53 protein-coding genes, 1 pseudogene and 1 other annotated feature are annotated in these 57,671 nt (G+C 46.8%); of the genes and pseudogenes, 44 read left to right on the top strand and 10 right to left on the bottom strand.

Translation table 11 applies throughout. The features are described 5' to 3' along the window. Positions 1-49: 49 nt before the first annotated feature. Both ACH97_RS08130 and ACH97_RS23400 read left to right on the top strand, forming a co-directional pair. The gene (locus tag ACH97_RS08130; protein ID WP_020452557.1) at positions 50-514 is read left to right on the top strand and encodes a DUF441 domain-containing protein; all 465 of its coding nucleotides are present in this window, start codon (positions 50-52) and stop codon (positions 512-514) included. Between the two features lie 265 nt (positions 515-779). Beyond that, positions 780-927 (top strand): annotated as a pseudogene (locus ACH97_RS23400) (transporter); the annotation flags it as partial. 256 nt (positions 928-1,183) lie between these two features. Here ACH97_RS23400 and bglS read toward each other — a convergent pair. Then, positions 1,184-1,915, bottom strand: a complete 732-nt coding sequence (gene bglS / locus ACH97_RS08120; RefSeq protein ID WP_020452556.1) for a beta-glucanase — start codon at positions 1,913-1,915, stop codon at positions 1,184-1,186. A gap of 626 nt (positions 1,916-2,541) precedes the next feature. On the opposite strand from bglS, the gene citZ reads away from it, so the two are divergent. The 9 genes from citZ to coaE all read left to right on the top strand — a co-directional run bounded on the left by citZ (position 2,542) and on the right by coaE (position 14,091). Then, positions 2,542-3,660 carry a citrate synthase gene (citZ, locus tag ACH97_RS08110; RefSeq protein WP_020452555.1) on the top strand — a complete coding sequence of 373 codons (1,119 nt, stop codon included), beginning with the start codon at positions 2,542-2,544 and terminating at the stop codon, positions 3,658-3,660. Positions 3,661-3,826: 166 nt separating this feature from the next. Then, positions 3,827-5,098: an NADP-dependent isocitrate dehydrogenase gene (icd, locus tag ACH97_RS08105; protein ID WP_023855485.1), complete on the top strand. Its 1,272-nt coding sequence runs from the start codon at positions 3,827-3,829 to the stop codon at positions 5,096-5,098. A 47-nt stretch (positions 5,099-5,145) separates the two neighbouring features. Then, positions 5,146-6,084, top strand: a complete 939-nt coding sequence (gene mdh / locus ACH97_RS08100) for a malate dehydrogenase (RefSeq protein WP_020452553.1) — start codon at positions 5,146-5,148, stop codon at positions 6,082-6,084. A 329-nt stretch (positions 6,085-6,413) separates the two neighbouring features. Then, positions 6,414-7,136, top strand: coding sequence for a response regulator transcription factor (locus ACH97_RS08095; protein WP_020452552.1), 723 nt, complete (start codon positions 6,414-6,416; stop codon positions 7,134-7,136). Then, positions 7,129-8,874: a two-component system histidine kinase PnpS gene (gene pnpS / locus ACH97_RS08090; protein WP_048350178.1), complete on the top strand. Its 1,746-nt coding sequence runs from the start codon at positions 7,129-7,131 to the stop codon at positions 8,872-8,874. The genes ACH97_RS08095 and pnpS overlap by 8 nt, the downstream gene beginning before the upstream one ends. A gap of 255 nt (positions 8,875-9,129) precedes the next feature. Then, positions 9,130-11,769: a DNA polymerase I gene (gene polA / locus ACH97_RS08085; protein WP_020452550.1), complete on the top strand. Its 2,640-nt coding sequence runs from the start codon at positions 9,130-9,132 to the stop codon at positions 11,767-11,769. Between the two features lie 18 nt (positions 11,770-11,787). Then, the gene (gene mutM / locus ACH97_RS08080; RefSeq protein WP_020452549.1) at positions 11,788-12,615 is read left to right on the top strand and encodes a DNA-formamidopyrimidine glycosylase; all 828 of its coding nucleotides are present in this window, start codon (positions 11,788-11,790) and stop codon (positions 12,613-12,615) included. Positions 12,616-12,835: 220 nt separating this feature from the next. Continuing rightward, complete coding sequence (gene ytaF, locus ACH97_RS08075) at positions 12,836-13,468, top strand: sporulation membrane protein YtaF (protein WP_009329359.1); 633 nt, start codon at positions 12,836-12,838, stop codon at positions 13,466-13,468. Between the two features lie 17 nt (positions 13,469-13,485). Continuing rightward, positions 13,486-14,091 carry a dephospho-CoA kinase gene (gene coaE / locus ACH97_RS08070; RefSeq protein WP_020452548.1) on the top strand — a complete coding sequence of 202 codons (606 nt, stop codon included), beginning with the start codon at positions 13,486-13,488 and terminating at the stop codon, positions 14,089-14,091. Between the two features lie 25 nt (positions 14,092-14,116). Here the strand turns inward: coaE and ACH97_RS08065 are convergent, their stop codons facing one another. Continuing rightward, positions 14,117-15,337, bottom strand: a complete 1,221-nt coding sequence (locus ACH97_RS08065; protein ID WP_235442593.1) for a pectate lyase family protein — start codon at positions 15,335-15,337, stop codon at positions 14,117-14,119. Positions 15,338-15,854: 517 nt separating this feature from the next. Between ACH97_RS08065 and ACH97_RS08060 the strand changes: the two genes are divergently transcribed. The 9 genes from ACH97_RS08060 to thrS all read left to right on the top strand — a co-directional run bounded on the left by ACH97_RS08060 (position 15,855) and on the right by thrS (position 24,907). After that, the gene (locus ACH97_RS08060) at positions 15,855-16,877 is read left to right on the top strand and encodes a glyceraldehyde-3-phosphate dehydrogenase (protein ID WP_020452546.1); all 1,023 of its coding nucleotides are present in this window, start codon (positions 15,855-15,857) and stop codon (positions 16,875-16,877) included. A gap of 235 nt (positions 16,878-17,112) precedes the next feature. Next, positions 17,113-17,499: an adenosylmethionine decarboxylase gene (gene speD, locus ACH97_RS08055; protein WP_020452545.1), complete on the top strand. Its 387-nt coding sequence runs from the start codon at positions 17,113-17,115 to the stop codon at positions 17,497-17,499. Between the two features lie 185 nt (positions 17,500-17,684). Next, positions 17,685-18,077 (top strand): hypothetical protein, encoded by a 393-nt coding sequence (locus ACH97_RS08045; RefSeq protein WP_020452544.1) that lies wholly within the window; start codon positions 17,685-17,687, stop codon positions 18,075-18,077. A gap of 16 nt (positions 18,078-18,093) precedes the next feature. Beyond that, positions 18,094-18,552, top strand: coding sequence for a transcriptional regulator NrdR (nrdR, locus tag ACH97_RS08040; protein WP_020452543.1), 459 nt, complete (start codon positions 18,094-18,096; stop codon positions 18,550-18,552). A gap of 116 nt (positions 18,553-18,668) precedes the next feature. Further along, a complete protein-coding gene (gene dnaB / locus ACH97_RS08035) occupies positions 18,669-20,093 on the top strand; it encodes a replicative helicase loading/DNA remodeling protein DnaB (protein ID WP_020452542.1) in 1,425 nt (474 codons plus the stop codon). A 15-nt stretch (positions 20,094-20,108) separates the two neighbouring features. Next, positions 20,109-21,041 carry a primosomal protein DnaI gene (dnaI, locus tag ACH97_RS08030; protein WP_020452541.1) on the top strand — a complete coding sequence of 311 codons (933 nt, stop codon included), beginning with the start codon at positions 20,109-20,111 and terminating at the stop codon, positions 21,039-21,041. 38 nt (positions 21,042-21,079) lie between these two features. Continuing rightward, positions 21,080-21,712 carry a TVP38/TMEM64 family protein gene (locus ACH97_RS08025; protein ID WP_020452540.1) on the top strand — a complete coding sequence of 211 codons (633 nt, stop codon included), beginning with the start codon at positions 21,080-21,082 and terminating at the stop codon, positions 21,710-21,712. Between the two features lie 77 nt (positions 21,713-21,789). Further along, positions 21,790-22,632, top strand: a complete 843-nt coding sequence (gene ytxC / locus ACH97_RS08020; RefSeq protein WP_020452539.1) for a putative sporulation protein YtxC — start codon at positions 21,790-21,792, stop codon at positions 22,630-22,632. A 343-nt stretch (positions 22,633-22,975) separates the two neighbouring features. Beyond that, positions 22,976-24,907, top strand: a complete 1,932-nt coding sequence (gene thrS / locus ACH97_RS08015) for a threonine--tRNA ligase (protein WP_020452538.1) — start codon at positions 22,976-22,978, stop codon at positions 24,905-24,907. A 31-nt stretch (positions 24,908-24,938) separates the two neighbouring features. Here the strand turns inward: thrS and ACH97_RS08010 are convergent, their stop codons facing one another. Then, positions 24,939-25,751, bottom strand: coding sequence for an HAD family hydrolase (locus ACH97_RS08010; protein WP_020452537.1), 813 nt, complete (start codon positions 25,749-25,751; stop codon positions 24,939-24,941). Positions 25,752-26,010: 259 nt separating this feature from the next. On the opposite strand from ACH97_RS08010, the gene ACH97_RS08005 reads away from it, so the two are divergent. The 3 genes from ACH97_RS08005 to ACH97_RS07995 all read left to right on the top strand — a co-directional run bounded on the left by ACH97_RS08005 (position 26,011) and on the right by ACH97_RS07995 (position 28,846). After that, positions 26,011-26,238, top strand: coding sequence for a DUF3923 family protein (locus tag ACH97_RS08005; protein WP_020452536.1), 228 nt, complete (start codon positions 26,011-26,013; stop codon positions 26,236-26,238). Between the two features lie 126 nt (positions 26,239-26,364). Next, the gene (locus tag ACH97_RS08000; protein WP_020452535.1) at positions 26,365-28,149 is read left to right on the top strand and encodes a sensor histidine kinase; all 1,785 of its coding nucleotides are present in this window, start codon (positions 26,365-26,367) and stop codon (positions 28,147-28,149) included. Beyond that, positions 28,124-28,846 (top strand): LytR/AlgR family response regulator transcription factor, encoded by a 723-nt coding sequence (locus ACH97_RS07995; protein ID WP_020452534.1) that lies wholly within the window; start codon positions 28,124-28,126, stop codon positions 28,844-28,846. Before ACH97_RS08000 ends, ACH97_RS07995 begins: the two co-directional genes overlap by 26 nt. Before the next feature lie 50 nt (positions 28,847-28,896). On the opposite strand, the gene ACH97_RS07990 is transcribed toward ACH97_RS07995, so the two are convergent. After that, positions 28,897-30,447 (bottom strand): alkaline phosphatase D family protein, encoded by a 1,551-nt coding sequence (locus ACH97_RS07990; RefSeq protein WP_020452533.1) that lies wholly within the window; start codon positions 30,445-30,447, stop codon positions 28,897-28,899. Between the two features lie 240 nt (positions 30,448-30,687). Here ACH97_RS07990 and lrgA point away from each other — a divergent pair, with 240 nt between their 5' ends. The 6 genes from lrgA (at position 30,688) to ACH97_RS07960 (ending at position 33,660) form a co-directional block, all read left to right on the top strand. Beyond that, positions 30,688-31,101: an antiholin-like murein hydrolase modulator LrgA gene (gene lrgA / locus ACH97_RS07985; RefSeq protein ID WP_020452532.1), complete on the top strand. Its 414-nt coding sequence runs from the start codon at positions 30,688-30,690 to the stop codon at positions 31,099-31,101. Between the two features lie 23 nt (positions 31,102-31,124). Then, positions 31,125-31,808: an antiholin-like protein LrgB gene (gene lrgB / locus ACH97_RS07980; protein WP_020452531.1), complete on the top strand. Its 684-nt coding sequence runs from the start codon at positions 31,125-31,127 to the stop codon at positions 31,806-31,808. A gap of 135 nt (positions 31,809-31,943) precedes the next feature. Beyond that, positions 31,944-32,076, top strand: a sequence feature (ribosomal protein L20 leader region). Between the two features lie 67 nt (positions 32,077-32,143). Next, entirely contained in the window at positions 32,144-32,662 is a 519-nt protein-coding gene (gene infC / locus ACH97_RS07975; RefSeq protein ID WP_116523372.1) for a translation initiation factor IF-3, read from the top strand. A gap of 17 nt (positions 32,663-32,679) precedes the next feature. Further along, positions 32,680-32,880, top strand: coding sequence for a 50S ribosomal protein L35 (rpmI, locus tag ACH97_RS07970; protein ID WP_003184267.1), 201 nt, complete (start codon positions 32,680-32,682; stop codon positions 32,878-32,880). A 32-nt stretch (positions 32,881-32,912) separates the two neighbouring features. Next, positions 32,913-33,272 carry a 50S ribosomal protein L20 gene (rplT, locus tag ACH97_RS07965; RefSeq protein WP_003184266.1) on the top strand — a complete coding sequence of 120 codons (360 nt, stop codon included), beginning with the start codon at positions 32,913-32,915 and terminating at the stop codon, positions 33,270-33,272. 124 nt (positions 33,273-33,396) lie between these two features. Further along, positions 33,397-33,660 carry a DUF1294 domain-containing protein gene (locus tag ACH97_RS07960; protein WP_020452529.1) on the top strand — a complete coding sequence of 88 codons (264 nt, stop codon included), beginning with the start codon at positions 33,397-33,399 and terminating at the stop codon, positions 33,658-33,660. Positions 33,661-33,675: 15 nt separating this feature from the next. Here ACH97_RS07960 and ACH97_RS07955 read toward each other — a convergent pair whose 3' ends face one another. Then, a complete protein-coding gene (locus ACH97_RS07955) occupies positions 33,676-34,077 on the bottom strand; it encodes a hypothetical protein (protein WP_023855473.1) in 402 nt (133 codons plus the stop codon). A 173-nt stretch (positions 34,078-34,250) separates the two neighbouring features. Between ACH97_RS07955 and ACH97_RS07950 the strand changes: the two genes are divergently transcribed. The 11 genes from ACH97_RS07950 (at position 34,251) to ACH97_RS07900 (ending at position 46,854) form a co-directional block, all read left to right on the top strand. Beyond that, positions 34,251-35,336: a M42 family metallopeptidase gene (locus ACH97_RS07950; protein WP_020452527.1), complete on the top strand. Its 1,086-nt coding sequence runs from the start codon at positions 34,251-34,253 to the stop codon at positions 35,334-35,336. 152 nt (positions 35,337-35,488) lie between these two features. Continuing rightward, the gene (gene abnA, locus ACH97_RS07945) at positions 35,489-36,451 is read left to right on the top strand and encodes an arabinan endo-1,5-alpha-L-arabinosidase AbnA (protein ID WP_020452526.1); all 963 of its coding nucleotides are present in this window, start codon (positions 35,489-35,491) and stop codon (positions 36,449-36,451) included. A 259-nt stretch (positions 36,452-36,710) separates the two neighbouring features. After that, positions 36,711-38,192 (top strand): L-arabinose isomerase, encoded by a 1,482-nt coding sequence (araA, locus tag ACH97_RS07940; protein WP_020452525.1) that lies wholly within the window; start codon positions 36,711-36,713, stop codon positions 38,190-38,192. A gap of 14 nt (positions 38,193-38,206) precedes the next feature. Next, the gene (gene araB, locus ACH97_RS07935) at positions 38,207-39,898 is read left to right on the top strand and encodes a ribulokinase (RefSeq protein WP_041817285.1); all 1,692 of its coding nucleotides are present in this window, start codon (positions 38,207-38,209) and stop codon (positions 39,896-39,898) included. Positions 39,899-39,913: 15 nt separating this feature from the next. Further along, on the top strand, positions 39,914-40,600 hold the full coding sequence (araD, locus tag ACH97_RS07930; protein WP_020452523.1) for an L-ribulose-5-phosphate 4-epimerase: 687 nt from the start codon (positions 39,914-39,916) through the stop codon (positions 40,598-40,600). 16 nt (positions 40,601-40,616) lie between these two features. Then, positions 40,617-41,822 (top strand): sn-glycerol-1-phosphate dehydrogenase, encoded by a 1,206-nt coding sequence (locus ACH97_RS07925; RefSeq protein WP_020452522.1) that lies wholly within the window; start codon positions 40,617-40,619, stop codon positions 41,820-41,822. A gap of 23 nt (positions 41,823-41,845) precedes the next feature. Beyond that, on the top strand, positions 41,846-43,123 hold the full coding sequence (gene araN / locus ACH97_RS07920) for an arabinooligosaccharides ABC transporter substrate-binding protein AraN (protein ID WP_095291053.1): 1,278 nt from the start codon (positions 41,846-41,848) through the stop codon (positions 43,121-43,123). 30 nt (positions 43,124-43,153) lie between these two features. Further along, entirely contained in the window at positions 43,154-44,098 is a 945-nt protein-coding gene (gene araP, locus ACH97_RS07915; RefSeq protein ID WP_020452520.1) for an arabinooligosaccharides ABC transporter permease AraP, read from the top strand. Then, positions 44,098-44,940: a carbohydrate ABC transporter permease gene (locus ACH97_RS07910; RefSeq protein ID WP_020452519.1), complete on the top strand. Its 843-nt coding sequence runs from the start codon at positions 44,098-44,100 to the stop codon at positions 44,938-44,940. The genes araP and ACH97_RS07910 overlap by 1 nt, the downstream gene beginning before the upstream one ends. 35 nt (positions 44,941-44,975) lie before the next feature. Continuing rightward, complete coding sequence (gene arfA / locus ACH97_RS07905) at positions 44,976-46,484, top strand: arabinosylfuranosidase ArfA (protein ID WP_020452518.1); 1,509 nt, start codon at positions 44,976-44,978, stop codon at positions 46,482-46,484. 91 nt (positions 46,485-46,575) lie between these two features. Beyond that, the gene (locus ACH97_RS07900; RefSeq protein ID WP_020452517.1) at positions 46,576-46,854 is read left to right on the top strand and encodes a hypothetical protein; all 279 of its coding nucleotides are present in this window, start codon (positions 46,576-46,578) and stop codon (positions 46,852-46,854) included. A 126-nt stretch (positions 46,855-46,980) separates the two neighbouring features. Here ACH97_RS07900 and ACH97_RS07895 read toward each other — a convergent pair whose 3' ends face one another. From ACH97_RS07895 to ACH97_RS07885, 3 genes are read right to left on the bottom strand one after another with little or no spacing between them, the layout of a single operon-like run. Continuing rightward, positions 46,981-48,429: a PH domain-containing protein gene (locus ACH97_RS07895; RefSeq protein ID WP_020452516.1), complete on the bottom strand. Its 1,449-nt coding sequence runs from the start codon at positions 48,427-48,429 to the stop codon at positions 46,981-46,983. Then, entirely contained in the window at positions 48,416-48,895 is a 480-nt protein-coding gene (locus ACH97_RS07890; protein ID WP_020452515.1) for a PH domain-containing protein, read from the bottom strand. The genes ACH97_RS07895 and ACH97_RS07890 overlap by 14 nt, the downstream gene beginning before the upstream one ends. Before the next feature lie 10 nt (positions 48,896-48,905). After that, positions 48,906-49,499: a TetR/AcrR family transcriptional regulator gene (locus ACH97_RS07885; protein ID WP_020452514.1), complete on the bottom strand. Its 594-nt coding sequence runs from the start codon at positions 49,497-49,499 to the stop codon at positions 48,906-48,908. Positions 49,500-49,698: 199 nt separating this feature from the next. On the opposite strand from ACH97_RS07885, the gene cstA reads away from it, so the two are divergent. Next, on the top strand, positions 49,699-51,495 hold the full coding sequence (cstA, locus tag ACH97_RS07880) for a carbon starvation protein CstA (protein ID WP_020452513.1): 1,797 nt from the start codon (positions 49,699-49,701) through the stop codon (positions 51,493-51,495). A gap of 31 nt (positions 51,496-51,526) precedes the next feature. On the opposite strand, the gene sspI is transcribed toward cstA, so the two are convergent. Then, a complete protein-coding gene (gene sspI / locus ACH97_RS07875; RefSeq protein ID WP_023855460.1) occupies positions 51,527-51,739 on the bottom strand; it encodes a small acid-soluble spore protein SspI in 213 nt (70 codons plus the stop codon). Between the two features lie 118 nt (positions 51,740-51,857). On the opposite strand from sspI, the gene ACH97_RS07870 reads away from it, so the two are divergent. The 3 genes from ACH97_RS07870 (at position 51,858) to pheT (ending at position 56,431) form a co-directional block, all read left to right on the top strand. Next, positions 51,858-52,604 (top strand): TrmH family RNA methyltransferase, encoded by a 747-nt coding sequence (locus ACH97_RS07870; RefSeq protein WP_041817275.1) that lies wholly within the window; start codon positions 51,858-51,860, stop codon positions 52,602-52,604. A gap of 362 nt (positions 52,605-52,966) precedes the next feature. After that, entirely contained in the window at positions 52,967-54,001 is a 1,035-nt protein-coding gene (gene pheS / locus ACH97_RS07865; RefSeq protein ID WP_003184229.1) for a phenylalanine--tRNA ligase subunit alpha, read from the top strand. 15 nt (positions 54,002-54,016) lie between these two features. Further along, on the top strand, positions 54,017-56,431 hold the full coding sequence (gene pheT / locus ACH97_RS07860) for a phenylalanine--tRNA ligase subunit beta (protein ID WP_020452510.1): 2,415 nt from the start codon (positions 54,017-54,019) through the stop codon (positions 56,429-56,431). A gap of 287 nt (positions 56,432-56,718) precedes the next feature. Here the strand turns inward: pheT and ACH97_RS07855 are convergent, their stop codons facing one another. Then, positions 56,719-57,519, bottom strand: a complete 801-nt coding sequence (locus ACH97_RS07855; RefSeq protein ID WP_020452509.1) for a zinc-dependent metalloprotease — start codon at positions 57,517-57,519, stop codon at positions 56,719-56,721. Positions 57,520-57,671 lie beyond the last annotated feature (152 nt).

Below are 57,671 nucleotides of genomic sequence, written 5' to 3'. Positions count from 1 at the left end.
AGTCCTGTTATTATGAGAAAGGTCATAAAAAAATGGAGTTGAATACAGCATGTTTACTCAAGCTAATTTATTTTTGATCCTGCTTTTGGCCATCGCATTAATCGCGAAAAATCAGTCGTTGATCATCGCGGTATCCGTCCTGCTTTTGATCAAGCTGACCGGCCTCGATCAAAAGCTGTTTCCGGCCATCCAATCCAAAGGGATTAACTGGGGAGTTACCGTTATTACAATAGCGGTCCTTGTGCCGATTGCCACTGGAGAGATCGGCTTTAAACAGCTTGGCGAAGCGATGAAATCATATTACGCATGGATCGCACTCGGGGCGGGCATTCTCGTAGCATTGATCGCCAAAAACGGGATCACATTGCTCGCGGAAGACCCGCATATCACCACCGCTCTTGTATTTGGAACGATTTTAGCGGTCGCTTTATTCAAAGGTGTTGCCGTCGGCCCGCTCATCGGTGCCGGGATCGCCTATCTTGTCATGCAGGCTGTCCAGCATTTTACATCTTAGAAATGCGGGCCAGCTCCCCCTGTTTCAGGGGGTTTTTTAGTTTGAAAAAACGTTCGCAACTAAAAATAAACATACATAACGCAGTTAAAACTCCTAAAAATCTGTAAATAGAAGTCAGCTGGTGCAAAAAAATAAGGCCCTCTATAAAAGAGGGCTCAGTTTGTCAAAAACCTGTGTGGGGAAATATGACCGTTTATTTCGAATTTGTGGGTTTTTATTTGTGGAGTCTTCAGCAGGTAAGCTTGGATAAAAAGAAAAAATGATCTATCGTCTCTTTCGGGCTGAAACGCTTGCATCAGTTATCGCATCCTTTATTATGATGGCTGTCGAATTGGGAGTTCTGTTCAGTGCCGGAGAGTTTATTTTTTCTGCTAACTGAGACGTCGGATATGATTGCGGCGCGGACGGCAGCAAGTGATTTTAGTGAACGAAAGAGAAAAATTGCTAGAAAACAGAAAGAAATTGAAGAAACCATCAAAAAATTGAAGGATATGAAGATGTCATTTTCACAAAAGAAAGAGAACTAAAGAAGCAAAAAAAGCAAACCCAGAAAGAGGGCTGTCATCATCTCGATAAGATTGTATAAAAGACTAATCATGCCAACAACTTCTCATTACAATGATAAGAGCCTGCTTAGGTTGAGGCAGCAGGCTCTTATCATTTTTGAGATTATTTTTTTGTATAACGCACCCAGTCGTAATGAGCGTATAGAGGTGTTACACCGTTGTAGGAACCGAGCCAGTCATCGACACCAATACCATTCCACAAGTTCATCATGATCTTTCCTGGCGTAGTCGGAATTTGGCTCGTCGCGGTATGTTTTAATTGCCCATCGACATACCATTTAATCGAGTTTGGCTGCCAATCGAACGCATACGTATGATAGGAATTGGATGCATCAAATCCGAGATTCACAAGCTTCTCATGGTTTCCTACACCATTCGTATAGTAGTTAAACTGAACCTTTGTTGTGTCTTTTCCTAAAAATTCGATATCAATCTCATCCCAAGGAGTTCCATCCGTTGGACCTGTGTAAGTGAAGAACGATGAAACGATCCCTACGTTTTTAGCTGGTTTCATTCTGACTTCATAAAGTCCATATCCATATGTTTGAACAGAGCGATTTTCCCCGCAGTCAAACTTGTTATAAGATGGACTTGTTAGCCCCAAACGCATTTCACCTAATGATGTCATTGATACGTTATTTGCACGCCAAGTGCAGTTGAACACACCTCCATTCGAATAACCATTTGCTTTCTGCCATACACCGGAGTTATAGCTGTTAAAAGGGTCAAAAAACGATCCGCCTGCTTGAGCCGAGGCAGTAGAAGTGACTGCAGACAAACTCAAAAACAATCCGGTGACAAGAAGCAGCAACACTCGTTTCATACGATAAGGCATGTGGCATTCCCCTTTCTTTGAAAACGTTTTCTTTATCGATCATACCTGATTCTTTTAAAAGGGAACATCAGTCAAAATAATGATAATAACTTTTCATTCATAAAAACTCCCCCCGTTTGTTTTAAAACGGATGAAGGGGACTTGCTGTAAAGTAACAAGTAAAAGATTTTATCTCTTTTTCTTTTGTTTATAAATTTATTATAGGTGAAAATCATAAACCGATTAGTATGAAAGAACTGGAGGAATACGTCTGTCCACTTTTAATAAAAATCCCTTCCCAAAACCTCCCTCAAATAGATACAGAAGAATACATGATTCTACAAAGCTGTCGATTGATAATAAATAACTACGAACCCTTGATTTATAAGGCTTTGAAAGCATTTTTGATCAAAAACCTACAAATTTATCAGATTATTGTTTATAATATAAATATGCTTAATCTTTATTAAGCATATCGGAGTATCGAACGGTATATAGAAACGCACGATTGTTTTATTTGAAAAACGATTTAATGTAAGCATTTTCTTTTTGGGTTGAAGAAGATGTATACAACATGCGTTGTTTTTGCTCCTAGGTTTTGGTTTAATTTTAAAAGGGGAAATTTTTAAAAAAAGGGAGAGATGAGTATGACAGCAACACGCGGCCTTGAAGGGGTAGTCGCCACTACATCATCAGTAAGTTCAATTATTGATGATACTCTTACATATGTAGGGTATAACATCGATGATTTGACAGAAAAAGCTAGCTTTGAAGAAGTTGTTTATCTGCTTTGGCATTTAAAGCTGCCGAACAAAGAGGAGCTCGCAGAGCTTAAAAAACAGCTTTCTGAAAATGCCGGTATCCCCAAAGAAGTGATTGACCATTTCAAATCCTACTCGAATGGAAAAGTCCACCCGATGGCAGCTCTTCGGACAGCCGTTTCTTTACTCGGACTGTTTGACGAAGAAGCAGATCAAATGGATGCGGAAGCAAACTACAGAAAAGCGGTGCGTCTCCAAGCGAAGATGCCTGCGCTTGTCGCTGCTTTTTCAAGAATCCGCAAAGGGCTCGAGCCGATTGAGCCGAATCCGGAACTCGGTTTTGCCGCCAACTTTCTCTATATGCTGAATGGAAAAGAACCTTCACCTGTTGAAGTGGAAGCGTTTGACAAAGCCTTGATTCTGCATGCGGATCATGAGCTGAACGCATCTACGTTCACAGCCAGAGTATGCGTCGCGACGCTTTCAGACGTCTACTCAGGGATCACGGCCGCAATCGGGGCCTTGAAAGGTCCGCTTCACGGCGGAGCAAACGAAGCAGTTATGAAAATGCTTTCTGAGATTGGCGAGGTTGAAAACGTAGATTCATATATTCACGCCAAGCTTGAAAAGAAAGAAAAGATCATGGGGTTCGGCCACCGCGTATACCGCCAGGGCGATCCCCGCGCAAAACATTTGAAGGAAATGAGCAGACGTTTGACGAATTTAACGGGTGAAAGCAAATGGTATGAGATTTCAGAGCGGACTGAGGAAATCGTCACGTCTCAGAAAAAGCTGCCGCCAAACGTAGACTTTTATTCTGCGTCGGTTTATCATAGCTTAGGAATCGACCATGATCTGTTCACGCCGATTTTTGCGATCAGCAGGGTATCAGGCTGGCTCGCTCACATTCTCGAACAGTATGAAAATAACCGACTGATTCGTCCGCGGGCTGATTACACCGGCCCTGACATGCAGACGTTCATTCCGATTGAAGACAGAAGCTGACCGTTTGAAAGGAGGCTGTTCGAGCTTTGTTCGGCCGGCCTCTTAACGGCTTTCTTAGGAAACAACGATTTCATGAATCTATGAAAAAACATGTTTGTCCCCCGCCAAACGGGGGAAACAAATGTTTTTCTATATTGAAGAATTACATATTATGGGAGGTTTTATTGTGGCACAAGGCGAAAAAATTACAGTCTCCGGCGGAGTATTAAACGTTCCAAACAACCCGGTTATCCCGTTTATTGAAGGGGACGGAACAGGTCCTGATATTTGGAGAGCGGCTTCAAGGGTTCTTGAAGCGGCTGTGGAGAAAGCGTATAACGGCGAAAAGGAAATCACTTGGAAAGAAGTCTACGCCGGGGAAAAAGCGTACAACAAAACAGGCGAATGGCTTCCTGAAGAAACGCTTGATACGATCCGCGAATACCTGATCGCGATTAAAGGTCCTTTAACAACTCCTGTAGGCGGCGGAATCCGCTCATTAAACGTAGCGCTAAGACAAGAGCTTGACCTGTTTACATGCCTGCGTCCTGTCCGCTATTTCACAGGCGTTCCTTCACCGGTTAAGCGCCCTGAAGATACGGATATGGTCATCTTCCGCGAAAATACTGAAGATATCTATGCCGGCATCGAATACGCGAAAGGCTCTGAAGAAGTTCAAAAGCTGATTTCATTCCTGAAAAACGAGCTTGGCGTTAACAAAATCCGTTTCCCTGAAACATCAGGCATCGGTATCAAGCCGGTTTCTGAAGAAGGAACGTCAAGGCTTGTCAGAGCTGCGATCGAGTATGCAATCGAGCACGGCCGCAAATCTGTAACGCTCGTCCATAAAGGAAACATCATGAAATTCACGGAAGGCGCCTTTAAAAACTGGGGCTATGAAGTGGCTGAAAAAGAATTCGGCGATAAAGTATTCACATGGGCCGAATACGACCGCATCGCTGAAAAAGACGGCAAAGACGCTGCAAACAAAGCGCAAAGCGAAGCTGAAGCGGCCGGCAAAATCATCATCAAAGACAGCATCGCTGACATCTTCCTTCAGCAGATCCTGACCCGCCCTGCCGAGTTTGATGTTGTGGCGACAATGAACCTGAACGGGGACTACATTTCAGATGCGCTTGCTGCCCAAGTCGGCGGAATCGGCATCGCTCCTGGAGCAAACATCAACTATGAGACAGGACACGCCATCTTTGAAGCGACACATGGTACAGCTCCAAAATATGCTGGCCTAGACAAAGTAAACCCGTCTTCAGTCATCCTATCCGGCGTGCTGCTTCTTGAGCATTTGGGCTGGAATGAAGCTGCCGACCTTGTGATTAAATCTATGGAGAAAACAATCGCATCCAAAGTCGTCACATACGATTTCGCTCGTTTGATGGACGGCGCGACTGAAGTTAAATGCTCTGAATTCGGTGATGAGCTTATCAAAAATATGTCTTAAACGGCTGTTTTGGGGTAAAACAACAACAATTAAAAGGGGTAGAAAACATGGGAAAGAAGCGAAATAAAGTATCTGTCATCGGAGCGGGCTTTACAGGTGCAACAACTGCGTTTTTAACGGCTCAAAAAGAATTGGCTGACGTCGTGCTAGTCGACATTCCGCAGCTTGAAAACCCTACAAAAGGGAAAGCGCTCGATATGCTGGAAGCGAGCCCTGTCCAAGGATTTGACGCGAATATTACAGGAACGGCAAACTACGAAGATACGGCCGGCTCAGATATCGTCGTCATCACGGCGGGAATCGCAAGAAAGCCGGGAATGAGCCGGGACGACCTCGTGGCTACAAATGAAAAGATCATGAGGAGCGTAACGAAGGAAGTTGTTAAATACTCACCTGATTGTATCATCGTCGTTCTGACAAACCCTGTGGATGCGATGACATACGCCGTCTATAAAGAATCGGGCTTCCCGAAAGAGCGGGTCATCGGCCAGTCGGGAGTTTTGGATACGGCAAGATTCAGAACGTTTGTCGCTCAGGAGCTCAACCTTTCCGTCAAAGACATTACAGGTTTTGTACTGGGCGGACACGGGGACGATATGGTTCCGCTCGTTCGCTACTCTTATGCAGGCGGCATTCCGCTTGAAACGCTTCTTCCGAAAGACCGGATCGATGCGATTGTTGAAAGAACGAGAAAAGGCGGGGGAGAAATTGTCAACCTGTTAGGAAACGGAAGTGCGTATTATGCGCCAGCCGCTTCCCTGACAGAAATGGTTGAAGCAATCTTAAAAGACCAGCGCCGCGTGCTGCCGACTATTGCCTACCTTGAAGGCGAATACGGCTATGAAGGCATTTACCTCGGCGTTCCGACGATTATCGGCGGAAACGGTCTTGAACAGATCATTGAACTTGAACTGACTGAAACAGAAAGAAGTCAGCTTGATCGATCCGTTGAATCAGTCAAAAACGTCATGAAAGTATTATCATAATGAAAACAGCAGGAAGGCTTTATACAAGCCTTCCTGTTTTTGAATGCGATCTTTTTTTACATAAAACCATATGAAAATCAAGACATAAACACGGGCTGTCAGCATATACCTAATCATAATCATCTGCCCGGACATTTTCATTCTTTTTTCTGGAAGCATTCCATCGCTTAAAACAGCGGTTTATTGCCGAAAAAGAGAGATTTTATGCAAAACACTGAAAAATCAAATTGTCGAACGGATAGGCTTTCGTTAAAATAGGAGTGAAAACGTTTATTTAACAAAAGATAGAGAAAGAGATGTCGGGGAAATCTGAAGCCTGGAGGCATGTCATGAGCAAAAAGATATTAGTTGTAGATGATGAGGAATCGATTGTTACCCTTCTAAAATATAACCTTGAACGGTCGGGCTATCATGTGGTGACGGCCATGGACGGAGAGGCCGGCTTATTAAAGGCGATTGAAGAGAAGCCGGATCTGATCGTGCTCGATCTGATGCTTCCTAAAATGGACGGCATTGAAGTATGCAAGGAACTCAGACAGAAGAAGCTGATGTATCCGATTTTGATGCTGACCGCTAAGGATGATGAATTTGATAAGGTGCTCGGTCTCGAGCTGGGTGCCGATGACTATATGACGAAGCCGTTCAGCCCGAGAGAGGTGACGGCAAGGGTCAAAGCGATTTTAAGAAGAACACAGACGCTGTCCGTTCATCCGGAGGAGACGGAAGAACCGGATGCAGGCGAGCTGATCATAGGCGAATTGAAAATACTGCCAGAACATTATGAGGTTTACTTTCAAAACGAACGCCTCGAGCTAACGCCTAAGGAATTCGAACTCCTTTTATATTTGGGAAGGCATAAAGGGAGGGTGCTGACGAGAGACCTTCTCCTCAACGCTGTCTGGAACTACGACTTCGCGGGCGATACGCGCATCGTCGATGTCCATATCAGCCATCTTCGCGATAAGATCGAAAAAAATACGAAAAAACCGGAATACATTAAAACAATCAGAGGTCTTGGCTACAAAATGGAGGAGCCGAAGCTGAATGATTAAATTCCGGACCCGGCTTTTAGCTGCCCTGCTGACGCTTTTGATTCTCGTATTTGCTTCACTCGGTTTTCTGCTCGTTCACTTGTTTCACTCCTCATACGATGCCAAACTGAGCAGCCATATTGAAAAAGAAGCCGCTTTGGTCGCTTCATTGGCAAATCGTGAAAACATGAAGTCTTCGGAGCAAGGAGCCATTTTAGAGAAGGCAAGCCGTGAACTGGACAGTCATGTATCGCTGGTTGATACAAAAGGTCAGGTTCTTTTTCATTTTGGGGGCCGTGCAGAAGATCAATCCGTTATCAAAGAAGCGGTTGAGTCGGATTTAAACGGTGAAGGAGGAGGCTTCAGAATCAATCCAGATGACGAGTCCGTTTACCGTTACGTGCAGCCGCTGAAAGAAGACGGGAATGTGAATGGATATATTCTGATCAGCACTCCTGTCGATTCATTGCAAGATATCAATCAAAAGATCTGGATTCTCCTCGGCGTGAGCCTTGGAACGGCCTTTTTAATCATCGCCGGGCTTGGGGCGAGAATAACCTCTCAATATACGAATCCGATTGAGTCTGCGACACAAGTAGCGATTGAGCTTGCCAAAGGAAACTATAAAGCAAGAACTTTCAACGAAGATGAAACGATGCTGAGCCAGTCCATCAATATGCTGGCGCAGAACCTGCAGGACATGACAAGAGCACAGGAAATGCAGCGCGACCGTCTGCAAACCGTCATCGAAAATATCGACTCCGGTCTGATCTTAATCGATGGAAAGGGTTATATTCACCTTGTGAACCGCGCTTATCAAAAGCAATTTCACGTAGAAGCCGATCAGCTTCTTTACCATTTCTATCACGAAGTGCTCGAACACGAAGAAATCATTAATCTCATCGAAGAAATTTTTATGACGGAAACAAAGGTCCGCAAAATGTTTAAACTGCCGATCAAAATTGAAAGAAGGTATTTTGAAGTCGACGGAGTTCCAATTATCGGCATCAATGATGAGTGGAAAGGCATCGTTCTCGTGTTCCATGATATGACGGAAAGAAAGCAGCTTGAAGAAATGAGGAAGGACTTTGTCGCCAATGTCTCCCATGAGCTGAAAACGCCGATTACATCGATCAAAGGGTTCACCGAGACGCTTTTAGACGGAGCGATGAACGAAAGGGAGACGCTGCTGCAATTTCTATCGATCATCTTAAAAGAGAGCAGCCGTCTGCAAACGTTGATCCAGGACCTGTTGGATCTGTCGAAAATCGAACAGCAGAACTTCACCTTGAATATTCAAAATTGCAATATTGGTGAAATCCTCGCTGAAATTGAGATGCTTTTGAAGAATAAAGCGGAGGAAAAAGGAATCACCTTGACCCTGGAAAAGCCGGAGATGCCAGCCGTTGCTTCTGGGGATCCGCACAGACTAAAGCAGATCTTTTTAAATTTGGTGAACAATGCCCTCACATATACGCCTGAAGATGGAAACGTAACGATTTCGGCTGATGTACTGGAAAATGCAGTGCAAGTCAAAGTGAAGGATACGGGCATCGGGATCAAGCGGTCCGAAATCCCGAGAATATTCGAACGCTTCTACCGGATCGATAAAGACAGGAGCAGAAATTCAGGAGGAACCGGTCTCGGCCTTGCGATCGTCAAGCATTTAGTCGAAGCCCACGACGGTGAAATCGACGTCGAAAGCGAGCGGGGGAAAGGCACCGAATTCACGGTCCGCTTAAAACGCGCATCCGAGTAGCTTCATTTAGCAAACTTTACAAAGGCTTAACAACTTTTATATATATGGTTAAAACTTGGCTGATAGGATCATTAGTGAACCCCTTCATCCAAGGAGCCATATGGACGGACGCGATCAACAGCGCGTCCCTTTTTTTATTTTTCTGCGAAATCACTCTCATTTTCCTTTCAAAATGAACTTTGCTAAAATAAAATAAGCAAATATGATCACGAAGTTGAATGGAAGCTGACGAATCGGCTCCTTAGGAGGATAAAGATGACTGAAAGAAAAAAACTAGTATTGGTTGACGGAAACAGCCTGGCTTACCGCGCGTTTTTCGCTCTGCCTCTTCTCAGCAATGAAAAAGGGATACATACAAACGCTGTGTACGGTTTTACCACGATCTTAATGAAGATGCTTGAAGAAGAAAAACCGACCCACATGCTCGTTGCTTTTGATGCGGGGAAAACGACATTCAGACATAAAACGTTTAAAGAATATAAAGGCGGCAGACAAAAAACGCCGCCCGAGCTGTCCGAACAGCTGCCGTTTATCCGCGAGCTCCTCGACGCCTATCAAATCTCAAGGTATGAGCTTGAAAACTACGAGGCCGATGATATTATCGGCACCCTTGCCAAGTCAGCGGAAAAAGACGGATTTGAAGTGAAGATTTTTTCCGGCGACAAAGACCTGACACAGCTGGCTACAGAAGGAACGACGGTTGCCATCACGAAAAAGGGCATTACAGATGTTGAATACTATACGCCGGAACATGTCCGGGAAAAGTACGGACTTACACCTGAACAAATCATTGACATGAAAGGGCTGATGGGAGACTCATCAGACAACATTCCAGGTGTGCCGGGCGTCGGCGAAAAGACGGCGATCAAGCTTTTGAAACAGTTCCATACAGTAGAGGAGCTGCTGTCGTCAATAGACGAAGTCAGCGGAAAAAAACTGAAAGAAAAGCTTGAAGAATTTAAAGAACAGGCATTGATGAGCAAAGAGCTTGCGACAATTACGACAGAAGCGCCGCTTGAAGTCACCCTCGATTCCCTCGGATACGAAGGTTTTGACAGGGAAGCGGTCGTCAAGATTTTTAAAGATCTCGGTTTTAACTCTTTGCTCGAAAGGATTGGCGAAGAGCCGGGAGAAAAAGAAGAAGAACAGTTTGAAGAGATCAACGTCACGATCAAAACAGACATCACGGATGATTTGTTTGCGTCACCGGCTTCACTCGTTGTCGAACAGCTCGGCGACAATTATCATGAGGCGCCGATTCTCGGTTTTTCGATCGTCAACGAACATGGCGCTTTCTTCATCCCGGAAGAGACGGCCGTTCAGTCGGACCGTTTTAAAGAGTGGGCCGAAGACGAGTCGAAAAAGAAATGGGTGTTTGATGCAAAACGCGCGGCGGTCGCTTTGCGCTGGCGGGGCATCGAACTGAAAGGCGCAGAATTTGACGTTCTCCTTGCGGCCTATATCATCAATCCGGGACACTCTTACGACGATGTTGCAAGCGTTGCGAAAGAACACCAATTACACATTGTCGCGGCAGATGAAGCGGTCTACGGAAAAGGCGCGAAACAGGCGGTGCCGGATGAGAAGGAGCTTGCCGACCATTTAGCCAGAAAAGCGAAGGCGATATCGCTGCTCCGCGAAAAGCTTCTTGATGAATTGGAGAAAAACGAGCAGCTCGATCTGTTTGAAGCGCTCGAAATGCCCCTCGCCCACATTCTCGGTGAGATGGAATCGATCGGTGTCCAAGTCGATGTCGACAGATTGAAAAAAATGGGGGAAGAACTGTCCGCCAAATTAGCGGAATACGAGAAGAAAATCCACGAGTCAGCAGGTGAAACGTTCAATATCAATTCTCCAAAGCAGCTCGGTGTGATTTTGTTTGAAAAACTCGGGCTGCCTGCCGTCAAAAAAACAAAAACGGGCTATTCGACTTCAGCCGATGTGCTGGAAAAACTGCGCGACAAACACGTCATTATCGAAGATATTCTGCACTACAGACAGATCGGCAAGCTCCAGTCCACATACGTCGAAGGGCTTTTAAAAGTAATCAAAAAAGACAGCCATAAAGTGCATACCCGCTTTAATCAAGCTTTAACACAGACGGGAAGGCTCAGCTCAACCGATCCAAATCTGCAAAATATACCGATCCGTCTTGAGGAAGGCCGCAAAATCCGGCAGGCGTTTGTCCCTTCGCAAAAAGGCTGGCTCATATTCGCTGCGGATTACTCCCAAATCGAATTGAGGGTTCTCGCCCACATTTCAAAGGATAAAAATTTGATTGAAGCGTTCACGAACGATATGGACGTTCACACGAAAACGGCGATGGATGTTTTTCATGTATCAGAAGAAGAAGTCACCCCTGCGATGAGGAGGCAGGCGAAAGCCGTCAATTTCGGAATCGTCTACGGAATCAGCGACTACGGCTTGTCGCAAAACCTGGGAATTACAAGAAAGGAAGCGGCCGCGTTTATTGAGCGCTATTTCCACAGCTTCCAGGGAGTTAAAGAATACATGGAAGAAACCGTTCAAGAAGCGAAACAGAGGGGCTATGTGACGACTCTTTTAAGCCGGAGACGGTATATACCGGAATTGACGAGTCGGAATTTCAATCTGCGCAGCTTTGCCGAACGGACGGCAATGAACACGCCGATCCAGGGAAGCGCCGCAGATATCATTAAAAAAGCGATGATCGACATGGCGGACAAGCTGAAAGAAAAAAATCTCCAGGCCAAACTGCTGCTGCAGGTTCATGACGAATTGATTTTTGAAGCGCCTGAAGATGAAATCAAAGTGCTTGAAAAACTGGTTCCGGAAGTAATGGAACATGCATTGGAGCTCGATGTTCCGCTGAAAGTGGACTGCGCTTCAGGGCCTTCATGGTACGATGCAAAATAGAGAAAAGGAAGTGATGATGTGCCGGAATTACCAGAAGTCGAAACGGTCCGGCGCACTCTTGCCGGGCTTGTAAGAGGGAAAACGATCGATGCGGTTGATGTCAGATGGACAAAAATCATAAAACGTCCGGAGGAGCCTGAGGAATTCGCAAGGCTCCTGGCCGGTCAGACGATTCAGTCGATCGGAAGAAGGGGAAAATTCCTGTTGTTTCATCTTGATGATTGTGTCATGGTTTCCCATTTGAGAATGGAAGGAAAGTACGGGCTTCATCAAAACGATGAACCCCTTGATAAACATGTACACGTCATTTTCAGGTTTACGGACGGAAGCGAGCTGCGCTACCGGGATGTCAGAAAGTTCGGCACGATGCATTTGTTTAAGCCGGGAGAGGAACTGACGGAGCTGCCTCTCAGGCAGCTCGGTCCCGAACCTTTCAGCGAGGAATTTACAGCCGGTTACTTAAGAGAGCGCCTGAAGAAAACAAACCGCTCAGTGAAAACCGCACTGCTCGATCAGCGGACAGTGGTCGGACTGGGCAATATTTATGTCGACGAGGCTTTGTTCAGAGCCGGTATCCATCCCGAGACAACAGCGAACAAGCTCACAAAAAAACAGACGGTTCTTCTTCATGAAGAGATCGTTCAAACGTTAAAGGAAGCTGTTGAAGCAGGGGGAAGCACAGTCAGATCTTACATCAATTCACAAGGTGAAATCGGCATGTTCCAGCTCAAACTTTTCGTTTACGGCCGGAAAGATGAACCTTGTAAAAAGTGCAGATCTCCAATTGAAAAAACAGTCGTTGGCGGAAGGGGCACGCATTTTTGCATAAAGTGCCAGAAAAAATGACAATCGCATAAAAGGGACAACAGCAAGCCGTATCATGGTTCAAGCTGTCGATGCATACGCTCCATATAGCTGTTAAAAGCAAGCTTTAAGGTGTGATGTTTCTTTTTCGGGTAAACAACACACGGATGGTTTTCTTCTTTCATATATATAAGAAGCCTAGAAAGCTGCCTTTAGGCTGCATGACTTAACCGCTCGCATCAACAGAAAGGAAGAGCCTGATATGATGTTTGCATCTTTCTTGCTGCTGGCATTTGCCGTCAGCTTGGACAGTTTTTCAGTCGGATTTACTTACGGATTGCGAAAGTTGAAAATCCCATTTAAAGCGATTTTGATTATTGCTTTTTGCTCTGGTGCCGTGATGTATATTGCCATGATGATCGGAACCCTTTTGGCGAAATTCCTGCCCGTTGTCGTAACAGAAAGGCTCGGAGCCGTCATATTAATGGGGATCGGCGCATGGGTGCTGTATCAGTTTTTCAGGCCGGAGAAAGAACAGGATCTTGTCTTCTCTGAAAAAACGCTCATCAACCTTGAATTGAAATCGCTCGGAATCGTGATACACATTTTAAGAAAACCGACAAGCGCCGACATTGATAAATCAGGAATCATTACCGGTATAGAAGCTTTCCTTCTCGGTTTCGCCCTCTCTATTGACGCGTTCGGAGCAGGGATCGGCGCGGCTGCGCTCGGCTTTTCCCCTGTACCGATGAGCATTACGGTAGGCATCATGAGCTCATTGTTCGTATTTTGCGGAATACAGGCGGGGCGATTTTTATCGAAATGGAACTGGATGGATAAACTGACCTTTCTTCCCGGTATATTGCTGATTATGATCGGCATCTGGAAACTGTAAGAAGGAGGTGCAGGCCTTTGACATTGGTCATCGGGTTGACCGGAGGGATTGCCAGCGGCAAAAGTACTGTCGCGCAAATGTTCCAGCAGTGCGGCATCACAGTCGTCGATGCGGACGTAATCGCGAAAGAGGCCGTTGAACAAGGGATGCCCGCTTATCAGAAAATCGCTGAGACATTTGGTCAAGGCGTGCTGCTTGAAACAGGCGGTATCGACCGGAGAAAACTTGGAGAAATTGTTTTTACTAACGAAGAAAAGAGGATGCAGTTAAATGCGATCGTCCATCCGGAAGTGAGAAAAATGATGATCAAACAGCGCGACGAAGCCATCCGGGCCGGTGAACGGTTTGTTGTTCTCGATATTCCGCTTTTATATGAAAGTGGGCTTGAACATTTGACAGATAAAGTGATCGTCGTCTGGGTGCCGATGGAGCTTCAGCTTGAGCGGCTGATGAAAAGAAACCGGCTCACTGAAGACGAGGCGCTGAACAGAATTCACGCCCAGCATTCTCTTGACGAAAAAAAGAAAAAGGCAGACGCGGTGATCGATAACAGCGGCAGTCTGAAAGATACAGAAGCGCAGCTTCATCAGCTGCTTGATACATGGTCAAATATTGAAAAGTGAGCGCGAAATTGCGCTCACTTTTTTATTAGTCGTTTTTAAACTGGCTGTAATTCGCATAATACAGCGCGGTGCGTTGTGCACCTGCATACCGTTCGGCAAAAGCTTTGGCATTGCCTGCCTTCATCGTCCGATAGCTGTAGTTGGATGAAGGTTCCCAGCTTGTTTCAGGCGATTTCTGTCCTTTTATCGCCGGATATGATCCGACATCTTTAAATGAGCCGTCTCCGTAATCATCAAGTATGCCTTTCTCGCTGCCCGTACCGAAGTAATTGGCTTCAGAATAAATTTTGGCCAATGTCGTTATCGTGAAGCCTAGATGGTAATTGTTGATATAATTATTTTTCACATGAAAATGGCCGTAACGCATCAACCCGGGCGCCCTGACATAGAGATTCTCAAAGCGGTTGTGGCTGATTGTCATCCGCGGATATCCATTATATATACTGTGGTATTGCTTGTCATCTTGAGGCCAGCCGAGAATCAAGCCGTACCTGTGGTCTGTGAATGTGCTGTGAGACAGTGTGACGTAATCGGCTTTAGCGCCGATGTATAAGAGCTTGTCGAGATCGTGACCGTTTGCTGAATAGCTGTGGCCCTGGAATGTGACATGGTCAATCCAGTAATTCCTCGAATCGGTAATGTAAACAGGGATGTCGTTGTTTTCATTTATGAATGCATCATGTGCAATGATCAGATTTTTGAAAATCACGTTGCCTGAGTCCGTTTTTGTTTTAAAGTAAATGTTGTTCAGCTTATGTTTTTCATACGAGCCGATGATTGTTTTATTGGCACCCACCGTCAATACCGTTTTGGCTGAAGCGCCGATATTGCTGGAGACGACAATGGTGCGGGGCGTTGAACCTCCAATATTGGCTTTCAGTTCGCCCAGATTGTTGACATAGACGACTTTTCCAAGCAGGCCGCCGGTTGTGCCTGTTTTCTGCTTGCCATTCGTTTCCTTTGCATAGCCCGCGAAACCTTCGAGACCGTCGCTTGGAAGCTTCCACTTTTGGACGGAGCTGCCTGTATATTTGGCAAGCTTCACTCCGCTGCCGTCCAGTGTCAGGGCAAGGCTGTTGTTTTGCGCACTGACGATTTTATACGTGATAAAGTCTCCGTTTCCGTCTTTGTCAGCCCCGATAATATTCCACAACTCTTCTTTTCGTGAATTGTCATAGTAGACTACAGCGGGATTATTGTTTGACAACGCGTAATGGGAAGGGATGATAATTTTGCCGTTATCCATATTTCTGATTTTGAACTGTTTGCCGTCAGACGTATCCAGCCTCCATCTTTCTGCTTTTTCCCCGCTCGTCTGTTTTGCTGTTAGCGGTGCATTATCTTGATTCCCGGCGGGCGTGATGTTTATGCCTGATAAGCTTTCCAGCCTGATCATCTGTTTCGGATAACCTTCGTTCGCCGCGGAAGCGGCTGCTGTTCCTATAAAAAAATAAATGCCGGCCGCAGCCAAAAAAGAAATGATAAAATATATGTTTTTGGTCAGTTTCATGGTTGTCCTTTCTTGAAGACACTGCCTTCTGTCGTGTGAAAATTTGGCGCCGTTGGAAATTGTAGCACTAAAGATGTATTTGAAATATATGCTTTAATGCCGATTTTTTCTAGTTCTTTGTTCACTGTTTCACAAAAACTGCGTAAATTTGCTGTAAAAGAAACAAATGGTATGGCTAATTAAAAATAATGTGTTATACTTATTTTGGATAAATCATGATGTGGAATGACATAAAATAAGGGGTGCATATTTGATGAAAGTGAAAGTTGCGATAAACGGATTCGGCCGGATCGGCAGAATGGTGTTTAGAAAAGCGATGCTTGATGAACAGATTGACATTGCAGTGATCAATGCGAGCTACCCTCCGGAAACGCTCGCTCATTTAATAAAGTATGACACAAATCACGGCCGATATGAGCTTGATGTAAACGCTGGAGACGATTGCCTGTTCGTTAACGGTAAAAAGGTCATGCTGACCAATCAGAGGGACCCTAAACTTCTTCCGTGGGCGCAATACGGGATCGACATCGTCGTAGAAGCGACGGGGAAATTTAACGCGAAGGAAAAAGCGGAAGCTCATATTGAAGCCGGCGCGAAAAAAGTTATTTTGACAGCGCCGGGGAAAAATGAAGACATCACAATCGTGATGGGCGTCAATGAACGCGAATTTGATGCGGAGCGTCATACGATTATTTCAAACGCTTCCTGTACGACGAATTGTCTCGCTCCTGTCGCAAAAGTGCTTGATGATGCATTTGGCATTGAAAACGGCCTGGTGACCACTGTTCACGCATTTACAAATGATCAAAAAAATATTGATAATCCGCACAAAGACTTGAGAAGGGCGCGCGCCTGCGGTTCTTCGATCATTCCGACAACGACAGGCGCCGCGAAAGCGCTGTCACTTGTCATGCCACATTTAAAAGGAAGAATGCACGGCCTGGCCCTGCGCGTTCCCGTCTCAAATGTGTCACTCGTTGACCTTGTGGCTGATTTAAAAAGCGATGCGACGGCAGAAGATATTAATGAAGCGTTCCGAATGGCGGCGGCAGGCTCGATGTCCGGGATCCTCGATGTATGCGATGAACCGCTTGTCTCATCCGATTTTAATACGAATCCATACTCGGCGGTGATCGACAGCCTTTCAACAATGGTGCTTGAGAACAGAAAGGTGAAAGTGCTCGCATGGTATGACAACGAATGGGGATATTCGTGCAGGGTTGTCGATTTAATCAGATACGTGGCTTCAAGAATGAAACACCCTTCGGCTGTATAAAATAAGAGCATGGACGGATAAAAAATAAATACCCCTTAACCATCAAATGATAAAACCGCCTTGCAAAAAATATTCAAACAAAGTATACTATTTTTCGTGAACTTCTAGTTCGTGAGCGCTTCGGCATTACTTAAAGGGTTAGGACCTCTCCGGACTAACTTTCCCCCGTGGTAAATGACCGGTTCAGTTGCTTGGAAATTCACTTTTCTAATTCTTGTTAAGGGGGGTCCATGCTATGGAAACAATGGGGCGTCACGTTATCTCCGAACTGTGGGGATGCGATTTTGATAAGCTGAATGACATGGATTTTATTGAAAAAACGTTTGTAAATGCGGCACTGAAGTCAGGTGCTGAGGTACGTGAGGTAGCCTTTCATAAGTTTGCACCTCAAGGTGTAAGCGGGGTTGTGATCATTTCTGAATCTCACTTGACCATTCACAGTTTTCCTGAACACGGATATGCCAGCATTGATGTTTATACTTGCGGAGATTTAGATCCGAACGTAGCTGCCGATTATATCGCAGAAGAATTAAGAGCAGAAACAAGAGAGAACATTGAAATACCGAGAGGCATGGGACCTGTTCAGGTGAAACAGGCCAACGCCAAAGCACAGGCACTTTAATGCCGATAGAGGAGCTGGATGAAAAAGCGGACACCGCTTTTAAAATCCGCTCCTTTTTCTTTCCTCTCGCGACAATCCCCGAAACATATTCTCCCCGGCATTCTCTTGCCCTAATTTGTTTTCCCTTGGAAATCAACCATTTTTTTAATAAAATATAGAGAAGAAAGACAAAGGGGACAGGGGATATGAGTCTTTTTCAAAACATTCACCGGTTTTTTTCTACACACGCCGAAACGTCTGACCGCCATCCTTCGGACAAGCTGAAGAGCCGCTATTATAAAGCGGCGTCAAAAGAAGCGCTCAATGCTGTAAAGGAAGTGCTGGAAGGCCTTGACGGCTGTAAGGTGACATCGGTGTCGGAAGAAAGAGGAGAAATCAGCGCCGAGGTGAAAAAAACGAGAAAAGCTTTTGTGGTGGCGACAGTCGTGTCGATTCGCCCTTTTGATACAGCGGTGGATTTTAATGTGTCAACGGAAACGTTTTTGCCGACCGATTTTGGCTACAGCCGCGGGCTTGTCTCGACGCTATACAGCGAACTGGACGGAAAGCTGCAGAAATCTGTACATTCAAACAATTGAATAGGGAGCTGAAAAAATGAAATGTCCAGCATGTCAGCATAACGGGACGAGGGTTTTGGACTCCCGTCCCGTTGACGAAGGCAGATCGATTCGCAGAAGACGCGAATGCGAATCATGCAACTATCGATTTACTACATTTGAAAAAGTGGAAGAAATTCCGCTCATCGTCGTAAAAAAAGAAGGAATCCGGGAAGAATTCAGCCGCGAGAAGATGCTCCGCGGTTTGATCAAAGCGTGCGAAAAACGCCCTGTCGCCTTAAAGCAGCTAGAGGATATTTGCTTTGAAATTGAAAAAGAGCTTAGAAATCAAGGCGTTGCTGAAGTGAAAAGCGACATGATCGGAGAAATGGTGATGGACCGGCTTGCGAAAATCGACGAAGTCGCATATGTCCGGTTTGCTTCAGTATACCGCCAATTTAAAGATATCAACGTATTTATCGACGAGCTGAAAGATTTAATAAAGAAAGAACGGTAAAGAGCTGTAAATTAATCCAGCTCTTTTCTCATGATAAAACCACGGTCGTGTGACATGAAGGCCTGAAAAAGGTGTAAAATGAGGACAAGAAACAAAGTGGAAGGTTGACAAAAGATATGAGTAATTATTGGAAAGATTTGCTTCCTGTCGATCCGTACGTTGTCAAGAGCTGCGGATTGCTGCAGGACTTGGACCGGCAAATTGTCACGCTATTGTATCAGCCTCTAATCGGTTCTTTTTCATTCAGCTTGTTTCTCACGCTGTGGGGAGAGCTGGAGCAAAACAGAGTCTGGGGGAAAAGCTCGACTCACAGACAGCTGATGGCGGCGATGCAGACCAATCTGAAGACGATTCACTCAGAGAAGGAAAAGCTTGAGGGGATCGGACTGTTGAAAACTTTTATAAAAGAAACGGAAGACGAACGTTTGTTTATATATGAATTGATTCCGCCGCTCAGACCGGATGAGTTCTTTCAGGACGGCATGCTGAATGTCTTCTTGTACAACCGCGTCGGAAAAGCGAGGTTTCAGCAGCTGAAAGAATACTTTTCCCATCCGTCTGTTCCCGAAGAAGCACGGGATATCACCCGTTCTTTCAACGAAGTTTTTGCATCTGTCCAGCCGAGCGAATGGAAGATGTCTGACGATATGATCGAAGCGATGGAGCTTCGCGAAGATCGTGAATGGATGAAAGAAGGGAATGGCAAACCGGCGGCAGTCACAGACGACGCCTTTGACTTTCAACTGTTTCTCGCCGGTCTATCCGACACGCTTATCCCGAGAAAAGCGCTGACAGACCAAGTGAAGGAAACGATTAAAAAGCTCGCCTTTCTTTACGGGATCGAACCGCTTCAGATGCAAAACGTCGTCATGTCAGCCGTTGACGAGCACGATACGATCACGACAGAAGCGCTCAGAAAAGCGGCGAGCGACTGGTATCAAATCGAGCGCAGCGGCCCGCTTCCGGAACTCGTCGACAAAGTGCAGCCGATGAATCTCCGCGAACAGCCGAATCAACAGTCGTCAACGAACGCCAAGGAAGACAATTTGATCGCTTTGCTTGAGCAGGTATCGCCAAAAAAGCTGCTGCAGGATATCGGCGGCGGAGCGGAACCATCCAAAGCCGATCTGAAAATTATAGAAGAAATAATGCTTGACCAAAAATTAGAGCCCGGCGTCATCAATGTTCTGATTTATTATGTCATGCTGAAAACCGATATGAAGCTTTCGAAAAATTACACCCAAAAAATAGCTTCTCACTGGGCCAGAAAAAACGTTCGCACGGTTAGAGAGGCTATGAAGCTTGCGAAAGAAGAAAACCGCCAATATCTTGAATGGGCGGAAGGGAAGAAAAAGCCTTCCCGGAACAAGAAAGTCATCAGGGAAGAAAAGCTGCCTGACTGGCTTCGGGAAAGTGACGAAGCCGACAGTAAACCGCTCGAAACAGAGCCGGCCGGTTCCGTAACGAGAGAAGGCTTTGACCAACAGAAGCAGAAGCTGCTCGAAGAAATAAAAAAACTGAAAAACCATTCCGCTCTTTAATGTGAGGTGAAGATGATGGAGCCGATTAAACGCGCTTTGCAAGGCGTGACGACGAGACCCGATTTTCAAAAACGCCTTGAAGATATGAAAGAAAAAGTGCTCTCTGACAAGGATGTTCAGGAGTTTTTAAACAGCCGCCAGTCAGAAGTGGATCAAGGAATGATCGACAGGAGCCTAAACAAGCTTTATGAATTTACACAGCAAAGCAAAGCATGCCAAGACTGCCCGAGTCTGAAAGAGTGCAAAAACCTGATTCAAGGTTATCATCCAAAGCTTGTGATGAACGGAAAAACGATCGATGTTCAATATGACAGGTGTCCGGAAAAAAAGGCAGCGGACGAGAGGGAAAGACAGCGGTCGCTGATTAAAAGCATCTATATTCAACAGGATCTCTTGAATGCTACGTTTGCCGATATTGACGGAGATGATCCGAGCAGATTAAAGGTCCTTCAGCTTGTGACAGGCTTTTTGCATGACTATAACGAAACGGGAAAGGGAAAAGGCATCTACGTCTACGGGAAGTTCGGGGTCGGAAAAACCTTTATGCTGGCCGCCATCGCCAACGAGCTTGCGGCAAAGGACCATCCATCCATTCTCGTCTATGTCCCCGAATTTGTCAGGGAACTGAAAAATGCGATACACGATCAGTCGCTTGAAGAAAAGCTTGAGATGGTCAAGTCTACGCCGATTCTAATGCTCGATGATATCGGTGCGGAGTCCATGTCAAGCTGGGTGAGGGATGAGGTGCTTGGCGCCATCCTTCAGCACAGAATGTCTCATCAGCTGCCGACGTTTTTCTCTTCCAACTTTGACCCTGATGAACTGAAACACCATTTCACCTATTCGCAAAGGGGCGAAAAAGAAGAGGTGAAAGCGGCAAGGCTGATGGAGAGGGTGCTGTATTTAGCGACGCCTGTCCGGCTGGACGGGAAAAACCGGCGGCAGTAATTACATGATCCCGAGCTTCAATTACGGAGATGAAGAAGATGCAAAAAAGAACATTGGCCAAATGGACGGTTATCGCCGTAATCGCGGCGGCCGGACTATGGTTGAATGCGAAATATCTGAATCTGAGCCCCGCTCATATAAGAGAAGGCGTCTTATCCTTCGGGATTTTCGCCCCGCTCATCTATATCGGATTATTGATGATCCGGCCGTTTTTGCTGCTACCTGCTTCCGTTTTCGCCGTCAGCGGGGGCCTCGCATTCGGTCCGCTGTTTGGCTCTTTGTATTCTTTTATCGGTGCGGCGGGCGGTGCATTTTTGTCATTCGCTGTTGCATACAGGCTCGGCGGAAACCTTCAGCACATGCCGCTGAAGCTTGACAGCCTGCGGACGCTTTTGCGGAAAAACGGCTTTTTCTGCATTCTGCTCTTGAGGCTCGCGCCGATTCATTTTGACGCGGTTAGCTATGCGGCAGGCGTGTCAAAAGTGAAGCCCCTGTCGTTTGCCCTGGCGACGGCTACGGGCATCATTCCGGGCACCGTTATTTTAAATGTGCTCGGGTCAAGCCTCTTGACCGGCGACATCATAGCAATTGCAGCTGCAGCGGCAATTTACTTGATATTCATTACCGTGCCTCTTTTGTTCAGAAAAAAAGTGCAGGCGCTCCTCGATTAAGGGCTCATCCTTTTTTTACGTCTATTTTATTTGTCACCCCCATATACATGTATCAGATGTTGTTAGGGGGGACAAACATGCTTGAAATTACATTTGAAGATGATTATGATACAGCCGCGTTTTTGCATCTCCTTCGCAATGCGGATGCGAACCGGCATATCAAGATTCACGAAGCACCAGGGAAGATCGGAATTGAAAAGACCCATTCCTCTGTTAGTATTCAGGCCTATATTGAGCCGGTTCTGACGAGATTTTTTACAGAATGCAAAGAAGACGAATACATGCTTTCGGTTATTGAAGGCGATTATTACTTTTTGGACCGGGATGAACAGCAGCAGATTCTTCAACTGGCCCACAGCATTATGGAGGGCGAACTTGAAGGGCTTCCTCTCAACAAGGACGACACCCCTCGCGAACATTACATCATTCAGGAGCTCCAAACGATTTGTCTTGAGGAAAACGTCTTTTCCATTCGGTCTTTTATGACATTTCGCCTCGGGAGGTATTATGAACGCCTCAGGTCTTATGTGGAGGCGGCAATTGACGAGTATAAAATGGAACAGGAATATCAGACATTCATTCAATCGCTGAGAGACTACGTCATGTCGAAAGAGCCGATGCTTGACCATGTCCGCATTGTGCACGACGGTTATTTTGTATTGTGGGAATTAAAGTATATTTCTGAACGGGAACAAAAAAAATACATAGACAGGCGGTTCGTAAGAGAACACCCGATGTATATTGATTCCCATCTCCTGGCTCCGCTCGTATCGATTGCGCCGGAAAAAATAGACCTCTATACAGAAGACCGGGAACACGCCATGGTTCAGACCATTCAAAATATTTTTCAGGAGCGCGTACGGATTCTTTCGCTTGACGCCTTTCATCCGCGAGAAAACATTTTGGAAGAGCATTCTTGATTTTGTGTGAAAAACGATTTATAATACGATGTAAACTTAAAGATATTATGTATCGATAAGGACATGAAAAGATGAACACCGGTTTGACAGAGAGGGAGACCACGGCTGAAAGTCTCTTAAGCCAAGGAGCATTTTTTTACCGCCTTTGAACATCAGTTGTGAACGGCAATGTGTCTAGTAATGACTGACGGGACTTCCCGTTACAGAACCGAAAGCCGAGAGCGCGACGGGTTTTTTGCGTTTTCGGGAAAAAGGGTGGAACCACGAATTCCGTTTATTAATCCTCGTCCCTTTCATAGGGGGACGGGGATTTTTTATTTTGTAAAAAAAAGGAGTGACTAGGATGTCAGATATGGTAAAAATCAAATTTCCTGACGGAGCGGTTAAGGAGTTTGCAAAAACGACGACAACAGAAGATATCGCGGCATCAATCAGTCCCGGCTTAAAGAAAAAATCAATAGCGGGGAAATTAAACGGCAAAGAAATCGATCTGCGCGCACCGATCCTTGAGGACGGCGCCATCGAAATCATTACAGAAGGCAGCGAAGAAGCGCTTGAAATCATGCGCCACAGTACTGCACACTTAATGGCCCAGGCGATCAAGCGCCTGTATAAAAACGTGAAACTCGGCGTGGGTCCGGTCATTGAAAACGGCTTCTACTACGATGTGGATATGGAAGAAGCGCTGACTCCGGAAGACCTTCCGAAGATTGAGAAGGAAATGAAAAAAATCGTTGGCGAAAATCTGCCGATCGTAAGAAAAGAAGTCAGCCGTGAGGAAGCCAGAGCCCGGTTTGCCGAAATCGGCGATGATTTGAAATTGGAACTGCTTGATGCGATTCCGGAAGGTGAAACGGTATCGATCTATGAACAAGGCGAATTCTTCGATTTGTGCCGCGGTGTTCACGTTCCTTCGACAGGAAAAATCAAGGAGTTCAAACTGCTGAGCCTTGCGGGAGCATACTGGCGCGGAGACAGCAACAACAAGATGCTCCAGCGCATTTATGGTACGGCTTTCTTCAAAAAAGCGGAGCTTGATGAGCATCTTCGCCTCCTTGAGGAAGCAAAAGAACGCGACCACAGAAAGCTCGGAAAAGAACTGAAGCTGTTTGCGATTTCGCAAAAGGTAGGGCAAGGGCTGCCGCTTTGGCTGCCAAAGGGTGCAACCATCAGACGCGTCATCGAGCGCTATATCGTTGACAAAGAGCTTGCGCTCGGCTATGAGCACGTGTATACACCTGTCCTTGGCAGCAAAGAACTTTACGAAACGTCAGGGCATTGGGATCATTATCAAGACACAATGTTCCCTCCGATTGAAATGGACAATGAAACATTGACGCTTCGACCGATGAACTGTCCGCATCATATGATGATTTATAAAAACGACATTCACAGCTACCGTGAACTGCCGATCCGGATCGCGGAGCTCGGAACGATGCACCGCTACGAAATGTCAGGCGCTCTCTCAGGTCTGCAGCGTGTTCGCGGGATGACTTTGAATGACGCGCACATTTTCGTCCGTCCCGATCAAATTAAGGAAGAGTTCATCCGCACTGTCCGCCTGATTCAGGAAGTGTATGAAGACTTTGGCCTTGAGCAGTACTCATTCCGCTTGTCTTACCGCGACCCTGAAGATACAGAGAAATATTACGATGACGATGAAATGTGGAACAGAGCGCAATCGATGCTGAAGGAAGCGATGGACGAGATCGGACACGATTATTACGAAGCCGAAGGGGAAGCGGCGTTCTACGGACCGAAGCTTGACGTTCAGGTCAAAACAGCAATCGGAAAAGAGGAAACACTGTCAACTGTACAGCTGGACTTCCTTCTTCCTGAAAAATTTGATCTGACATATGTCGGAGAAGACGGAAAACCTCATCGTCCGGTCGTGATTCACAGAGGTGTCGTTTCCACAATGGAACGGTTTGTCGCTTTCTTAATTGAGGAGCATAAAGGCGCATTGCCGACATGGCTTGCCCCTGTTCAGTTCCAGGTCATCCCTGTATCGCCGTCCGTGCATCTTGACTACGCCAAAAAAGTTCAAGAGCGCCTGCAGCGTGAAGGACTTCGCGTTGAAGTCGATATCCGTGACGAGAAAATCGGCTATAAAATCCGTGAAGCACAGATGCAAAAAATCCCGTACATGCTTGTCGTCGGCGACCAGGAAGTTGAAAACGAAGCCGTCAACGTCCGCAAATACGGAGAGCAAAAATCAGAAACAGTTGCCTTTGCAGACTTCATTAAAAAAGCCGTTGCAGAAGCAAAGAAATAAACGAGAAAAAAGCATGATTCCCGCTCGGGAGTCATGCTTTTTTGCTTAGTTTGTCGGCTGTTTTTCCGCGGAGGATATCGAACAGTTCGCTCAAATGGCTGATTTCGTGATCGGGTGTAAGGTCAGTTTCATTCTTTTTGCCTTTGCGGTTGACCCAGACGGTTTGAATGCCCGCTCTGGAAGCCCCGAGAATGTCGGTGTTCAAGTTGTCTCCGACCATCACGGCATCATCCTTTGTCATGCCGAGGAGGCTGAGGCAGTGTTCAAATATGCTTGGATCAGGCTTTCCTTTTCCGAATTCACCGGAAATGACGATTTCATTAAAATAAGGAGCAAGTTCCGGTACGCCTGCCAACTTTTCTTTCTGCAGGCTCGGATCGCCGTTTGTCAGCAAAAGAAGCTCTACTTTTCCTTTCAGTTCATCTAAAACGGCAAATGTTTCTTCATACACGAAAGGGCTCTTTCGGCGCACTGCGGCGAAATATTCGCCGAGTTCTTCCCCGAAGGCGGGATCGTCGATGCCAAACGCCTTCAATCCGTTTGTCCATGCGTTTTTTCTGTATTCAGGAACAATTTTGTTCAGTTTTTGAAAGCCTTCGCTGATCGGCTCGCTGAAGTTTGACCACAGGCCTTCAAATGGGTTGATGCCGATCATGACGGTGTATGGATATGTTTCATAAGACGTGTAAAGCTTTCGCGCTGCTTCGCGGACCGCTGCTTCAAATTCTTCCGCATGGATTCCGTATTTTTCTTCAGCTTTAAGACACGTTTTGGAAAATGCTGTGCTGACGCTTTTTTCATCCCAGAGCAATGTATCGTCTAAATCAAAAAATACGGCTTTCATGATCTTCTCCTCTGCCATTAATTTATAGAATTCTCTTATTTATTTTACAATAGATTAAATGGATGTGAAAGAAATGAATTTAAGAATGTGATGTAATGCAGTGTCAAAGTGTGAAAGCTTCTCGAATATGATAGAATGAAACGGGTTTCTATTGTTTGGAAATGCAGGGGATTTTTAAGATGCATCTTATGTTCGTGATAACGGGCTCACATGCGGACAGAAGAAGCAGATACAGTGTAGAAATGGAAGGAATGGTTTTGTGAAAAAACGATGGATATTTTGGTGGATTTGCAACATATTTTGGATGGCCGTTTTTGTAATGGGGACGGCTCTCGTATGGCTGAGAGATGTTGATGGCGCCGGTGTTACTCAAACGCCTGAGCTTAAATTAATAGCGTTTATCGTTTTATTGATTGCATTTATATTTCCATTCATTATTCAAGTTGTGTGGCTGATTGTTAATTTGAAAACGGGTAGCAGCAAATAAGGTAAAGGCAGCAATTGTTTGCTGCCTTTTTTATTTTGTAAAGCATGCCGCGTCAAAGTGTGAATAAAGAGAGGTATGATAGAATAAGAGCAAATTCCGATACAGAAAGAAAGCAAGGGGAAGTACATGATTCAACTCATGATCATGATGCTGGAGAGAGTGGGGATCATCGTTATCCTGGGCTTTATGTTGGCCCATATGAAGGTGTTCCGTCAGCACCTCCAGCATCCGGAAGGGTATAAGGGAAAAGGGGTTCTCATCTTCATTTTTTCCCTGTTCAGCATCATCAGCAACTATACAGGCATTGAAATCCGGGAACATAAGATTTTGAACAATGATTGGATTTTTGCGATCGATCCGTCAAGCTCGATTGCCAATACGAGAATTCTCGGTGTCGAAATCGGCGGTCTGATCGGAGGGCCGTTTGTCGGAGCGGGTGTCGGGCTATTGTCAGGCATTCACCGTTTTTCACTGGGAGGGACGACAGCTTTGAGCTGTGCGGTTTCTTCACTGTTGGCTGGCGTCATCGCCGGTTATATCGGCAGCTTTTTCAGGAAACGGCATCAGATGGTGACACCAAGGGTAGCCGCTCTGGCGGGTATTTGTATGGAGGGTCTGCAGATGCTGATGATTCTCGTACTTGCAAAACCGCAGGCTGAGGCTATTGCGCTCGTTCAGATGATCGGCATTCCGATGATGATTGTCAACGGGACGGGCAGCTTTATTTTTCTATCGATCATTCAGTCTATTATCCGCAAAGAGGAACAGGCGCGGGCCGTTCAGACCCATAAGGTGTTTTCGATAGCGGATCAGACGCTTCCTTTTTTCCGCCGGGGACTGAATGAGGATTCCTGCAAAAGCGCCGCTCTCATTATTCACCGGATGACGGGGACGGATGCCGTATCGATTACGGACAGAGAGAACATTCTCGCTCATGTCGGAGATGGAGCAGATCATCATATTCCTTCGAAAAATCTGATCACCGGTTTATCGAAAAAAGTCATTCAAACCGGAAAGGTCATGAAAGTGAAGTCGCGCGATGAAATCGAGTGTGCGCACCGTTCCTGTCCGCTGCAGGCGGCGATCGTACTGCCGCTCTTCTCCAACCGCGAAACAATCGGCACGCTGAAGCTGTACTTTAAGCATCCATCCGGTCTTAACCGTGTGACGGAAGAGCTCGCCGAAGGGCTTGCCATGCTTTTTTCCACTCAGCTAGAACTCGGTGAGGCTGAGCTGCAAAGCAAGCTTTTGAAAGATGCCGAAATCAAGGCGCTTCAAGCGCAGGTCAATCCGCACTTTTTATTTAATGCCATCCATACGATTTCTGCTCTGTGCAGGACAGATCCCGAAAAAACGCGGAAACTCCTCCTGCAGTTGAGCGTTTATTTTCGTTCCAATCTGCAGGGAGCCAGGCAGCTGATGATTCCGCTCTCAAAAGAGCTGAACCACCTGGAAGCCTATTTATCATTGGAGCAGGCCCGGTTCCCTGGCAAGTATCATATTGATTTTCATATCGAGGACGGTCTTGAAAGCATGGAAATTCCTCCATTTATATTGCAGCTGCTTGTTGAAAACGCGCTTCGCCATGCATTCCCGAGAAAACAAAAGGTATGCACGGTAAAAGTATGCGCTGTGAGAGAGCAGGACGGCGTTTTGATGAAGGTGTCAGACAACGGCAGGGGAATTGATCCCGAGCTGCTTGGACAGCTGGGACAGGCGCCCGCACCTTCAAAAGAAGGGAACGGGACGGCGCTTTACAATGTGAATCAGCGGCTTACCGGTTTGTTCGGGCACCAGGCTGCCCTCGAGCTTGCCAGCGAACCTGATAGAGGAACAGAGATATCCTTTAAGATTCCTTTTCAAACCGAAAGAGAGGGGAACAGAGATGCTCAAGGTATTAATCGTGGATGATGAAATGTTTGCGCGAGACGAGCTTAGATATTTATTAGAGCAGACCGAAGAAGTGGTTGCGGTCGATGAAGCTGAACATATCGAAGAAGCGTTTGACAAAATGGCGGATCACAAACCCGATATTCTTTTCTTGGACATCGATTTGTCTGGGGAGAACGGTTTTGACATTGCGAAGCGGCTGAAAAAAATGTCGGCGCCTCCGGCTGTCGTTTTTGCGACCGCTTATGATGAATATGCGCTGAAAGCATTTGAAGTGGATGCGGTCGATTATTTGACAAAGCCGTTTGATGAGGAGCGAATCAGACAGACGATTCAAAAATATAAAAGGATGCGTCCCGGCCATCAGGAGGGGCAGCAGCTTGCGGGCCGTCACAGGCTGGCTCTCAGCATTGACGAAGCGATCGTCATTCTCGATCCGGACGAAATCGTATACGCCGGGTTAGAAGACGGACACGTCACAGTGAAAACCTTTGATCAGGCATACACGGTTCACGATACATTAGTCGTTCTCGAACAAAAGCTTTCACAGACGGCGTTGATCAGGGTGCATAGAAGCTTTCTCGCAAATATGGATCATATTAAAGAAGTCAAACCCTGGTTCAATTCGACATACAACCTCCTGATGAAAGACGGCTCCACGATTCCTGTCAGCCGTACATACGCGAAAGAGCTGAAAAAACGGCTGCATATGGTGTAAAAAATGATCAGCGGCGGTGAAAGACTGAATTCGTCATTCACCGCCGTTTTTTAGCGCTGAAGCCCGGGCCGTCCCGCTTCTATGGAGAATGTGGCATAAGTTGAGACTGGGGCGCCGGGCCGTGTGATATAAGGAAGAACCTGAAAGTCGGCTTCAAGCTGCCGGGGCGTCAAGCGGCAGCGAACGTAGCCGCGCTGCGCATTGTACAGTTTGACATGCGGGTTTCCGAGCCAGATCGGCGCCAATGAATCGGTCTCGCTGCCGTCAGCGTCTGAAGATATCGAAGTTGTGATCAGCTCGGTTCCGATTGTCGCTGAACCCGCATCGTCGAAGTTCTCCTTTAAGTCGGCAGCGGCATGTCTGTGAATATCTCCTGTCAGCACAACGGGGTTTTGGATGCCGTATGCCTTGTATGCGGAAAAAAGCCTGTCGCGGCAAGCGGGAAAACCGTCCCACTGGTCTGTGCTGTACTCAACTCCGGGGCCTGTATCGCGGTCGATTTGAGCCAGGACGACTTGCTGGACTAAAAAGTTCCACACCGTGTCAGACCGGCTCAAGCCGTTAAAAAGCCAGCGCTCCTGGTCAAATCCGAGTATGGAGCGTGACGGCTCAAGCCGTTCGGCCTCATTTGCCGGAAAATTATTGCGGTACTGCCGGGTGTCCAGAACATTGAATTCAGCCAGGTTTCCATAGCGGAACCGCCTGTACATCAGCATGTCAGGCCCATTTGGAATCGATGTGCTGCGGATCGGGATATTTTCGTAGAAAGCTTGGTACGCCGCTGCGCGCTGCCGGAGAAAATCGTCCGGAGATGTGTTGTATTGGGAATGGATGCCGGCATAATTGTTTTCGACCTCATGGTCATCCATCGTCACAACCCAGGGAGCCAGCGCATGAATGGCCTGGAGGTCCGGGTCTGTCTTAAAAAGAGAATATCTGAGTCTGTATTGGCTGAGCGTGACGGTTTTTGCGTTATGGGCAGCAGATAAAGTCACATCGCGGAAAAGATTTTTAGCATTAATGGCATATTCGTAAATATAGTCTCCGAGGAAAAAAACAACGTCCGGATGGTCTTCGGCCATATGCCGGTAAGCTGTAAAATATCCGTGGTACCAAGCTTGGCACGAGGCGAGAGCGAACGACATTCCCTTGATGTCGGCGTGCGGGGAAGGCGCTGTTTTTGTACGGCCTGTCCGGCTGATTTCCCGTCCCGCTTTAAACCGGTACCAATAATAGCTTCCCGGCTTTAAGCCGTTCACTTCAACATGAACGGAGTGGGCGAGCTCAGCGAGCGCTGAGACGGTCCCGCGCTTCACCACTTTGCGGAAATGTTCATCTTCGGCTACTTCCCACTGAACAGGGACGGCTCTGCTGGGCATTCCCCCTAAACCGTCTTCGGCAAGCGGATCGGGGGCAAGCCTCGTCCAAATGACAACCCCGTCGGGATGCGGGTCACCTGAAGCCACTCCAAGCTTGAATGGATAATCTGCAAATCGGGGCGCGCCGGCGGCGATCGAAGCGTCTTCAGGCATCAGGCCGCGTCTTGCTAAAGATGCGAATTCGCCAGCCGGAACAAAGCGCCCTCCTCTTGAATGGTTCATGAGTCAGAGCCTCCTCATCAATCGTTTTCTCATTAACCACTATACGATCTGTTTTGCTCCATTAGCACATTCTGGAATTTAAATAATTGTGAAGAATGTGCAAAGCCGGAAGAATAATTTGCATTTCAGCGTCCCGTTTCTGCAATTGAAGGGCGGTATCCGGCAAGTTATTTTGAAAACGCTTTTTTGGCCGGGGCCTTTTTATATAATGAACCCAACACAGCCAAAGAGGTGAACGAAATGAAGGGGAAAAAAGAATATGGCTTTTTAACTCAGGCATTTATTTTTGCTGTTATGATGTTTGTTTCAAACGGAATCGCCGCGATTCTGCCCATCCCGATTCCTCCGTCTGTCATCGGCTTGGTGATGTTGTTTGCATTGCTGTGTGCGAACGTACTGAAGCTGGAACAAGTCGAATCGCTTGGCACGGCGCTCACTTCGCTGATCGGTTTTTTATTCGTTCCGTCGGGTATATCAGTGATGAACTCGCTCGGTGTCATGGAGAAATACGGGCTGCCGATCGTCCTCGTGATTTTCCTGGCCACCGTCATTCTGCTTGCAGCGACAGGCTTGTTTTCACAGTTCATCCTGTCTGCAAGCAAAAAGGACCGTCAGGACAACCGGGGTGAACCTGCCAAAAAAACAGCTTCTTGAATCAATAGGAGGTTATTAACGCTATGACACCTTATTTCGGTATCGTCGTTTCACTGGCCGCATTTGGCATCGGCACTTTTTTATTTAAAAAATCAAATGGTTTTTTCTTGTTCACGCCTCTGTTTGTCGCGATGATTCTTGGGATCGTATTTTTAAAAATCGGCGGTTTTTCATATGAGGACTACAAGAGCGGCGGAGACATCATTAAGTTCTTTTTGGAGCCCGCCACGATTGCGTTCGCCATTCCTTTATACAAACAGGTGGAAAGCTTGAAAAAATATTGGCTGCAAATCCTTGGCGCCATTATTGCGGGCTCTGTCTGCTCGGTTGCTGTCGTCTATCTAATCGCAAACGCGCTCCATCTTGACGGAGCCGTCATGAAAAGCATGCTGCCTCAGGCCGCCACGACCGCGATTGCGCTTCCTTTATCAAAAGGGATCGGCGGCATTCAAGATATCACGGCCTTCGCCGTCATCTTTAACGCAGTGATCGTCTATGCGCTCGGCGCGCTTTTTTTGAAGATCTTTAAAGTGCAGCATCCGATCGCCAAAGGGTTGGCGCTCGGAACATCAGGACATGCCCTCGGCGTCGCCGTCGGAATTGAAATGGGGGAAGTCGAAGCGGCAATGGCGAGTATTGCAGTTGTCGTCGTCGGCGTCGTGACCGTGTTTGTCGTTCCGTTATGTGTCCAAATGATCGGCGGATAGAGCCGGTGAAAGAAAAATAAAAAAATAGCATTGCTATTTCAAATGTGTCCTGATATAATAGCAAATGTTGTGATAAATTTTATATCTTGACTTGCAGGATTTGTTTATGTAAGATGGATAATGAATTGAATATATATCAACAAGCAGAAGCACCCGCTTCTCACCTGATTGACACATTCTTGTAGTTGGCAGGTTAAACGTACATTTCTTATTTTTCTATGCAATGTTCGCAGTGTGGGTGTTTCGATGCCCGCACTTTTTGTTTGCCTGTGGAATGCAAAGAAACGGTCAAAATGAGTTGTGAAATCAATTCAAAGATTCTATGGAGGTGGCTCATTATTAGCAAAGATCAATTGGTTAATGAGGGTATCCGTGCGCGTGAAGTTCGTTTGATCGGACAAAATGGCGATCAGCTTGGGATCAAATCCCGCCAGGAAGCACTGGAAATTGCGGGTCGCGCAAATCTTGACCTTGTGTTGGTTGCAGCGAATGCAAAACCGCCTGTATGCCGGATCATGGACTACGGAAAGTACAGATTCGAGCAGCAGAAGAAGGAAAAGGAAGCACGCAAAAATCAAAAAATCATTAACTTAAAAGAAGTTCGGCTGAGCCCTGGTATTGAAGAACATGATTTCAATACAAAGCTTCGCAACGCCATCAAGTTCCTGGAAAAAGGGGACAAAGTGAAAGCGTCCATCCGCTTTAAAGGCCGTGCGATCACGCACAAAGAAATCGGACAGCGCGTGCTGGACCGTTTCTCAGAAGCCTGCGCGGAAGTGGCGACTGTTGAAACGAAGCCGAAAATGGACGGCCGCAGCATGTTCTTGGTGCTCGCGCCTAAAACTGAAAAGTAATTAAGGAGGAAACATCCATGCCAAAAATGAAAACTCACCGCGGATCTGCGAAACGTTTTAAAAAGACAGGTTCCGGGAAACTGAAACGTTCTCATGCATATACAAGTCACTTGTTCGCAAATAAATCTCAAAAACAAAAGCGCAAGCTTCGCAAAAGCGCAGTCGTAAGCGCCGGCGATTTCAAACGCATCAAGCAGCAGCTTGCCAACATTAAGTAATTCGGAAAAGGTATAATTAGGAGGGAAATCTAATGCCAAGAGTAAAAGGCGGAACTGTTACACGCAAACGTCGTAAAAAGGTTCTCAAATTAGCAAAAGGTTATTTTGGTTCAAAACATACATTATATAAAGTAGCTAACCAGCAGGTTATGAAATCAGGAAACTACGCTTTCCGTGACCGTCGTCAGAAAAAACGCGATTTCCGCAAACTGTGGATCACTCGTATCAATGCTGCAGCACGCATGAACGGTCTTTCTTACAGCCGTTTGATGCACGGTCTTAAGCTTTCCGGTATCGAAGTAAACCGCAAAATGCTTGCTGACCTTGCTGTAAATGATTTGAACGCATTCAATCAGCTTGCAGACGCTGCTAAAGCGCAATTGAATAAATAATTGAAAAAGGCCGGAACCCGGCCTTTTTCTTTTGTTGTTAGAAGCTACTCGCGCGGGATGTGAAACGGTTCGTGAGACCGGCCGCCGCAAGCCCCCAACCGCGAAACAAGGAGAAATGAACAATATGACTCTCATATGGATTTACGCGATCCTCATAAACGGATACGGCTTTTTCTTAATGAAAGCAGACAAGCAAAAAGCGGTCACTGGGAAATGGAGGGTATCTGAGCGCCGCATCTGGCTCGTTGCGGCCGCTTTCGGATCCGCAGGCGTCTGGTTCGGGATGATGCGGTTCAGACATAAGACAAAACACCTTTCCTTCAGGCTTGGCATTCCTTTTTTGCTGGCCGTGCAAGCCGTTTTGACCTATTTTTATATGATGAATTAAAAAAGCAGATGAGGCTTATTGCTCTTCTGCTTTTTTGTTTCTCCACTTTTGAATGTTCGAATCCCAGTCGATTTTGCAATCGGGATAGTGGGCTTTAATGTTTTCTTCCAATTCTGCGAAGTCTTCTTCCGTGAAAGAGCTGAGCTTTTCTTCAGGCGCTTCCGTCCATACAAAAATCGTATGGATGAACAGCGGATGGTCTTTTGAAGGAATGTGTTTTTCTCCTTCGAAAAGCACGCCTTTAAATGTCAGCTTGAGATTTTTGCGTGCATTTTTCTGTTCGTCCAAAAAATAAAAGTGTTTTTTGGCCTGTGCTGATTTCAGCCTTCTGTCCGGACTCCCCAAAAATTGAACGGCCCTGTACACGACGTAAACCAAAAGCGCCAGCAAAGCCAGTCTCAATATGATGACAATCATGTTAAAACAGAACCTCCCTTGAACGTAATTTTGAGTATATCCCAATATATACGAACCAGTTCCCGCAAGGTTTCATTTTTTAACCAAAAAAGCTGTACAGAATATTGGTCGTATTGAAAAGGGATGTTTCTGTATAATAGTAAATGAGGGTTAATTAAGGAGGCTGTATAGAGATGGCAAAGCTTGATGAAACATTGACGATGCTAAAGGAATTAACAGATGCAAAAGGAATTCCTGCAAATGAAAAAGAACCCAGACAAGTCATGAAATCGTACATAGAACCGTTTGCCGACGAGGTTACGACAGACAGACTGGGAAGCTTAATCGCTAAAAAGACCGGACAGGCTGACGGACCGAAGATTATGATTGCCGGCCATCTTGATGAGGTCGGTTTTATGGTTACGCGGATCGATGACAGGGGTTATCTCCGCTTTCAGACGGTTGGAGGCTGGTGGAGCCAGGTCATGCTGGCGCAGCGTGTGACGGTCGTGACGAAGAAAGGCGACATCACCGGTATCATCGGTTCAAAACCTCCTCATGTCCTGTCTCAGGAGGCAAGAAAAAAATCGGTGGATATTAAAGATATGTTTATCGATATCGGAGCGTCGAACAGAGAGGAAGCGATGGAGTGGGGCGTTCTTCCGGGAGACCAGGTCGTTCCTTACTTTGAATTTACGGTGATGAATAATGAAAAAATGCTGCTTGCCAAAGCATGGGACAACCGTATCGGCTGCGCGATCGCGATCGATGTGCTGAAAAACCTGAAAGGAGCGGATCACCCGAATGTCGTCTACGGCGTCGGAACCGTACAGGAAGAAGTCGGACTGAGAGGCGCGAAAACCGCCGCGCATACGATCAAGCCTGATATTGCTTTCGGTGTTGACGTGGGAATCGCGGGTGATACACCGGGTATTACGGAAAAAGAGTCGACAAGCAAAATGGGAAAAGGCCCGCAGATCATCCTTTATGACGCTTCAATGGTGTCTCATAAAGGGCTTCGCGACTTTGTCACGAATGTTGCAGATGAAGCCGGCATTCCGTATCAATTTGACGCCCTCTCAGGGGGAGGAACAGATTCGGGCTCGATCCACCTTACCGCGAACGGAGTGCCTGCCCTGTCGATCACGATCGCGACAAGGTATATCCATACGCACGCGGCCATGCTTCACCGGGATGACTATGAACATGCGGTAAAATTAATTACCGAAGTGATTAAGCGATTGGATAAAGAGACGGTTCAAAATATTACGTTTGACTGATGAAAGATGTGGCTGACAGGCTTATTTTATAAGCTGTCAGCTTTTTTTTGTAATGTCAAAGACAGCGTTTACATATATAAACATTGTTTGAAAAATTGACAAAGAAAGGGAGGCATTGTTTTTTCATTTACAAGAACAGGAGTGTGATTTGAATGAAAAATGTGTTGCGGAGAATGTCTTTGACAGGATTGATGTTCGGACTGCTGCTGGCTTTTTTGATGCCTGAATCAGGCAAGGCTGCGTTTTGGGACACAAAGGGGGACAATTTCATCCATGACCCTTCCATCATTAAAGAGGGAAATACGTGGTATACATTTGGAACCGGGCTCGGTACAGGGCTGCGTGTCATTAAGTCAACCGACGGCAGAAACTGGAGTGCTGCCCCGAGTATTTTTCCAGCTCCATTGTCCTGGTGGAAGATGTACGTACCAAATCATGAACCGCATCAGTGGGCGCCGGATATCAGCTACTATAACGGCCGGTATTGGCTGTATTACTCTGTATCGTCTTTCGGTTCAAACACATCAGCGATAGGACTCGCATCGACAGACCGGATTTCATCCGGCAAATGGCGGGATGACGGGCTGGTCATCAGATCGACATCCGGTGATCAGTTTAATGCCATTGACCCTGATCTGGTTATTGACAAAGACGGGAATCCATGGCTCTCATTCGGTTCCTTTTGGACCGGCATCAAGCTGACAAGGCTTGATAAAAACACGATGAAGCCGACGGGAAGTCTGTATTCGATCGCCTCAAGGCCGAATAACGGCGGAGCGGTTGAAGCGCCGAACATTACCTACAAAGACGGCTACTATTACTTATTTGTCTCGTTTGACAGCTGCTGTAAAGGGGTGAACAGCACATATAAAATAGCGTACGGCCGTTCAACGAGCATTACGGGACCCTATTATGATAAAAGCGGCAAAAATATGATGAACGGCGGAGGGACGATCCTGGATTCCGGCAATGACCGCTGGAAAGGGCCGGGACATCAGGATGTTCTGAACAACTCGATCCTTGTCAGACACGCTTATGACGCGTTGGACAATGGTGTATCGAAGCTGCTCATCAACGACTTGTACTGGGATTCCCAAGGGTGGCCGACTTATTAACAGATGACGGGCGATTTTTCCGCCCGTTTTTTTGTTCTGAAATCTGTCAAAAAAAATAAAAAACACACTGGAAATTAAATTGACAGTTTTTTTCAAAATGATATAATGAAGTTGTTCGTACAAATATGTTTTTGAGTTTAGTTGTACGTACATATAGTCGCGATAAGTTTGAGAATAAGGTATATCCATATTTTTTTGTAAGCGTTTTAATAGTTTGCTAATCTTTACACAGAAACCTTAAAGAAGAGGAGGAAGCTATTTGATTCAAAAAAAGACGCATGTATTTTGGTTTGTGACAGGCAGCCAGCATTTATATGGAGAAAAGGCCGTACAAGAGGTGGAAGAGCATTCCAAAATGATCTGCAACGGATTAAATGACGGACATTTAAGGTTTCAAGTCAAGTACAAAGCGGTGGCCACTTCGCTGGACGGCGTCAGAAAACTGTTTGAAGAGGCGAACCGGGACGAGGAGTGCGCGGGCATCATTACCTGGATGCATACGTTTTCACCGGCGAAAATGTGGATTCCGGGCCTGTCCGAGCTGAATAAGCCGCTGCTCCATTTTCATACCCAATTTAACCGGGACATTCCGTGGGATAGAATCGACATGGATTTCATGAATATTAATCAGTCTGCACACGGCGACCGCGAATACGGCTTTATCGGAGCTAGATTGGGCATTCCGCGAAAAGTCATTGCCGGGTATTGGGAAGATAGAGACGTCAAACACTCGATCGACAAATGGATGAGCGCAGCGGTCGCATATATTGAGAGCCGTCATATCAAAGTCGCCCGATTTGGGGACAACATGCGCAATGTGGCGGTAACAGAAGGAGATAAGATTGAAGCGCAGATTCAGCTTGGCTGGTCTGTCGACGGATATGGAATCGGCGACCTCGTCACAGAGATCAATACTGTATCAGAACAAAGTCTGAACGAGCTCATCTCCGAATATGAGGAGCTTTATGAGTGGCCGGAAGGCGAAGAGGCAAGGGAATCCGTCAAAGAGCAGGCGCGGATCGAGCTTGGATTAAAGCGCTTTCTTTCGAATGGGGGCTATACGGCCTTTACGACAACCTTTGAAGACCTCCACGGTATGAAGCAGCTTCCAGGTTTGGCCGTTCAGCGCCTGATGGCCGAAGGCTACGGTTTCGGAGGAGAAGGAGATTGGAAAACGGCTGCGCTCGTCAGGATGATGAAAGTGATGGCCGGCGGAAAAGAAACGTCATTTATGGAGGATTACACGTACCATTTTGAACCGGGCAATGAAATGATTCTCGGCTCCCACATGCTTGAAGTGTGCCCGTCGATTGCCGATCACAAACCGAGAATTGAAGTCCATCCGCTGTCAATGGGTGCAAAGGACGATCCGGCGCGGCTCGTGTTCGACGGAATTGCAGGCCCTGCGGTCAATGTCTCTCTCATCGATTTGGGCGGCCGTTTCAGGCTTGTCATCAATGAAGTGGAAGCTGAGAAGGTTCCGCATGATATGCCGAATCTTCCGGTGGCGCGCGTACTTTGGAAGCCGCAGCCGTCTTTGAGAACATCGGCTGAAGCGTGGATTTTGGCTGGCGGTGCGCACCATACATGCCTTTCGTATCAGCTGACAGCCGAGCAGATGCTCGATTGGGCCGAAATGTCAGGCATTGAAGCGGTGTTGATCAATCGCGATACGACGATATTAAATCTTCGCAATGAACTTAAATGGAGTGAAGCTGCATATCGGCTTCGCAAGTTTTAAGGGGGTGAAGGCTTATCCCTTACACAATCGGAGTTGACTTTGGAACATTGTCAGGACGCGCTGTTCTCGTCGATGTCCGGACAGGTGAGGAAATCGCGACAGCTGTCAAAGAGTACACACACGGGGTGATAGACCGGGAGCTTCCCGTCTCAAAGCGGAAACTTCCGCGGGACTGGGCGCTCCAGCATCCGGCTGATTACATTGAAGTGCTGGAGGAAACAATTCCGAGCCTTTTAAAGCAGTCGAAAGCGGATCCGAAAGAAATCATCGGCATCGGAATCGATTTCACGGCTTGCACGATTTTGCCCGTTGACGAGAACGGCACTCCTCTTTGCATGAGGGAAGAGTATGCGTCAGAACCGCACAGCTATGTCAAGCTTTGGAAGCACCATGCTGCACAGGAGCAGGCGAATCGCTTGAATCAAATCGCGGAAGAAAGAAATGAACCTTTTCTTCAAACATACGGCGGGAAAATTTCTTCCGAGTGGCTCGTTCCAAAAGTGATGCAAATCGTGGAAGAAGCGCCTGTTATTTATGATGCTGCAGCCGAGATTATGGAAGCGGCCGACTGGATCGTCTATATGCTGTGCGGAACTAGAAAGCGCAACAATTGTACAGCGGGTTATAAAGCGATTTGGAACAATAAAAGCGGCTATCCTTCCGATGATTTCTTCGCAAGCCTGCATCCGAAGCTGAAAAATATCGTTCGCGAAAAATTAACAGAGGATATTTATTCTGTAGGTGAAAAAGCGGGCGGACTGACTGAAGAAATGGCCGGGAAGACAGGGCTTCTGGCTGGTACGGCGGTCGCTGTCGCAAATGTTGATGCGCATGTGTCAGTTCCGGCGGTCGGCATCACAGAGCCGGGCAAGATGCTGATGATCATGGGAACGTCTACCTGCCATATGCTGCTCGGTGAAGATGTCAGAATGGTGCCGGGAATGTGCGGCGTCGTTGAAGACGGGATTCTGCCAGGCTATGTTGGCTATGAAGCGGGCCAATCGTGCGTCGGCGACCATTTTCATTGGCTGATTCAACACTTTGTACCAGAAGCGTATATGAAAGAAGCTGAAGCCGAAGGGATTTCTATATTCGAACTGCTGTCTCAAAAGGCTGACCGTCTCCAAATCGGCGAAAGCGGTTTGCTTGCATTGGATTGGTGGAACGGAAACCGTTCAACACTCGTTGATGCCGATCTGACAGGCATGCTGCTCGGTATGACGCTTGCCACTAAGCCTGAAGAGATATACCGTGCATTGGTTGAAGCGACTGCTTACGGGACGAGGATCATTATTGAAACGTTTAGACAAAGCGGCGTGCCGATCGAGGAGCTGTATGCCGCAGGAGGAATCGCCGAAAAAAATCCGTTTATCATGCAGATTTACGCGGATGTCACCAACATGGAAATCAAAATATCCGGATCTCCGCAGGCGCCGGCTTTAGGTTCCGCGATATTCGGAGCGCTCGCGGCCGGAAGCGTGAACGGCGGTTATGACCATATCGAAGAAGCAGTCGCACATATGGGCAAGATCAAGGATCAAACGTACAAACCAATTCCTGAAAACGTTGCCTTATACGATCGGCTTTATACGGAATACAAGGAACTTTACACGTACTTCGGAAAGCAAAACAACGTGATGAAACGCCTTAAAAAATTGAAAAACATCCAGTCCATTAGTTCTGACACCGGTAAAGCGATGGCTTAAAGGGAGGAGAAAACTGTGCTGGAATCTTTGAAAGAACAAGTATTAAAAGCGAATTTGCAACTTGAAGAATACCGGCTTGTCACCTTTACATGGGGAAATGTCAGCGGTATTGACCGGGAGAATGAGCTGGTCGTCATCAAACCGAGCGGTGTCAAATACAGCGATTTGAAAGCCGAAGATTTAGTGGTTCTGAATATGGACGGCGAGATTGTAGAAGGGGATCTGAAGCCGTCTTCCGATACGCCGACACACCTCTATCTTTACCGGCAGTTTCAGTCGATCGGCGGGATCGTCCATACGCATTCTCCGTGGGCGACAAGCTGGGCGCAGTCAGGGAAGGATATTCCGTCACTCGGAACGACTCATGCCGACTATTACCACGGTGACATTCCGTGTACAAGAGAAATGAATCCTGAGGAGATCAGAGGTCAATACGAGTTGAATACAGGAAAAGTGATTGCCGAGACGTTCCGGCATCTGGACCCCCTGGCGATGCCCGGCGTTCTCGTGAACAATCACGGGCCGTTTTGCTGGGGGAAAGACGCCTTGGCGGCCGTACACAATGCTGTCGTCTTGGAAGAAGTCGCGAAGATGGCGTACCGCTCCCTGATGCTGAATCCGTCTCTTGAGCCGATTAAGAGCGCTTTGCAGGATAAGCACTATTTTCGCAAGCACGGGGCAGACGCGTATTACGGCCAATAGAGGAGGGAAGCTGTCAATGAAAGATTTGATCTCTTATGTGAAAGACACTTTGGGTGCGTGCGAATGCGGAGCCGTTCATCATCCGCTTACAGTCGAAAAAATCGCGATCGGCGGCAAAGCTGTTGAGCAAGAATTGCCCGCTTTCGTGAAATCGGCTTCCTATAAAAAAGCCGCTGTCATTTATGATGAAACGACCGGACGGATAGCCGGTAAGCGGATTGCGGCTCTTCTTGAAGAAACGGCTGAAACAGTTCAGGTTCTGCTGGAAGCTAATGAAGCGGGCGATGTGACGGCGGATGAGCAAACATTGGTGAGTGCATTGATCGGTGTACCGATTGATGCGGATGTACTAATTGCAGCCGGAGCGGGCACGATTCACGACATCGTCAGGTTTTGCGCCTATCAGCGCGGCATCCCGTTTATTTCAGTTCCTATGGCTCCGTCGGTTGACGGTTTTACTTCAGCCGGCGCACCGCTGATTTTAAAAGGAAAGAAACAGACGGTTCAAACGACAGCGCCGATCGCGCTTTTTGCCGATTTGGAGCTCTTGTGTCAAGCGCCACAGAACATGATAGCCGCAGGTTTTGGCGATATGCTCGGCAAGGAGACGTCGCTTGCGGATTGGGAAATTTCCCGCCTGCTTGCCGATGAGCCGTATTGCCCGGCCGCCAGCCGGCTCACGAGGGAAGCGCTTGATCAATGCCTTGACCGAAAAGATGACATCGCTGCCAAGACGCGTGATGGGATTAAGAAATTGATGGAATCACTGATCCTTTCTGGTCTTGTCATGCTGGTTCTCGACCATTCAAGGCCGGCTTCCGGCGGCGAGCATCATCTTTCCCACTACCTTGAAATGAAAGCGTTGGAGAACAATAAGCGGCAAGTGCTCCACGGTGCTAAAGTCGGCTGCAGCGCCATCATGCTGACTGACATTTACCGATCTCTTATCGGTACAAGCCTGGGTGATCAACACGCTGAGCAAGCGATTCGCTCCGTTTATGAAAAGCTTCCTGACGGTAAGAAAATGGCAGAGTGGATGAGGCGTATCGGCGGGCCTGTATCTTTCAAAGAACTCGATGTTGAAGAAGAGCTGGTGAGAGAAGCGCTCGCATACGCCCATCAGCTCAGAGATCGGTATACAGGACTGAAAATCATCAATCAATACGGCCTTTTGCCGGGGCTTTTAGGCAAAGGACCAGGCGTGAAAGGGGTTAAAATGTGAAAAGGTTCCTTTCATCTATATTTATGGTCACGGTCGCTGCATGTCTGCTTTTATCGGGGTGCAAGGCAAGTCCAGCCTCTGATCAAGCGGACGGCACCGAATTGACATTTTGGACATTCAACGGCCTTCATGAACAGTTTTATGCTGAGATGGTGAAAGAATGGAACAAAAAGTATCCCGAGCGAAAAATCAAATTAAATACAGTGGTGTATCCGTATGGACAGATGCATGACAATTTATCAATCTCGCTTTTAGCCGGGAAAGGGGTTCCAGATATTGCCGATGTTGAGCTGGGGCGCTATTCGAACTTTTTGAAGGGCTCTGACATTCCTCTTACAGATTTAACGCCGCTTGTGGATGGCGACCGCGACAAGTTTGTTGAAGCGAGGCTGACGCTCTACAGCAAGAACGGCAAGCTTTACGGACTTGACACACATGTCGGAACAACCGTGATGTATTACAACATGGAAATGATGAATAAAGCAGGCGTTGATCCGGACGACATCAAAACATGGGAAGATTACAGGGAAGCGGGCAAAAAGGTCGTCAAAGCTCTCGGAAAGCCGATGACAACGATTGAAACGACCGATCCGAATTCATTTCTGCCGCTGGTTTCCCAGCAGGGATCCGGTTACTTTGATGAGCAGGGGCGTTTGACATTAAACAATGAGACAAACGTAAAAACGCTCGAATTTTTAAAGACTTTAATTGAGAAAGACAAAATTGCCGTCACAACGCCCGGAGGTAATCATCACAGTGAAGAATACTACGGGTTTATGAACCAAGGCGGCGCGGCGTCTGTCTTAATGCCGATCTGGTATATGGGCCGTTTTTTGGATTATATGCCTGACTTGAAAGGGAAAATCGCGATCAGACCGTTGCCGGCATGGGAAGAAGGGGGAGACCGTTCAGCGGGAATGGGCGGAACGGCCACCGTGATTCCAAAACAGGCGAAAGAGGTCGATCTGGCCAAGGATTTCTTGAAATTTGCCAAAGCATCGAAAGAAGGCAACATCAAGCTGTGGACCGTGCTCGGATTCGATCCGCTCAGATGGGATGTGTGGGACTCGGACGAATTGAAAAAACCAAATCAATATACAGAATACTTTCAAAACGGACAACACATCTTTTCCGTGCTTCTTGACATAAAGGATGAGATCAATCCGCTTTACCTTACTGAGGATTATGCGAAGACTTCTGATCTCGTCAACAGAAACGTCCTGTACGAAGCGCTCAAAACGAAGAGCAAAACACCGAAAGAAGCATTGGACAAAGCAGCAGCTGAAGTGAAAGGGCAATAGTCTTTCATTACTGTAAAGCGAGGCGATAACTTGAAGACTGTTAAAACAGATACAGTGCATTCGTTTCCGCCGGTGAGCAGAAAAAGAAAGATCAGACGATTATTATATTCAGCAAAAGCCGCACCCTACATTTTCACAGCACCTTTTGTACTCTCCTTCTGCATATTTTTTCTTTATCCGCTTATCAGCGTCGTCATCATGAGCTTTCAAAGCATTCTCCCCGGGGAAGTCCGCTTCATCGGGACGGAGAACTATCAAGCATTAAACAATCCTACATTTTATACCGCACTATTCAACACCGTAAAATACACCTTTTGGACATTGCTGATTTTAATACCTGTTCCTCTTATTCTGGCAGTCTTTTTAGATTCTAAACTCGTAAAGTTTAAAAACGTGTTCAAATCGGCTTTATTCATCCCGGCTCTGACGTCAACCATTGTGGCGGGGATTATTTTCAGGCTGATTTTTGGAGAAATGGATACATCGCTGGCGAATTCGATATTGGCTAAGTTTGGAGCTTCGCCGTACAACTGGCTGAACAACGAACATACCGGCATGTTTTTAATGGTGATGCTCGCATCCTGGAGATGGATGGGAATCAATGTCCTGTACTTTTTGGCGGGCTTGCAGAACGTTCCGAAAGAATTATATGAAGCTGCCGAAATCGACGGCGCAGGCACGTTCAAGAAGTTTTACCATATTACGCTTCCGTTTTTAAAGCCCGTCAGCGTCTACGTGCTGACGATCAGCATCATCGGCGGCTTCCGGATGTTTGAAGAAAGCTATGTGCTGTGGCAAAACAACTCTCCGGGCAACATCGGCCTGACGATGGTCGGATACATTTATCAGCAGGGGCTTGCCTACAACAACATGGGCTACGGCTCGGCGCTCGGCATCGTGCTCTTGATCATCATTTTCATCTGCAGCCTCATTTCATTAAAGCTGTCTGGATCTTTTAAAAAGGAGGGCTATTAATGCGTCCTGCCAGAGGCCTCAACATTGCGAAAGTTGCTCTGTTTCTGCTGTTTGCGATACTAAGCTTTTTGTTTGTGTTTCCGCTTTTCTGCCTTGTGCTCGGCTCGCTCAAACCATCTTCGGAATTGTTGCGCTTCGGCTTGAATTTAAAGCTGAGCCCTGAAATCCTGAGCCTTGACAATTACACATACTTGTTTAACGGAGGAAGCATTTATTTTCAATGGTTTTCGAACAGCTTGATTCTCGTGGTGATATCCACCGTGCTGACGCTCTTGTTTTCTTCAATGGTCGGATACGGGCTTGCCGTCTACGACTTTAAAGGAAAAAATCTCTTGTTTGTAGCTGTGCTCCTGATCATGATGGTGCCGATCGAAATTCTCATGCTGCCTTTATTTAAAATGACGGTTTCTCTTCATATTGTCGACACATACGCCGGTGTGATTCTGCCGTTTATCGTCTCGCCTGTCGCCGTGTTTTTCTTTAGACAGTATGCGCTCGGCCTGCCGAGAGATTTGCTTGATTCCGCGAGAATGGACGGCTGCACAGAGTTCGGCATTTACTTCAGGATTATGGCGCCCTTGATGAAGCCGGCATTTGGAGCGATGATCATTCTTCAATCCTTAAACAGCTGGAACAACTTCTTATGGCCGCTGATCGTTTTGCGATCGAAAGAAATGTTTACGCTCCCCATCGGACTGTCCGCTTTGCTCAGTCCGTACGGGAACAATTATGACATGTTGATTTCGGGTTCTGTGCTGGCGATTCTGCCCGTGATTCTCATTTTCCTGTTCTTCCAGAAGTACTTTATATCAGGTTTGACGGCGGGCGGAATTAAAGGCTGATCCACTATATATCATCTTGAAAGGAATGATTTAACATGACTGCACACAAAGCGAAGATGACGATTGACAAGGAATATAAGGTGGCAGAGGTTGATAAGCGAATTTACGGATCCTTTATCGAGCATCTCGGCAGAGCCGTTTACGAAGGTATTTATGAGCCCGATCATCCTGAAGCTGACGAATCTGGCTTTCGGAAAGACGTTATTAAATTGGTCAGTGAACTGAAGGTTCCGTTTATCAGGTATCCGGGCGGAAATTTTGTCTCAGGTTATAACTGGGAGGACGGGATCGGTCCTGTCGAACAGCGGCCGACAAGACTTGATTTGGCGTGGGCGACAACCGAGCCGAACTTAATCGGTACGAACGAATTTATGGATTGGGCAAAGCTTGTCGGGGCAGAGGTGAATATGGCCGTCAACCTCGGAACGAGAGGAATTGATGCCGCACGCAACCTGGTAGAATATTGCAACCATCCGTCAGGATCGTACTACAGCGACTTGAGAAAATCCCACGGATATAAGGAACCGCATAAAATTAAAACATGGTGCCTCGGCAATGAAATGGACGGTCCATGGCAAATCGGCCATAAAACTGCAGCCGAATACGGAAGACTTGCCGCTGAAGCCGCGAAGGTGATGAAATGGACGGACCCGTCGATCGAGCTCGTCGCCTGCGGAAGTTCGGGAAGCGGAATGCCGACATTCATCGACTGGGAAACGACCGTGCTTGACCATACGTACGAACACGTCGAGTACATCTCGCTTCACTCGTATTACGGCAACCGTGACAATGACCTTCCAAACTATTTGGCGAGATCGCTGGATATGGATCACTTCATCAAAACGGTCATCTCAGTCTGCGACTATATGAAAGCGAAAAAGAAAAGCAAGAAAACGATTCACCTTTCATATGATGAGTGGAATGTCTGGTATCACTCGAATGAAAAAGACAAAGAAGCTGAACGCTGGGCGAAAGCGCCGCACCTTCTTGAAGACATTTACAACTTTGAGGATGCGCTTCTCGTCGGCTGTATGCTGATTACGATGCTCAAGCATGCCGACCGCGTGAAAATCGCCTGTCTGGCTCAGCTTGTCAATGTCATCGCGCCGATTATGACAGACAAAGGCGGAGAAGCGTGGCGTCAGACCATTTTCTATCCGTTTATGCACGCTTCCGTCTACGGCAGAGGAACGGTATTGCAGACGGCGGTATCGTCTCCGAAGTATGATGCGAAAGACTTTACGGATGTGCCGTACCTGGAGTCTGTGTCTGTTTTCAATGAAGAAGCCGAAGAATTAACTGTTTTTGCCGTCAACCGCGCAACTGACGCCGGCCTTGAAATGGAAGCCGATATGAGAAGCTTTGAAGGGTACAGTGTCTCTGAGCACATCGTTCTGGAACACGAAGATCATAAAGCGACGAATGAAAAAGACCGCAACAACGTCGTTCCGCACAGCGGCGGAGACGCCAAAGTATGTGACGGCAGGCTGACGGCTCACCTTCCGAAACTTTCCTGGAATGTGATCAGAATGAAAAAAAGATGATCTAAAAAATCCGGCCGCTGTGCCGGTTTTTTTAGGTGTGAAAAGGTGTGCGCATTTATGTCGGAGAATACTATAAAACAGGAGGGGGGATATGATGAAGTCGTTTTTTTCGGCTGCATATTGCTTTTTGATGTACGCATTTATAGCATACCTTTGGCTTCTGTTTATCACGGCGGTCCTTGATCGGACCCGGTTTCTCAATCACTCATTTTTAGAGGCGGGCGTCATCTTGATCGGCACCATATTGTTTTTTTCGCTGTCTCACCATCTCTCAGCTTCACTTGTCAAAACAAACATCAATCGAATCGGAGGGATCGCCGCTTTCTGTCTAGTCATGGCCGTTCATTTTTTTATCGTTCCGTTATGCTGACAGAAAAAAGGCGGATATCCGATGATACCCGCCAATTACGCCTTAAAAAAGGCAGCAGATGAAGCATGTGTCTATTTTATTCTTATTATTCCTATTAGTCAACTGGGTTTTGGGTGGTTTTGAAAATTATTCCTTTGTTTTAAGGGCATGTTGATAAAGATCTGCTGCACTCTCTATTGGAATGTGGCTGATCGAAAACTTCATATTTTCTTTTCCTGAGGCAACGGCCAACTTAATTGACGCTAAGTTTTTTCTCTCTTGCATAAATGTTTGGCTCAATGATGCCCATTGAATGCGTCCGCGTTTCATAATTGCCGTTTTCCGGGATAAAATTCCGTATTGCAAAGTTAAAAACCGGCTGCTTTGATTCCAGCCAATCATCCGATACCCTATCCACCCCAGGCTGAATAATCCGAGCGGCAGAACTGCAGCCAGATTGTGATAGTCGGAAGGTACAAACAGCCATATCGGTATGGCAAAAAGACAGCCGGCTATAAATGGCATAACCATATAGTGAATTTTCGCTTCCTTTGTGAGCGTGTGCAGATGGCCTCCTTTGCGGTAACCGGTAAACGGTTCAAGCATGGATTCGGCCTTTTCTTTTTTAACAAAAGGAAGTAGGGTGACGGTTTTACTGCTTTGCTCATTTGAACGATTGCGAATCAAAACAGCTTTGATTTCTGCATACCCCAAGAATCGGTGAATCGGACGCTCAATGATGAGAATGGCCTGTATCTGGTCTTGTCCGATCGTTCGTTTTTTCTTTTCAAACAGGCCCTGCTCAATCTCAATTTCTCCTTTGCTATTTTTCCTTAATGTGAATTGAAAATCACTTGCAAATGTGAGTAATAGCGAAAGCGCGAATGATAGAATAGCCATCAAGACCACCGTGATCATGATCCAGTTGGGGCCGAACCAGCCGGATAAGGAGGTGAACAAAGTGTCCCTGTCTCCTTCTTTCGATATATCCATATATTTTAGCAATCCCAGTAATAACAGCGTAAACACAATTCCGACTTTAGGCGATAGCAGGCTGTGTAAAATGAGGTTACTTTTAGATAATTGAAACATGGAGTCTTCAGCATGTTCGCTCGGCTTGTCTTTTGTTTCTGCTTTTAAAGCCGTCCGAATGCGCTGTTCTTCTTCTTTTGAAATGCAGCTGAGTGTGATGCCGGATTCTTCTCCTCCGGCAAGTTCAATTGTCAAAGTCCGGGTGGAAAATAAATGATCATATACACGAATCGCAGAATCAATTGATTGTATACGATCCGGCTGCACCCATCTTTTCTTGACGACAAGCAAACCGGATTCAACATATATCGCTTTCTCATGTATTTGGTAGGTAAATGATCGCCATTTTAATACACCAATCACGAAAAACGACATGATAAGGCATGAGCCTAAAGTGATATTGATGAGGAAAGCGGGAATGTCACCGCCTAGTTTATGAATACATAATACGAGCAGTGGAAATAACCAAATAAAGGAAAAGAATTCTTTGATCGCTGTAGCGATAAAGTAAAGGACGGAAACCGGATGGAGACGATGTTTGATCAATGTGTCAGACTTGTTCATCGCTTAACCTCGCATAGGCTTCAATTTCTTTGCGGATCGAATCGGCTGTTCCTTCGGCCAATCCCAGAATGTCGTGGCTGCCGGCTGCCGTTGATAAAGTCACTGTATATAAATTGTACTTTTTTAAAATAGGACCTTGTTTTGCTTCGACATGCTGGACTTTCCCCATAGGAATTAATACTTTTCGTCTGAAAATGATCCCTTTATGGATTTGAATACTTACTTCACTTAGGCGGTATCGCCACAAGTGATATTTCCACTTCGGCAAAAGATAAAGTTCAAACGGTACCGAGGCAACAGCTAAACATAATGTGACAGCCAATATCCATTTTGGCCAGCCGAATGTGATAGTAAAGTATAGCAATGCCAGAATCATGGATGCATACACACATAAAGTGATCACACCTTCAAGCTTCCGTACAGCAACAATTTTCCCGTCCAATTTTTTAAATTCACCAGTGTTCACGATAGCCTCCCTATTTAGTTATTTTTCTTGTTGCATAATCGAACGTATCGACAATTTCTGATATCATGTCTTCCTTATCTGATATATCTTGATTTGCGATTTTGGTCCCAAGAGAATCGATGACGCTTCGGACGGTTCTGGCCATAATGTGCGGGGAAAACTGCCTGAAACTCCCTTCTGTTTCCTGTCCCCACTTAAAAATTTCAACTAATGGCTCATATATTGATTCATCTTCATTCTGGTAAAATAGCTCGCCGGTTTCTGTTCGTAGGTTGGATACCACCTCAATGATTGCGGTCACGTAAGCCCGGTGTTCATACATGAATCTGAGATTTGATTCAATGTATGCGCGCAGTGTCGCCGGCGCACTGTCTGAACCATCCATGAATTTTTCCATATAAGGTGCTGCAAGTCCGTAGCAATACTCAACAACAGCCTTCATAAGCTGCATTTTATTTGGAAAATGATACGTAACGACTCCTTTGCTGATTCCCCCCTTTTTCGCGATATTGCCGATCGAGGCATTCGCATAGCCTTCTTCCACAAGCACTTGAATAGCGTCTTCAATAATTTGCAGTTGTCTTTTTTGTGATTTCGTATTCATGGCTCAATTTTAGTACGATCGTGCTAAAGTGTCAATAAGAATATGAAATCAAACTGAGAGGTCCGGGTGCTCGTCTATAACAAAAGGAAGCTGTCATAAAAAGCGAAGATGGAGGCCGGGTCTTTTTTCGGAAAAAGATGATTGCGCTTACAAAAAATATGAGATATGTTAAAAAAGAAACAAAGGGGGGAGGAATTGGATGAATGCAATAACAATTGTGATCGCTTCCATCTGTATTTTGGCGATCGCCTATCGTTTGTACGGAACATTTATGATGGTGAAAGTGTTGAAGGTTGATGATGACAAGCCGACTCCTGCCCATCTCCAGAAAGACGGCAAAGATTATGTGCCGACGAACAAATGGGTGTCTTTCGGCCACCACTTTGCGGCCATCGCAGCCGCGGGGCCGCTTGTCGGGCCGATCTTGGCGGCGCAGTTCGGCTACTTGCCGGGGCTGTTGTGGCTCTTGATCGGAGCGGTGATCGGGGGAGCCGTGCATGATATTGTCGTTTTATTTGCGTCCATGCGGAGGAAGGGAAAGTCGCTTTCAGAAGTGGCGAAAGAAGAGCTCGGGCCTGTTGCGGGATTTTGCACGGGGCTTGCGATGCTGTTTATTATTACGATCACGATGGCGGGGCTGTCGATGGTTGTGCTTCATGCGCTTGAACGCAATCCGTGGGGGACGTTCGCCGTTGCGATTACAATTCCGATCGCGATGGGGGTCGGTTTATTTTATAAAAAGACAGGCAACTTAAAATTAGCGTCAACCGGCGGATTTATTTTACTGATGGCCGGTGTCTTCATCGGACCGTCCATCGCGGAAACGCCGCTTGGAGACGCCTTGACGCTTGATACGAAAACGCTTGCTGTCGCACTTCCTGTCTATGCATTTTTTGCAGCTGCGCTCCCTGTATGGCTGCTGCTTGCGCCGCGCGATTATTTGAGCAGCTTCATGAAGATCGGGGTGTTTATCGCTTTGATTGCCGGGGTGTTCGTCGTCAATCCGGCGATTCCGTTTCCGGCGTTTACCGAGTTTACGGGCGGAGGGGGACCTGTATCACCTGGTCCGGTTTGGCCGTTTATTTCAATTACGATCGCCTGCGGTGCGATTTCCGGCTTCCATGCGTTTGTCGGTTCAGGCACGACGCCGAAAATGCTTGATAAGTGGAGCGATATGAAATTCGTCGGCTTTGGGGCGATGCTCGTTGAGTGTCTTGTCGGCATCATGGCGCTGATCGCGGCAACGGCATTGCAGCCGGGCGATTATTTTGCCATCAACAGTTCGCCTGAAGTCTTTCGGACGCTTGGCATGAATGTCGTCCACCTGCCTGAACTCAGCCGCGAAATCGGTCTCGATCTTGAAGGAAGAACAGGCGGAGCTGTTACCCTTGCCGTCGGCATGGCTTATATTTTTACGGATATTCCGTTTTTCAGCCATTTGGCCTCTTACTTTTTTCAATTTGTCATCATGTTTGAAGCCGTCTTTATTTTAACGGCGATTGATGCCGGTACAAGGGTGGCGCGTTATTTGATTCAAGACTTTTTCGGAGAAGTGTACAAACCGCTGAAAAAAACGGACTGGCTTCCGGGTTCGGTCGCAGCGAGCGCCGTTGCCTGTTTCATGTGGGGGTATTTGCTGTATTCAGGCGACATCAGCTCGATTTGGGCGCTGTTTGGCGTATCCAACCAGCTGATGGCATCCGTCGGTTTAATTATCGGCGCGACGGTCATTTTAAAAATAGCGGACAAACGGCGTTATATGCTGACATGTCTCATTCCGCTCGCTTATTTGTACGTAACGGTCAACTATGCGGGATACTGGATGATCAAAAACGTTTATTTTAATGCGGAAGCTGCCGGTTTCAGCGTTTTAAACGGCATTTTATCAATTATTATGCTGCTGCTGGGGCTGGTGATCATGGCGGCTGCCATTAAAAAGTGGACGGAGATTTGGCGCGATCCGGCATTGCGGATGGAGCCTTCTATTCCAGGATGAAAATAAACCGGGGCCGTTTCAGGCCGCCGGTTTATTTCGTTTTTAATCCTTGTTCCAATGTCTCAAGCATTTCAGTTTTATCCGATTCAGTTGCGTGCTGCCAGATGACCTCGAACAACACACCTAATCCCGGAAGCATTTTTTCTTCACCGCTTTGGATCGCATCGACGATCGTGTGCTCAAGCTCTTCTTGCGAGTTTCCTGATACATTGGCAATAACGGCATGGCGCAAATTCAAATCCATCTTTTTTCACTCCATTTCATCAAATCTGATTTTCTATATTCTGCCTCGCTTTCGGGTTTATTATGTATCATTGATGAGATATAATGTGACTATTGCGAGACAAAGGAGTCAAAACGATTTGAAACGAATTGAATCAGCCAAAAATCAAAAAGTGAAGGATTGGAAAAAACTTCATACGAAAAAAGAGCGGACAAAAACCAATACTTTCTTAATAGAAGGCGAGCATCTCGTTGAGGAAGCGCTGAAGACACCGGGTGTTGTGAAAGAAATCATGGTCCGAGACGAAGCGGATTTCCCGGCCGCGCTTGCTGAGTCTGTTGCCCGCTATATTTTGAGCGACGATGCTTTCTCGGCGATTGCCGAAACAGAGACACCCCAGGCTGTCGCCGCTGTATGCCGAATGCCTGAAAGTGGACCTTTTCAATACGAAAAGCTGCTGCTTGCGGATGCTGTGCAAGATCCGGGCAATTTAGGGACGATCATCCGGACGGCAGACGCGGCGGGGATCGATGCCGTTGTGATCGGACAAGGCACTGTCGACCCCTACAATGCCAAAACGCTCAGATCGGCTCAAGGTTCGCATTTTCACATTCCGATTTTAAAACGCGAGCTTTCGGAGCTGATTGAAGAGCTAAAGGGAAAAAGCGTCCCGGTTTACGGCACAGCGCTGCAGGATGCCGTGCCATTTAGAGAAGCGGAGCCGTCGCAGTCATTTGCGCTTTTGATCGGAAACGAAGGATCTGGGGTCGATCCGGATCTCCTCGCACAGACCGACCAAAATCTGTACGTTCCGATCTACGGAAAAGCGGAGTCGCTGAATGTGGCGGCCGCAGCCGCGGTCCTTCTTTATCATCTCCACGGATAACCGGTTGCACAGGATCATGTAATTCACTATAATGAATGTAATATGTTTAAAAACAGTGATAGAGGCTCCGTTTTTTCACATGTCGCCATTTAGGGAGAAAATGCCTTAGACTGCAAGCATTTTTATGGCAGGCCGGAAAAACGCTTCACCTCTTGAGTTGTCACCGGGACCGCGTCTCTCGAGGGATGTGTAAAGGTGAACCGGATTCATTCCGTTATGCCAATGAAGTAAGCAGCAAAGCTTTTTTGCTTTGTTTTAAAAAAGGGTGGTACCACGGCCACGATTCGTCCCTTTCATTATGAAAGGGGCTTTTTTTATTGCCTAAAATAACAGGTTGCTACATAAAAGGAGGAGTTTTTAAGATGCAGGAAGAGCTGAAACGGCTTGAGAAAGAAGCGGTTGAAAAAGTGGAAGCCGCTGGTTCATTAAAAGAAGTCAACGATGTCCGCGTTGCGTACCTGGGAAAAAAGGGACCGATCACGGAAGTGCTTCGGGGAATGGGAAAGCTGTCCGCTGAAGAAAGGCCGAAAATGGGCGCCTTGGCGAACGAAGTAAGAGAAAAAATCGCCGCGGCGATTGCCGAAAAAAATGCCCGCCTAGAGGAAGAAGAGGTGAAAAGGAAGCTGAAAGAACAGACGATTGACGTGACGCTTCCGGGAAGCCCTGTAAAAACAGGAGCGAGGCATCCGCTGACGATCGTTATTGAAGAAATCGAAGACTTGTTTATCAGCATGGGATATTCGGTGGAAGAGGGTCCTGAAGTAGAAACCGACTACTATAACTTCGAAGCGCTCAACCTTCCGAAAGAGCATCCGGCCCGCGATATGCAAGACAGCTTTTATATTACGGAAGATACGCTGATGAGAACGCAGACGTCTCCCGTCCAGACGCGCACGATGGAAAAGCATAAAGGCAAAGGCCCTGTCAAAATCATCTGCCCCGGCAAAGTATACCGCCGCGACAACGATGATGCGACACACTCCCATCAGTTTATGCAGATTGAAGGGCTCTGCGTTGACCGCGATATCAGCATGAGCGACTTAAAAGGAACGCTTGAAACGGTCGCGAAAAAGATGTTCGGCGAAGAGCGCGAAATCAGACTGCGTCCAAGCTTCTTCCCGTTTACAGAGCCGTCTGTCGAAGTCGATGTTTCCTGCTTTAAATGCGGAGGCAAAGGCTGCTCCGTTTGTAAACAAACGGGCTGGATCGAAATTCTCGGCGCTGGAATGGTGCATCCGAACGTGCTCGAAATGGCCGGATTCGATTCCAAACAATATCAGGGATTTGCATTTGGAATGGGTGTTGAACGGATCGCGATGCTGAAATACGGCATTGACGACATTCGTCATTTCTATACGAACGATGTCAGATTTTTATCTCAATTTAAACAGGCTTAAAGAGGAGGACGCGTGATGTTTGTTTCATATAAATGGCTGCAGGAATACGTGGATTTAGATGGGATGACTCCCGAGATTCTCGCTGAAAAGATTACGAGAAGCGGAATTGAAGTGGAAGGCATCGAATATAAGGGAGAAGGAATGAAAGGCGTTGTCATCGGACATGTGCTGGAGCGCGAACAGCATCCGAACGCCGACAAGTTGAATAAATGCCTCGTCGATATCGGCGAAGAAGAGCCTGTCCAGATCATCTGCGGGGCTCCGAACGTGGACAGAGGGCAAAAAGTAGCCGTCGCCACGGTTGGTGCGGTATTGCCCGGCAATTTTAAAATCAAAAAAGCGAAGCTTCGCGGGGAAGTGTCTAACGGCATGATCTGCTCTTTGCAGGAGCTTGGCATTCAAGGCAAGCTTGTGCCGAAAGAATATGCGGAAGGCATCTTCGTCTTCCCGGGCGATGCAGAAACCGGTGCGGACGCCCTTCAAAGCCTGGCGCTCGACGATGCGGTTCTTGAACTGGGACTGACGCCAAACCGCGCCGACGCCATGAACATGCTCGGCGTTGCCTATGAAGTGGCTGCGATTCTCGGCCGCGAAGTCAAGCTTCCTGAGACGGCTTATCAGGCAGGCGCCGAAAAAGCGGCGGACTATATTTCCGTCAAAATTGAAGATACAGAAGCCAATCCTTTGTACGCGGCAAAAATCATTAAAAACGTCAAAATCGGCCCGTCGCCGCTTTGGATGCAGACGAAGCTGATCAATGCCGGCATCAGACCGCACAACAATGTCGTCGATATTACGAACTTTGTTCTGCTCGAATACGGTCAGCCGCTGCACGCGTTTGACTATGACCGCTTTGGCTCAAAAGAGGTCGTCATCCGCAAAGCGTACGAAAATGAAACGATAACGACGCTTGATGAACAAGAAAGAACATTGACGCTTGAGCATCTTGTCATCACAAACGGTTCTCTTCCGCAGGCAGTCGCAGGCGTAATGGGCGGAGCGGACTCCGAAGTCCGCGAAGATACGGCGACAGTGCTGCTTGAGGCCGCGTATTTTAACGGTCAGACCGTTCGCAAAGCATCAAAGGATCTCGGTCTTCGCAGCGAATCAAGTGTCCGCTTTGAAAAAGGCATCGATCCTGCACGGGTGCGCCTCGCTGCAGAACGCGCGGCAGATTTGATCAGTCGGTATGCCGGAGGAACCGTCTTAGAAGGTACGGTTGAAGAAAACCACCTTGATATCAAAGAGAATGTCATCCGCCTTTCTGTTGATAAAGTGACGAAGGTTCTCGGCATGTCCATCAGCAAAGAAGAAATGGTCAACATTTTTGAAAGGCTCGGCTTTGCCGTTGAAGACGCTGAACGGGAACTGGTCGTGACGGTTCCGTCAAGAAGAGGCGATATTGCGATTGAAGAAGATTTGATCGAAGAGGTCGCAAGACTGTATGGATATGACAACATTCCGTCGACACTGCCGGAAGTAACAGGCTTTGCGGGCGGACTGACACCTTATCAGGACAAGCGCAGAAAAGTAAGACGCTTTCTGGAAGGAGCAGGCCTTTCCCAGGCGATCACATACTCATTAACAAACGATAAAAAAGCAACGGCTTACGCATTGGAAAAATCGTTTAAAACGATCCTTTCGCTGCCGATGAGCGAGGAAAGAAGCGTGCTGAGGCACAGTCTGCTTCCTAATCTGCTTGATTCGGTCGCATACAACCTGGCCCGGCAGTCAGATTCTGTAGCTTTTTATGAGGTCGGTTCAGTTTTCTTGAAAGCTGAAGAACATACGAAACCGATCGAAAAAGAACACGTCGCCGGAGCCGTGACAGGCCTGTGGCACAAAAACCTCTGGCAGGGCGAGAAAAAGCCGGTTGATTTCTTCGTCGTAAAAGGCATCGTCGAGGGTCTGTTGGAAAAGCTCGGCATCACGGAAGGCATCGAATTCGCTCAATCTGAAAGAAAAGAGCTTCATCCTGGGCGGACGGCCAATATTTTGCATAACGGCTCATTAGTCGGCTTCATCGGCCAGCTGCATCCGTCAGTTGAAAAAGAGCTGGATCTGAGCGACACGTATGTGTTTGAACTGGACCTGCACGAGCTCCTTCGATTGGATGTACCGGAGATCACGTATACACCAATTCCAAAGTATCCTTCTGTTACCCGGGATATCGCGCTTGTTGTGAATAAAGAAACAGCGGCCGGTCAGCTTGAGGACGTCATCAAAACAGCAGGCGGCAAATGGCTGAAAGAAGTCCATGTCTTTGACGTCTACGAAGGCGAGCACATGGAAGAAGGCAAGAAATCTGTCGCCTTCAGCCTGCAATATTTGAATCCTGAACAGACATTGACAGAAGAAGAAGTGACAAAAGTCCACGACCAAGTGCTGAAAGCACTGGAGGATGCGTATCAGGCTGTATTGAGAGGATAACCGGTTCCCAGCCCAATTGAGGCTGCCCGGCTGCAGTACAAAAAAGGCGTCTCCGCTTTATGCGGAGACGCTTCAGCGTGTCGACAAACCCTCGCATTCGTTGTCAGGTCTGCGCGTCGGTGCTCACGAATTCCAACATTCGCTCCGCTCCGATGCTCGGCCTTCCTAGACTGCAAAGGTTTTCAATCACGCTGAAAAGATGACAAAATCCCAAAACAAAAAGCCGTTTTGGGATTTTGTCAACAATCTGAGGCGTCTCCGCTTTATGCGGAGACGCCTTTTTATAACTATTGATACCAAACTTTATTTTTCTCGATCAGGCTGTTGTGTTCCGCATCCCAGACATCGACGGTGTATGCGTAATCGTAGTTCATAATGCAACGGATGCCGCTTCCTTGCGGATCATGCTCCACCCCGAAATTATGGGAAAATTCGTGTCTTTGTGCTTTTGCCGTATTTTCCGTTCCCAGGTCGAACGTGACGCTGAAAGCAGGACCGTCCGGTTTAACAGGGTATTGAAAAGCGATGCCGCCCGCTTCAAAATTGTCGTTGGCTGTAAAGCCGGCTACGAATTTATAAGGCCGTCCTTCGAATTTGTCCGCCAGGTTGTCAAGAATGTCAGAGGCATTGCTTCCGGAAGAACTCCATGGGGCAACAGCTTCCACGACAAAATCAATATCGTGGTCGCGGTTAAACATTTCGTCCGCCTCTTCAACGATGTTGACGATTCTCGTTTTCCAGTCTTTGTGTTTCTGCCGGTACTGCTTATCAGCCACCGCGAGGACACTTATCTTTTGCTTGCCCGTGCTTGCCTGAGTCGAAAATTTACCGTTGTTTACATTCTTTTTAAATGTGATCGTACTCGTTTCATTTCCTTTCTCATCCAGCACTTTTGTTTTCGTTGTTTTTTCAATGTGAACTTTGCCTGTTAAATCTTTATAACCTTCCTTAGGTTTAGGCAATGCTTCCTTATAAATCCCTTTTGCTTCATGAGTATGCTTATGACCGCCCGTTTCCGCGACTCCGGCCGCCCCAGGTATTAAACTTGCAGAAAGCAATAAAGTAAAGAATAAAGACCGTTTTTTCATTTGAAAAATTTCCTCCTTAGTTTTTAACAGACTAAAGATTCGTCTAGTTAACTAGAAATCCCTTCTTTCTATCCAAAAAGAGGAAAATATACATAGGTTCTTATGACAAACCTTTCAATGTAACTACAAAGTTCGTTAAAATCAGACAAGAA

The sequence above is a fragment of the Bacillus paralicheniformis genome (genome assembly GCF_001042485.2).
GTDB classification, from domain to species: Bacteria; Bacillota; Bacilli; order Bacillales; family Bacillaceae; genus Bacillus; species Bacillus paralicheniformis.
Note: the sequence above shows the minus strand (reverse complement) of the source record. Positions and strands in the feature narration are given on the sequence as shown.

What these genes read in the sequence shown, in the direction of transcription:
- ACH97_RS07855 (WP_020452509.1), bottom strand. Translation starts at nt 57,519, where the DNA reads ATGAAAAAACGGTCTTTATTCTTTACTTTATTGCTTTCTGCAAGTTTA.
- ACH97_RS08060 (WP_020452546.1), top strand. Translation starts at nt 15,855, where the DNA reads ATGAAAGTGAAAGTTGCGATAAACGGATTCGGCCGGATCGGCAGAATG.
- ACH97_RS08025 (WP_020452540.1), top strand. Translation starts at nt 21,080, where the DNA reads ATGCAAAAAAGAACATTGGCCAAATGGACGGTTATCGCCGTAATCGCG.
- sspI (WP_023855460.1), bottom strand. Translation starts at nt 51,739, where the DNA reads ATGGATTTGAATTTGCGCCATGCCGTTATTGCCAATGTATCAGGAAAC.
- ACH97_RS07925 (WP_020452522.1), top strand. Translation starts at nt 40,617, where the DNA reads ATGAAAGATTTGATCTCTTATGTGAAAGACACTTTGGGTGCGTGCGAA.
- ytxC (WP_020452539.1), top strand. Translation starts at nt 21,790, where the DNA reads ATGCTTGAAATTACATTTGAAGATGATTATGATACAGCCGCGTTTTTG.
- mdh (WP_020452553.1), top strand. Translation starts at nt 5,146, where the DNA reads ATGGGAAAGAAGCGAAATAAAGTATCTGTCATCGGAGCGGGCTTTACA.
- pheT (WP_020452510.1), top strand. Translation starts at nt 54,017, where the DNA reads ATGTTTGTTTCATATAAATGGCTGCAGGAATACGTGGATTTAGATGGG.
- ACH97_RS07895 (WP_020452516.1), bottom strand. Translation starts at nt 48,429, where the DNA reads ATGAACAAGTCTGACACATTGATCAAACATCGTCTCCATCCGGTTTCC.
- ACH97_RS07995 (WP_020452534.1), top strand. Translation starts at nt 28,124, where the DNA reads ATGCTCAAGGTATTAATCGTGGATGATGAAATGTTTGCGCGAGACGAG.
- bglS (WP_020452556.1), bottom strand. Translation starts at nt 1,915, where the DNA reads ATGCCTTATCGTATGAAACGAGTGTTGCTGCTTCTTGTCACCGGATTG.
- rpmI (WP_003184267.1), top strand. Translation starts at nt 32,680, where the DNA reads ATGCCAAAAATGAAAACTCACCGCGGATCTGCGAAACGTTTTAAAAAG.
- ACH97_RS08045 (WP_020452544.1), top strand. Translation starts at nt 17,685, where the DNA reads ATGAGTCTTTTTCAAAACATTCACCGGTTTTTTTCTACACACGCCGAA.
- ACH97_RS08065 (WP_235442593.1), bottom strand. Translation starts at nt 15,337, where the DNA reads ATGGATAACGGCAAAATTATCATCCCTTCCCATTACGCGTTGTCAAAC.
- pnpS (WP_048350178.1), top strand. Translation starts at nt 7,129, where the DNA reads ATGATTAAATTCCGGACCCGGCTTTTAGCTGCCCTGCTGACGCTTTTG.
- ACH97_RS07960 (WP_020452529.1), top strand. Translation starts at nt 33,397, where the DNA reads ATGACTCTCATATGGATTTACGCGATCCTCATAAACGGATACGGCTTT.
- speD (WP_020452545.1), top strand. Translation starts at nt 17,113, where the DNA reads ATGGAAACAATGGGGCGTCACGTTATCTCCGAACTGTGGGGATGCGAT.
- ACH97_RS08095 (WP_020452552.1), top strand. Translation starts at nt 6,414, where the DNA reads ATGAGCAAAAAGATATTAGTTGTAGATGATGAGGAATCGATTGTTACC.
- rplT (WP_003184266.1), top strand. Translation starts at nt 32,913, where the DNA reads ATGCCAAGAGTAAAAGGCGGAACTGTTACACGCAAACGTCGTAAAAAG.
- nrdR (WP_020452543.1), top strand. Translation starts at nt 18,094, where the DNA reads ATGAAATGTCCAGCATGTCAGCATAACGGGACGAGGGTTTTGGACTCC.
- citZ (WP_020452555.1), top strand. Translation starts at nt 2,542, where the DNA reads ATGACAGCAACACGCGGCCTTGAAGGGGTAGTCGCCACTACATCATCA.
- ACH97_RS08130 (WP_020452557.1), top strand. Translation starts at nt 50, where the DNA reads ATGTTTACTCAAGCTAATTTATTTTTGATCCTGCTTTTGGCCATCGCA.
- ACH97_RS07990 (WP_020452533.1), bottom strand. Translation starts at nt 30,447, where the DNA reads ATGAACCATTCAAGAGGAGGGCGCTTTGTTCCGGCTGGCGAATTCGCA.
- pheS (WP_003184229.1), top strand. Translation starts at nt 52,967, where the DNA reads ATGCAGGAAGAGCTGAAACGGCTTGAGAAAGAAGCGGTTGAAAAAGTG.
- arfA (WP_020452518.1), top strand. Translation starts at nt 44,976, where the DNA reads ATGACTGCACACAAAGCGAAGATGACGATTGACAAGGAATATAAGGTG.
- lrgA (WP_020452532.1), top strand. Translation starts at nt 30,688, where the DNA reads ATGAAGGGGAAAAAAGAATATGGCTTTTTAACTCAGGCATTTATTTTT.
- cstA (WP_020452513.1), top strand. Translation starts at nt 49,699, where the DNA reads ATGAATGCAATAACAATTGTGATCGCTTCCATCTGTATTTTGGCGATC.
- ACH97_RS08000 (WP_020452535.1), top strand. Translation starts at nt 26,365, where the DNA reads ATGATTCAACTCATGATCATGATGCTGGAGAGAGTGGGGATCATCGTT.
- ACH97_RS07900 (WP_020452517.1), top strand. Translation starts at nt 46,576, where the DNA reads ATGATGAAGTCGTTTTTTTCGGCTGCATATTGCTTTTTGATGTACGCA.
- ACH97_RS07955 (WP_023855473.1), bottom strand. Translation starts at nt 34,077, where the DNA reads ATGATTGTCATCATATTGAGACTGGCTTTGCTGGCGCTTTTGGTTTAC.
- dnaI (WP_020452541.1), top strand. Translation starts at nt 20,109, where the DNA reads ATGGAGCCGATTAAACGCGCTTTGCAAGGCGTGACGACGAGACCCGAT.
- araN (WP_095291053.1), top strand. Translation starts at nt 41,846, where the DNA reads ATGGTCACGGTCGCTGCATGTCTGCTTTTATCGGGGTGCAAGGCAAGT.
- ytaF (WP_009329359.1), top strand. Translation starts at nt 12,836, where the DNA reads ATGATGTTTGCATCTTTCTTGCTGCTGGCATTTGCCGTCAGCTTGGAC.
- abnA (WP_020452526.1), top strand. Translation starts at nt 35,489, where the DNA reads ATGAAAAATGTGTTGCGGAGAATGTCTTTGACAGGATTGATGTTCGGA.
- ACH97_RS07910 (WP_020452519.1), top strand. Translation starts at nt 44,098, where the DNA reads ATGCGTCCTGCCAGAGGCCTCAACATTGCGAAAGTTGCTCTGTTTCTG.
- thrS (WP_020452538.1), top strand. Translation starts at nt 22,976, where the DNA reads ATGTCAGATATGGTAAAAATCAAATTTCCTGACGGAGCGGTTAAGGAG.
- ACH97_RS07885 (WP_020452514.1), bottom strand. Translation starts at nt 49,499, where the DNA reads ATGAATACGAAATCACAAAAAAGACAACTGCAAATTATTGAAGACGCT.
- ACH97_RS08010 (WP_020452537.1), bottom strand. Translation starts at nt 25,751, where the DNA reads ATGAAAGCCGTATTTTTTGATTTAGACGATACATTGCTCTGGGATGAA.
- dnaB (WP_020452542.1), top strand. Translation starts at nt 18,669, where the DNA reads ATGAGTAATTATTGGAAAGATTTGCTTCCTGTCGATCCGTACGTTGTC.
- polA (WP_020452550.1), top strand. Translation starts at nt 9,130, where the DNA reads ATGACTGAAAGAAAAAAACTAGTATTGGTTGACGGAAACAGCCTGGCT.
- ACH97_RS07950 (WP_020452527.1), top strand. Translation starts at nt 34,251, where the DNA reads ATGGCAAAGCTTGATGAAACATTGACGATGCTAAAGGAATTAACAGAT.
- lrgB (WP_020452531.1), top strand. Translation starts at nt 31,125, where the DNA reads ATGACACCTTATTTCGGTATCGTCGTTTCACTGGCCGCATTTGGCATC.